Raw genomic sequence first — 57,671 nt, forward strand, 5'->3', positions numbered from 1 at the left:
TTCTCGCCTTTGTGCCTCGCTATAGAGTTGTGTATTTATCAGAATTGTACCTGGGGAGCTTGTTCCGCTCCTTCTGCCGCTTCGAAATAAGCTCGTTTCTCAAAACCGAAGAGACCGGCAAGGATATTCTTGGGGAAACGGCGAATGGCTGTATTGAAGTTCTTGGCTGCATTGTTGAAGTTGGTACGTGCTACGTTGATACGGTTTTCCGTACCTTCCAGCTGTGCCTGCAGTTCCAGGAAATTCTGATTTGCTTTCAAGTCCGGATAGTTTTCTGTGATGGCAAGCAATTTACCGAGGGCGGAAGTCACCGCACCTTGTGCTTTCTGATATTCAGCCAGCTTTTCCGGAGTAAGGTCTGCCGCATCCACTTTGATTTGAGTGGCTTTGCTGCGGGCTTCTACTACACCTTCCAGTGTTTCCTTCTCGTGCGTGGCATATCCTTTCACGGTATTCACCAAGTTCGGAATCAGGTCGGCACGGCGTTGGTATTGGGTTTCTACGTTCGACCATTGTCCGCTGACATTTTCGTCCATGGTTACGAGTCCGTTATAGCCGGTTACACCCCAAATGGCGAGAAGAGCTATAACAACGATAATGATAATGGTTGATTTCTTCATACTTTTCATTTTTAGGCCTCACCTCCGATTCCTCTCCGATAGAGAGAGGGGAGGAGGGGAAGGCAGTTATTAATCATTTAATTATATTCTATGTAAACGTTTTATTTTCTTCCAGTATCCTCGAAGGTGTGTCAAAACGGTTGATGGCACACAGATGACACATCCTCGGCGTTAGAACCGGGAACCGGCTCCACCGCCACCTCCCATACCGCCTCCGAAGCTACCACCGCTGAAGCCTCCTCCGCCACTTCCGCCGAAGAGACCTCCACCACCGAAGATGACCGGACCACCTCCGCCTCCTCCCCGGTAATTTTCATCGTATGACTGCTGGCGGCGCACTACTTTATGTCCGCAATTGCGGCAGGTGTAGGTCACATCTTCCGTTTTCACTCCATTGCGGCGTGAGATGAGTATGCTGCTGCTACGTTGCAATTTATGTTGTCCGCAGTTGGGGCATTTGTTGGCAGCGCGTTGGGCAAGGATGCCTATAATAGATGCCACTGCGAGGAAACCGATAAGCCCCAGTAGGATACCTCCTACGGAGAGGTCATCCTCCTCTTCCGTGTCATTCACCATAGTGCCGTCAAGACGTGAACAGACTGCCTTTACACCCGCTACCATTCCAGCATCCCAATTACCGTCTTTCAGATAGGGAATCATGTATTTGGTCTGTATACGTTTGCAGATGGCATCAGGAAGGTCCCCTTCTAAACCGTATCCCGTATAAAACTGGATGCAGCGTTGGTCGGTTACCAGCAGAATGACCAAACCGTTGTTTTTTTCTTTTTTCCCTACTCCCCATTCATTGAGCAGCTGGTGTGAGAAATCAAAACAGTCTTCTTGTCCGATGGACGGGACAACGGCAACTACCGTTTCAATGCCAGTTTGCTGCTCCAATGCATAGAGCATACGGTCTATATTGTCACATGCCTCCGTGGATAGGATTCCGGCTGGGTTGCACACATAGCGTGTCTTGTCCTGAAGGTGTACTTTAGGAATATTCTTAGTGGTGTAGACTTCTTGTGCCTGCAAGGATAAGAGCAGGCATAAGAAGAATGTTATGGAAATAAATCGTCTCATACTACCAATATTTGTTGCGGCGAAGATAGGTAAAATCACATCAATGTATGTATTTTCCTACGAATTTCTTTACATGTTCGGTGTATTCCTGCGGATAATCCTTGTAAGACATAGCATGCGTGGCACCGGGCACAATCCATAATTCTTTGGGTTCGGGCTTGGCTTCGTAGAGGGGATAGACCATCCACGTCGGCACAAAGGTGTCGGCATCGCCGTGGATGAAGAGCATCGGCAAAGTACATTTCTTTACTTGCTCCAAAGCAGAGGCTTCCAGGAAGTCCCATCCGTACTCTTGCCGGCAGAGCCAGTTTGCTGTATGCAGAAGAGGGAAGGCGGGCAGGTTGAACTGTGCTTTCAGTTCTCCGCGAAACTCGTCCCATACGCTTGTGTAGCCGCAGTCTTCTACGAAACACTTGATGAAAGGCTGTTGGTATTGACCATGCTCCACTTCGCCGGATACCATCATGGTGGTGGCGGCTCCCATGGAGATACCGTGCACTACCATCTCTGTGCTGCGGGATGCTACGCTGTCTGTATGGCGGCGCCCGAAGAGTTCGTCGGCGGTTTCGGTCCATTGCAGTACGTCAAGCCGGTCTTTCCAGCCCATCTGTGCATGGTTTCCCTCGCTCATCCCGTGCCCGTAGAGGTCGGGCAGCAAGATGTTGAAGTCCATCTCCTTGTTGTACAGATAGCCTATCATCAGCATGCGCACGGCATTATCTGTATATCCGTGTACGATGACTGCTGTTTTTGGGGTGGGGTGGGTGGCGGCAACGTAGAGTGCGTGTAGCGTCTCTCCATGGTCGTTCTCAATGTAGAAGTCCTTCAATGCTCCTACGGTCACCAAACTGTCTACCCACGGTTGCAGTTCGGGATATTGCTCGAACATGAAGTTGTAGGATTCGGCAATGTTGCGACTGCGTGTGATAAGGCCTTCGGGTTTCAGAGCATGCCCCAGCATATAGTACCCTCCGCACAGTACTACGGTGCAGAGGGCAGCCAGACCGAGAATCGAATATTTTATGGTTTTCTTCATTATTTATTCCAAATTTCCCATGCAGCAAAGGCTTGCAGCAGTAACATTTCCAGACCGTTCTTAGTGACGGCTCCTTGTGCCTGGCCTTTCTTCATGAAAAGGGTTTCGTTTGGATTATATAACAAATCATAGAGCAAATGGTTGGGAGTCAGTAGTTCGTAAGGAATATTGGGACAGAAATCCACTTTGGGATACATGCCTACTGGGGTACAGTTGACAATCACTGTGTACTCTTGCATGATTTCCGGTGTCAGTTCTTCGTATGTGAGGTATTTATCCTCTTTCTTGGCGCGTGATACGAAGGAACTTTTTATACCCAGGTTCTCCAGCCCGCGATATACGGCTTTCGATGCACCGCCGGTACCCAAAATCAGGGCTTTCTTGTGTTGTGGTTGCAAAAGTGGTTCTATGGATTGTGTAAATCCTATGATGTCGGAGTTGTAGCCAACCAGTTTCACTTTGCCTTTGGAAAGGCGGATAATCTTAATGACATTGACGGCGCCTATCTTGGCTGTGTCTTTGTCCAGTTCGTCCAGGTAGGGGATGACTTGCTCCTTGTAAGGGATAGTCACATTCAGTCCACAGAGGTTGGGATTTTCCTCGATAACTTCCATGAAATCCTCGATACGTGGAATTTCGAAATTTACATATTCTGCATCAATATTTTCTGCCTTGAATTTCTCATTGAAATATCCGATAGAAAAGGAATGTTTCAACGGGTAACCTATTAAACCGTATTTCTGCATAATATTTTAGTTATTGATTGAACTATATTCGTTTGTTTATGGAGTACATTATTGGTCGGAAGTAGTTGAGGAGGTGATTACCGGTTCTTTGATGATAACAAAACCTCCGAATTGCAATCCGTTGTCTTTTCCGTTCAAACAGAACTTTCTGTCGAATACGGGTTTATTTTTTGATTTCCAGATCAGTTTGCTAGAGAAGGTGATGACGTCTTGAGTACCATCGTTCCAGTCTATTATCACTTTTTCGTTATCGAATGTATCGTCGCCATTGAATTCTCCAAAAGTGAGAAAGTATTTGCCAGTTTCAAATTTCATTGTTTGCAGACCGTTGAAGTGTGCAAGGTAAGCTTTGGTTTGGCTTATTGGAACGTCCTTTTCATATATTTTTCCATTATAGATTGCCTTGATTCCTTGCTTGGCAATGTTGCCGGGAGTTTCAGGATTCAACAAATCATTACCTTGAGCATCTTGTACTGCGATATGCAGTTCGATAGGAGCAAAATCCCATATCATATCATCACTTCCCGAATCATCGCAAGCTGTGAAACCGGCAACGCAAAGGAGGGTAATAAATAATAAATAGAGGGTGTGTGTAGCTTTCATAAGGTCTCTTTTTTATATAAGTTTCTTCTTTTTATTTAGTTGCCACATAAAGTGTACATATCCCGAAAGTCAGCCGCTTGAAGTGCACTTCGCTGAAGCCTGCCTTGCGGATTACCTCCTGCATCACTTCTCCCTGCGGGAAGGCGCGAATACTTTCCGGTAGATAGGTGTAGGCGCTGTTGTCTTTCGAAATACATTTACCGAGCAGGGGGATGACAACTTTGGAGTAGATGGTGAACAACTGTTTCATCGGGAAGCGGTCTGGTGTGGAGAGCTCCAGTATGACGAGATGTCCGCCGGTCTTTAGTACGCGGCACATCTCGGACAGTCCCTTGTCCAGCCCTTCGAAGTTGCGGATGCCGAACGCTACGGTCACGGCGTCGAAGCTTTCGTCGGCAAACGAGAGGGAGGTGCAGTCCTCCCGGACAAATGAAATCTTGTTCGAGAGGTGCGCCTGCTTTACTTTTTCACGTCCCACGTTCATCATGCCTTCCGAGATGTCGGTGCCAATCAGGCTATCGGGTTGCAGTTCGCGGCATGCAAGGATGGCGAAATCGCCGGTGCCGGTAGCTACGTCCATAATACGCCGGGGGCGGAAAGGACGTAGGTACTTGATTGCTTTCCTACGCCAGCTGCGGTCGATGCCCATGGATAGGGTGTGATTCAGCTTGTCGTAGGCAGGAGCGATGTTGTCGAACATTTCTTCCACTTGTTCGCTCTTCTTGCCGTCATTACCGTAGGGCTTGATGTGTTCTTGGGGATAGTCCATTTACTTTAAATATTCGGTTACATTCTTTTCAATGCGTTCGGCGATGTTGCCGGTATCTTCTTTTACGAACTTCTCGCCGGTGATGTGTTCGTACAGTTCGATGTAACGTTCGCTGATTGAAGTAACGATTTCGTCGGTCATTTCCGGTACCTGCTGTCCTTCCTTGCCTTGGAAACCGTTGTCCATCAGCCATTCGCGTACAAACTCCTTGGAGAGTTGCTTTTGCGGTTCGCCGTTGGCAAAACGTTCTTCGTAGCCTTCGGAGTAGAAGTAGCGGCTGGAGTCGGGCGTATGGATTTCGTCCATCAGGTAAATCTTGCCGTCGTGCTTGCCGAATTCGTATTTGGTGTCTACCAGAATCAATCCGCGTTCCGCTGCAATCTCGGTACCGCGTTTGAAGAGGGCCATGGTGTATTGCTCCAATACGGCATATTCTTCGGGTGTGGCAAGACCTTGTGCCAGGATTTCTTCTTTGGAGATGTCGGCATCGTGTTCGCCAATCTCGGCTTTAGTGGTCGGGGTGATGATGGGTTCAGGGAATTTCTGGTTTTCCTTCATCCCTTCGGGCAACTTCACGCCGCAGATTTCACGTACACCGCTCTTGTAGGCACGCCATGCGCTGCCACAGAGGTAACCGCGTACAATCATTTCTACGGGGAATCCTTCACACATCACACCTACCGTCACCATCGGATCGGGTGTAGCCATTTTCCAGTTGGGGCAGATGTCGGTTGTGGCATCCAGGAATTTTGCTGCAATCTGGTTCAACATTTGTCCTTTGAAGGGAATACCTTTCGGCAATACTACGTCAAAGGCTGAGATGCGGTCGGTAGCTACCATGACCAACTTTTCACCATTGATGTTGTACACATCACGAACTTTTCCGTGGTACACGCTTTTCTGTCCGGGAAAGTTAAATTCAGTTGCTGTTAATGCTTTCATCTTTGTAATATTTACGATTTTGAGAATTTACTGTTTCTGTTCAATCTTACTATCGGCTTGTTCGGCTTTGCGTCGTTCACGCTCCGCTTTCGCTTCCTTGTCGAACTTCTCGTAGGCCTCCACAATCTGAGTTACCAACTTATGGCGTACGATGTCTTTCTTGTTCAGCTCCACGAAACTGATGCCTTTTACGCCTTTCAGAATCTTCAGTGCCTGCACCAGACCGGAAGTCTGGGAAGAAGGCAAGTCAATCTGCGTCATGTCTCCCGTGACAATCATCTTGGTGTTCATGCCCATGCGGGTGAGGAACATCTTGATTTGCTGGGTGGTCGTGTTCTGCGCTTCATCCAGAATGACGACGGCATCGTTCAGTGTGCGTCCGCGCATAAAGGCGAGGGGGGCAATCTGGATGATGTTCAGCTCCATATACTCTTTCAGCTTGGCGGCAGGTATCATGTCCTGCAGGGCGTCATAGAGTGGTTGCAGATACGGGTCTATCTTGTCCTTCATGTCGCCGGGCAGGAAACCGAGCTTTTCTCCGGCTTCTACGGCAGGGCGGCTGAGGATGATTTTCTTTATCTCCTTATTCTTTAGTGCCCGCACGGCAAGCGCGATGGCTGTATAGGTCTTTCCTGAACCGGCGGGACCGATGGCAAACAGCATGTCATTCTTGGCAAATGCCTCTACCAGCTTCAGCTGGTTCTCGCTGCGCGGGATAATCGGCTTTCCGGTTACGCTGAATACAATGACATTGCCCGATTTTTCCGCTTGCGGGGCATTGCCTTTGATGATGTCTATAATGACCTCTTCTTTCAAAGAGTTGTATTCGGCACAGTATTTCTCCAGCTTGGTGATGTTCTCCTCGAATGCACACATTTCCTCCTCATCACCCAATACTTTGATGACATTACCGCGGGCAACGATGCGAAGCTTGGGATACAAGGCCTTTATCAGCTGCATGTTGGCGTTGTTTACGCCATAAAATATTACCGGGTCAATATCTTCAAGAACAATCAGTTTTTCTATCATTGATATGTTTTAAAGTTCAATTCGTTCTTTTAGTGAAACGTTCTGCAAATGTAGTGAAACGTTTGGATACTTAAACAGTTCCATTGGGTATTTTTTTTGCAGTGGCTTCGGGTAGATTGTCGGTAATTGTTGCACGACGATGCCGTTTCCTTTTTTTGAGCATCCGATACGTTGTCGGTTCAGCGTCTGTTCCTTCATGTTGAAGATAATATTGGGGTCGAAGTGCTGCCCGTTGACGCGTGTCTCGAAGTGCAGATGCTCAGTAGAGGCGCGTCCGGTGCGTCCGGTCAGTGCGATGGGCTGTCCGGCTTTGACTGTGTCGCCACAATGTACAAGGTTTTTGAAGTTGTGGCTGTATATCGTTTCCAGTCCGAAGTCATGGCGTACGACGACGACATTGCCGTAGGCGCTATAAGGCTTGGACATCCGTACTACGCCGTTGAAGGCACTCCGTATGGTGTCTTTGGCGTAGGTCTTGATGTCTATGCCACTGTGGCGTCCCCGCCCCCGTCCGTAAGGGGAGATGACTTTTCCTCCAGGCAGGGGAAAGGAGTATTCCGTGTCCGGAATGTCCTCCAAAGGTAGCTCTATCAGTTCTCTTTGCGAAAACAGTCCCGGAGTGGCAACGCGGATATGGTTGGTTTCCATGGTGGAAAAGACCGTTTTCTTCCCTTGTGCCGTGGCACCAAGGGCTATGAGCAGGAGAGGGACAAGAATACGGATTCTCATTTATTCAAAATATTGTATAGTCCCACTGGTAGAGGAAGTATATTTCTCCAACAGTTCCAATATCATTTCGGCTGCTTCTTTCAGACCTTCCTGCCCGTTGTAGCCGTTGACAATGGCAAGGATATGGCGGGTTTCAAGTTTCATCTTGGTGCGTTCGTGGTCGCTGGTCGGGGTACCGATACCGCCTATACGGTCGCGGTAGACGGGCAGCCCTTCTATGTTCAGCATGCCGCGGCCTATACCCTCGAACAATTCCTCGGCACGTCCTATGCCCAGCTCAAGGTCGGTCCCTTGTATCTCGTCGGCATCAAATCCGCCGATAGAGTGGCCCGTACGTAGGGAGACAAGGTTGATAAGGTCTACCAACGTATCTATCTGATAGAGTTCCAATCCGCGCAGCAGTCGCCGTCTCAGTGCTTCGGCCGAGGGACGGTAGCGGCTGGGGTCCTTGCCGCAACGTTTATAGGCTTCGCGGGTGGCGGCAATGACGGGTTGGTACTTGATGCTGTCCGTGGTTTCACGGGCTCTTAGCTCTTGGGTGAAAGTTGCGATTTCCTGCCACAACCCTTCGCAATATGGGGTATTTGTCACTTCGGCAAATACGGCTGCACCGCGGAATTCGGGGCAATTCTGCTTGATTTCTTTAGAAAGTGTGATATGATACATTAATGCAATCCGTTTGAATGGGTTAACATGATTCCCGACAATATCCTTCCGGATTTGATACCCATCCGGCGTGCCGAGAAAAACTCTTCATATTGGGTAAAAGTACATATATTGGCTGTCTCCACTTGTGCGGAAGGTACTCCGAAGTCCAGTAGTTGCAGTCGGTTGGCAGCCCATAGGTCGATATGGTATTTGTGGGTGGCGGGTTTCCATTCGGAGATGTAATCCATCTGGAAACCGTTCTTGCGGAATGCTTCATAGACTTCGTCGCCTACCTCGAAGGCGGAAAGGGAGATGCCGGGGCCGATGCAGGCTATCACTTCTTTGCCCTCTGTGCCATAGCGGGCACGCATCTTGTCGAGTGTGTGGCCGAGGATGTAATTCACAGTGCCGCGCCATCCGGCATGAACAGCGGCTATCACGGCATTCTTCCGGTCGTAGAGCAGGATGGGAATGCAGTCTGCCGTAGAGATGCAGATGCAGCAGCCCGGTTCACGGGTTATCAGTGCATCAATGCCCTGCAACATGGAGTGGCGTTCTTCTGCTGTTGCATGCAGATAAGTTCCGTCAATGACAAGTGCCTTTGTCCCGTGGGTCTGAAACGGGATGACCAGTTCTTGGGGGCGTTGGGGCAGGGAAGAACATACTATTTCCTGGTTGCGGCGTACAGCTTCGGCTTCGTCTCCCGTGTAAGGTGTACAGTTGAGGGAGGCATAGTTACCTTGGCTGCATCCACCGTGGCGGGTGGTTACAAAACAAGAAATGCCGGGATATGAGGCAAGCAGCTCATATCCCAACATTTTCCTATCTTCTGTAAGAGGAATCATTTTTTATCTTCCTCCCAATCTTCTTCGTATTCAAAGTCCTCGAGGTCCTCTATGTCCTCGTCGTCGTTGACGTATTCATAGCTGAGGTCCTCGTCCTCACCCTCTTCTTTCAATTCTTCCTGCAGGTGGCTGAGGTCTTTGGCGCGATGGGCAATGCTGTCCACTTTGCCTTCTATCTTATTACTTTCCTTGTTCAGCTCTTCCCAAAGGATGTCTTTCAGCGTAGAGATGCCCATGCCGGAGACAGCAGAGATGAATATATGCGGAATCCCTTCGGGCAGTGTCGGCTCTATCTCGTCCATCAGTTCCTGGTCGAGCATGTCGCATTTGGTGACGGCAAGCACTCTCTGTTTGTCCAGCATTTCGGGGTTGAAAGTGCGAAGCTCGTTCAACAGGATTTCGTATTCCTTACGGATGTCGTCACTGTCGGCAGGCACCATGAACAGCAACAATGAGTTGCGCTCGATGTGGCGCAGGAAACGCAATCCTAAGCCTTTGCCGGCACTGGCTCCTTCGATGATGCCGGGAATGTCCGCCATCACAAACGATTTGCTGTCGCGATAGGACACGATGCCCAGATTGGGTTCCAGCGTTGTAAACGGATAATTGGCGATTTTGGGCTTCGCCGCAGAAACGGATGCCAGTAAAGTGGATTTTCCTGCATTGGGGAAACCTACCAGACCGACGTCTGCCAGCAGCTTCAGTTCCATGATTACCGTCAACTCCTGCATCGGTTCGCCCGGTTGTGCAAAGCGGGGAGCCTGGCGTGTGGCGGTTTTGAAGTGCCAGTTACCCAGACCTCCGCGTCCGCCTTTCAGCAAGATGACTTCTTGTTCGTGCTCGGTGACGTCGCAGATATATTCACCCGTTTCGGCGTTGTACACCACCGTGCCGCAGGGCACTTCAATCACCTTGTCCGCTCCGTCTTTTCCGAAACTGCGGTTTTTGGAACCGGATTCTCCGTGACCTGCCAGGATGTGGCGATCGTACTTCAGATGGAGTAGCGTCCAGTAGTTGCGGTTACCCCGCAGGATGACATGGCCTCCTCGTCCTCCGTCACCTCCGTCGGGGCCTCCGTTGGGTATGTATTTCTCACGCCGCATATGCGTAGAACCTCGTCCGCCCTTTCCGGAGCGGCAATATATTTTTACGTAGTCAACAAAATTCGATTCAGCCATATTCTGTTTTATTGTTATTTCACTGCGTCAATAGCCTTGCAAACATCGGCAAAGATTTCTTCCAATACGCCGAAGCCCTGGATGTGTTGGTATTTGCCGTCCTGTTTGTACCAGTCAATCAGCGGAGCTGTCTGTGAGTGGTAAACCACAAGGCGTTTCTTGATGGTCTCTTCGTTGTCGTCTGCACGTCCTGATTCTTGTCCGCGCTTGATAAGGCGTTTCATCAGTTCTTCTTCGGGCACGTCGAGGTCGAGCATTACGCTGACTTCCTGTCCGCGTTCGGCGAGCATCTTCTTTAATGCTTCAGCCTGGGCGATTGTTCTGGGGAAGCCGTCGAAAATCACGCCTTTGCTATCCTTGAAGCTGTCGAATACGCTTGCCAGAATATCAATCATCAGCTCATCGGGAATCAACTGGCCCTGGTCGATGTAGCCTTTGGCCGTCTTGCCCAGTTCTGTACCGTTCTTCATTTCAGCACGGAGCACGTCTCCGGTAGAGATGTGGTTGATGCCATACTTTTCTACAATCTTTTCACTTTGTGTTCCCTTACCTGAACCGGGAGCACCAAAAATTACAATGTTCAACATTTGCTTAGTTATTATTGAATGATTTACTATATTATGCCTGTATCAGTCTACTACAGTATAAATGTCGGGATAGTTGCGCCCGAAGCCGTCATAATCCAACCCGTAGCCCACGATGAAGTCGTTCGGAATATTCATGGCCACATATTCTATGTTCAAATCAACTTTCAGCTTATCAGGTTTCACCAGTAGGGAGGCAATATGAATCTCCCTGGGACCGCGAGTGCCGAGGGTGTCCAGTAAGCGTTGCATGGTGAGTCCCGTATCTACGATGTCTTCTACAATGACCACTGTACGGTCTGTGAGGTCTTCATTGATGCCTATTACTTCCTTGATTACCCCGGTAGAGGATACTCCTTGATAGGATGCCAATTTGACAAACGAAATTTCGCAGGGAATCGTGATTCGTTTCAGCAAATCGGCGGTAAACATGAACGAACCGTTCAGTACACTGAGGAATAGAGGATTCTTTCCTGCCAGGTCGCGGTTGATTTCGTTCGCTACACGGGTTACTTCTTTCAGTATGTCCTGCTCCTTGATGGAGACTGTGAACATCTTGTCTTTTATTTGTATGGTATCCATAGATGGGATGTTTTTAGAAAGTTGGGGCAAAAATACGATATTTGTTTGAAAGTGAAAAGTTTTGTTCTAGTATATTCTCAAAGGGCTATGAATTAGTTGGATCCGTTACTAAAAACCAGTTTATGAATGCATGGTTTTCATCAACGGAATCGGATGCAATTTCAACCTTGGAAAATTCAAATCCGAGAAACTGACAGAACTTTTTTGTAGTACGCGTCAGGAATAGACAGATAAAACTTTCCACTGGAGTAGAGAACAGTCTAGAATAGTGAAATGTAAAAAATAAGTGGTGTGTGTCGGTTGTCGGCTGACAGAACCAGACAGCTATGTCAATAACTTTAGGAAACTCTTATTTCTCAGTTTCTGGAGATATTGTAACTCCGGAGTAAGACGATATTCAGCTCGAATATTTGTAATGCCATAGTTCCCGACGCTGGACTTTCTTGTAATTTTATTAAGCCAAGACGGTGCTCCCACCGATTATGGTTATAGAATTTCGATTTCTTCAGCTTCTTATGATTTTTCTTCCGGTACAAGCTCCCATTGCATGTAAACTTGTCTATAGGTCTTCTGTAGATGTCGGATCCGAAAATTATGTATCTGCAATATCCTTCGAAGGAACAGTGTTTATGGTGAAAATATTACTGATTTTCATTGATTGATAAGATGCTATGCCAGATAATGGTAGCGGAAGACCTCTTGAAGATAGCATCTGTCGTTACTTCTTTCTTGACTAGGTTTTGTCAGAATCTTGTGTCGATACTGCTATTTCTGATTGGTTATGTATGGTTGATGCACTAATGACAGAAAAAAACAATGCTTAGGAGTAAGAAAACAAAGAGAAATATGTTGAAAAATGTACTCCAAAAGTTTTTTATCTAACCTTTGGAGTACATTTTATTTGAGACAGCTTTCTTTCGACTTTTTATTTTTTATGTTGGAGAATTCGGGATTAGCCGATTCTTCTTTCTGCTTTTCTGTTCCTACTCTAGAAGTGTAACTTTCCTAATCTTCGTTATGCTCGTAATATCTCCGAGTATACCCTATAGATTCCATCTTCTCTTTAATTGATAGTTTAATTATTTGCATTCTTGAATTCAATGTAGGGCAATACTGGAAATCGGTTATCATGATACTAATTTATTCTGTCTTTTTATCAGTAACCAATTACAGATTCGCTTTTTTATATATAATAATTGTGTTTTTGGTGTAAGTCTTGTCATTTCCATTATGATGGCAACGGTCGTCTTAAATTTCGAACATTCTGCTCCGTGCCAGCATGCAGGCTCCAACTACACCAGCCTTGTCTTTTAACTTGGAAACAGTCACCGTGGCGTCTTTGTTGACCAGATTCAATGAGTATTTCCTTATTGCCGTTTTGATTGGCTGTACTATATAGTCTCCCGTCGATGATAATGTGCCTCCGATTATTACCAGTTCCGGATTGAATATGCTGATCAGTCCTGCTATTTGCCTTCCCAACTTTTGGCCTATTTCTTCCACTATCTCAATACATAGCAAATCCTCTTTATTGACTGCAGTGATGATTTCGTCCAATGTGGGTGGATTTTCTATAGTTCGTTTTGACAGTATGGAACTTTCTCCTTTACCGATTCTTTCCAATAGGATGCGGTGCAGTGCCGAACCTGAGGCTTCCGTTTCCAGGCATCCTTTTTTGCCGCAATGGCACAGTATTTCATTGTCGAATACATTGACGTGCCCGAATTCTCCGGAAAATCCGGATTTTCCCGTGTATACCTTCCCGTCTATGATGATGCCAATTCCAAGTCCCCAGCTTATATTGACAAAGATGATGTCTTTTTCCCCTTTGACGCATCCTTGCATATGTTCTCCATAGGTCATGGCCCTTGTGTCGTTGTCTATACAGACTGGGTACCCTATTTTTTCATTCAGCACATCTGCCAAAGGACGCTCTGAAAAGTTGAACATACTGAAACTGTATCCTGATTCCGGATTTACTCTTCCAGAGATGTTGATGCAGATGTTCATTATCTTCTTGTCATTGATTTCTGTTTCCTTTATGAAGCCTCGAATGAGTGCACATAGTTCTTCCAAAGCCTCTTGTGTATTTTCGAACTTGTACGGTATGTTCATCCTGATTTCCACCATATCTCCCTTGAAATTGATTAGTCCTATGTTTATGGCAAATTTTTTAATGTCCACCCCAATGAAGTATCCTGATTCTGGGTTGAGCCCGTATAGGCTTGGGTGACGGCCGCTACTAGTCTCCAGTTTTCCATAGTCATTTATATAGTTGTCCTCACACATTTCATTGATAAATTTGGTAATTGTGGGCACACTTAGGTCAAGTTCCTTGGCCAAATCAGTAATAGTGGAGCTTCCATTATATATATAATGTGTGATGATCCTTTTTTTTAAGAGTGCATTCTTGCTCCCGGTTTCCATTTCTTTTAATAAATCCTGCTTCATTAGTGTATATTTTTAAATTATTCGCCTTATTTTTATTTATATATTGGTATACTAAAGTATATGGGCTAATATTATTGTATTCTGTCTATTGTTTTGCAATTTATTTAGTAATAACCGGTTAATATATATTAAATATATGGTATATATTAATTAAATACTTTATTAAGTATTGCAAAGATAATAAATATATCTATATTTGTGACGTGATAATTGAATAATAATGGTTAATGTCCATAACGATGAAAAACATAATTGGATTTTTTTTCTAAAATATGCATTCAATAGGGCTTTTAATATATAATGGTTGATCTTAATTTTATTAATGATGAAAACACGCAGGGATTTTTTAAAAAAGACCGCTTTGTTTGGTGCATCTGCATTCATGCCCCCTTCATTGTTGGGGCAAGAGAGTGATGGGAATTGTTCTTTTTCTCGGGAGACTACCTCTTCCATGCTGGTTCCCATGGGTGATGCACTTAAAATTACCGGTACATTTTTAGATGAGATATCTCATGATATTCCCCATCAGAATTGGGGAGAAATAGAATGGGATCGGGATTTCCGGTATATGCGGGATGTTGGGATTGATACGGTTATTATGATTCGTTCCGGTTATCGTAAATTCATTACTTACCCTTCGAAGCACTTGTTAAGCAAGGGTTGTTATATGCCTTCTGTTGATTTGTTGGATATGTTTCTTCGACTGGCAGAAAAATATCACATGAAGTTTTATTTTGGTTTATATGACTCTGGTAAGTATTGGGATACCGGTGATTTGTCGTGGGAGATTGAGGATAATAAGTATGTGATTGATGAAGTGTGGGATAAATACGGTGAAAAATATAAGAGTTTTGGTGGCTGGTATATTAGTGGTGAAATAAGCCGTAAGACGAAAGGCGCTATTGATGCCTTTCGTACAATGGGTAAACAATGCAAAGATGTATCCGGAGGTTTACCGACTTTTATTTCTCCATGGATTGATGGGAAAAAGGCTGTTATGGGAACAGGCAAGCTAACAAAAGAAGATGCTGTCTCTGTTCAGGAACATGAAAGGGAATGGAATGAAATTTTCGATGGCGTTCATGATGTGGTTGACGCTTGTGCCTTCCAAGATGGACATATTGATTATGATGAACTGGATGCTTTTTTTGCTGTAAATAAGAAATTGGCTGATAAATATGGTATGCAGTGCTGGACAAATGCCGAAACTTTTGACCGTGATATGCCCATTGATTTCTTGCCTATTAAGTTTGATAAGTTGCGTATGAAATTGGAAGCTGCCAAACGGGCAGGTTATGACAAAGCTATCACTTTTGAATTTTCTCATTTTATGAGTCCGCAATCGGCGTATTTGCAGGCAGGGCATTTATATAATAGGTATAAAGAATATTTTAATATAAGATGACATGAAAAACATAATAAGACAGTTATTGGTATTTTTTGTTTTTGTCGTCAGCTTAAATTTGGCGGCACAAACTCTACCTGTTATAACGGGACAGGTTAAATGTCAGGGACGTGGAGTTGCGAATGTAGTGGTTACAAATGGTTTCGATTGTGTTTCGACCGATGTTGCCGGCAAATATACTATTCCTTATCATCGTGATGCCCGTTTTGTATATGTTACTACTCCAGCAGGTTATTTGCCCCAACGGGATGGTAGCCTCCCTTTGTTTTATCAACGCATTACTAAAGGGACTTCTGTATATGATTTTTCTTTAGTCAAAAATTCTAAGAATGATGACAAGCATCTTTTCTTGGTTCAGGCCGATGTTCAGCTTGGAAAAGACGAAGATGTTACTGCTTATTCAGAATATCTGAGGGATGTGAAGGAATTTGTCGACAAATGTTCGAAATATGATTTATTTATGCTGGATTGTGGTGATATTGTAGGTAATGCCTTGTCGCTTTTTTCCTCATATAAAAAAGCATCGGACGTGTTGGATGTCCCTATGTATCGAGTGATTGGAAATCATGATATGGAATATGGAGTACGTTCTTACGAGCATTCGTATAAATCCTATGAAGAGAATTTCGGCCCTATTTATTATTCCTTTAACCGTGGAAAGGCTCATTATATCGTGCTTGATAACTGTTACTATATCAATAGGCATTACCGCTACATCGGTTATATTGATGAGCGTACTTTGCAATGGATTGAGAAGGATTTGGCCTTTGTGCCGAAGGACCATTTGGTGTTTGTTTCCATGCATATCCCTTCCAGTTCTACTAAGGAGCTGGAATTTAATGCGCTACTTCCTGATGAGACCAGTAATGCTTCAAGCTTGTATGACCTCTTGAAAGGGTACGAGGCACATTTGCTGACTGGTCATACCCATAACAACGGTAATGTTGTATTCAATGATAGCTTGATGGAACATAACACAGCAGCTGTATGCGGTACTTTTTGGAAGGCTGATATTTGCACCGATGGCACTCCCGCTGGTTATGGTGTATATGAAGTTGATGGAAACAAGCTGACTTGGCGTTATAAGAGTGCGGGGTATCCCATTGAACATCAATTCAGGGCTTATCCGGTAGGAGTTTCAGAGGATTACCCTGAGTATATTCTTGCGAATGTATGGAATTGGGATGAAAACTGGAAGGTAGAGTGGTATGAGAATGGGAAATGTATGGGTGAAATGGAGCATTTCACGGGCTTTGATCCGGAAGCAAAAGCCATTTGCTCGGATAAAAAGCGCGTAGAGTATGATTGGATTTCTCCGATAAAAACAGAACACATGTTTCGTGCTTTACCTAAAAATGGTAGTGCTTCAGTGGAGGTGTGTGTGACAGACCGTTTTGGTAATGTATATAAAGTTAAACTATAAACAATGATGAAGAAAAATGTAAATATCGGATATTTAGTATTTCTGTCCTTTGTTGCAGCCTTAGGAGGTTTTCTCTTTGGCTATGATACTGCTGTGATTTCTGGTACCATTGCCCAAGTGACTGTACTTTTTCATTTGGATACCTTGCAGCAGGGATGGTATGTGGGTTGTGCGCTGATAGGCTCTATTGTGGGTGTACTTTTTGCTGGCGTGTTGAGCGATAAGTTCGGTCGTAAACTGACGATGGTTCTTTCTGCTGTGTTGTTTTCCACTTCGGCCATAGGCTGTGCCATTTGTGCTAATTTCGATGAGTTGGTTGTATATCGTATTATTGGTGGTGTGGGTATTGGTGTTGTTTCTATTATATCTCCTTTGTATATCTCAGAAGTTTCTGTGGCCCAATACAGAGGACGTTTAGTCTCTTTGTACCAATTGGCCGTTACAGTAGGATTTTTGGGCGCTTATTTGGTAAATTTCCAGTTGCTTGGATATTCAGAAAGTCATGTCGTTTCTGGTATAGGTTTATTTGAAAAAATCTTTGTAGCTGAAGTATGGCGTGGCATGTTGGGGATGGAAACACTACCAGCTCTTTTGTTTTTTACCATTATCTTTTTTATTCCCGAAAGCCCTCGTTGGTTGATTTTGAAAGGTAGAGAAGAACGTGGTCTTAATGTTTTGCAACGAATTTACAACTCGGCTGAGGAGGCTATGAACCAGATGAACGAAACCAAATCTGTTGTATCAGAAACTAAATCCGAGTGGGCATTATTGTTGCAGCCTGGCATTCTGAAAGCTGTGATAATCGGTGTTGCCATTGCCATATTGGGACAGTTCATGGGTGTGAATGCCGTATTGTATTATGGTCCTTCTATTTTTGAAAAAGCTGGGCTTTCCGGTGGTGATTCTTTGTTTTATCAAGTGTTGGTTGGCTTGGTTAATACGTTGACTACTGTCTTGGCACTTGCTATTATTGATAGAGTGGGACGTAAGAAGTTGGTATATTATGGCGTTTCAGGGATGGTTCTTTCTTTGTTGCTTATCGGTATTTACTTTTTGTGGGAAGAGAGTTTGGAGTTGTCAAGTCTTTTCTTGTTGGTTTGCTTCTTGTCTTATGTGTTTTGTTGTGCTGTATCTATTTGTGCAGTGGTATTTGTGCTTCTTTCAGAAATGTATCCTACCAAAGTACGTGGTTTGGCTATGTCTATAGCAGGATTTTCTCTTTGGATTGGAACATATTTAATTGGGCAGTTGACTCCTTGGATGCTCCAGAATCTTACCCCCGCCGGAACATTCTTCTTGTTTGCTGCAATGTGTGTGCCTTATATGCTCATTGTATGGAAACTTGTACCGGAAACGACTGGCAAATCTTTGGAAGAGATAGAACGGTATTGGACACGTATGAAATAAATTGACCTTATGAACTAAAATATAAAAAAAATATGGACTTTAAAAAATTAGCAACACAGTATAAGGATGAACTGATGAATCATATTCTTCCTTTTTGGCTTGAATGTTCTCAAGATCATGAATATGGTGGATATTTTACATGCTTGGATCGTCAAGGCAATGTATTTGATACGGATAAATTTATTTGGTTGCAGGGACGTGAGGTATGGATGTTTTCGATGCTTTATAATAAGGTAGAGAAGCGTCAAGAGTGGTTAGATTGTGCCATTCAAGGAGGAGAATTCTTGAAAAAGTATGGTCACGATGGTAACTATAACTGGTATTTCTCATTGGACAGACAAGGAAATCCATTAGTTGAGCCTTATAATATTTTTTCATATACGTTTGCTACGATGGCATTTGGGCAGTTAAGCTTAGCCACAGGGAATGAAGAGTATGCAGAAATTGCCAAGAAAACGTTTGATATAATCTTGTCGAAGGTTGATAATCCCAAAGGGCATTGGAATAAGTTGCATGCAGGTACACGTGATTTGAAGAACTTTGCATTGCCAATGATTTTATGCAATTTGGCTTTGGAGATAGAACATTTGCTGGATGAGGATTATCTGGAAAAGACCATGGAAGTCTGTATCCATGAGGTTATGGAAGAATTTTATCGTCCGGAATTAGGAGGTATTATTGTTGAAAACATACAAATGGACGGACAGCTTTCCGATTCGTTCGAGGGAAGACAAATTACTCCCGGACATGCAATTGAAGCCATGTGGTTTATCATGGATTTAGGGAAACGTTTGGGGCGTTTGGACTTGATAGAAAAGGCGAAAAATACCACTTTGACTATGCTCGATTACGGCTGGGATAAAGAGTTCGGAGGTATTTATTATTTTATGGATCGTAAAGGTTGTCCTCCTCAACAATTGGAGTGGGATCAGAAGCTTTGGTGGGTACATATCGAGACTCTGATTTCTCTATTGAAAGGGTATCATTTGACTGGCGACCAGCAATGTTTGGAGTGGTTTAATAAAGTGCATGATTATACATGGACTCATTTTAAAGATACAGAACATCCTGAATGGTTTGGATACCTGAATAGAAGAGGTGAAGTTTTGCTTCCGCTGAAAGGTGGAAAATGGAAAGGATGTTTCCATGTTCCCAGAGGATTGTATCAGTGTTGGACTGTTTTGGAGGAAATAGCAAATTCATAAATAGAATCTGTATGAGCAAAATCATAGTAGTAGGCAGTTCAAATACGGATATGGTAGTGCATACCTCCCATTTACCAGCACCGGGAGAGACAATCCTTGGTGGTAAGTTTCTTATGAATCAGGGTGGTAAAGGAGCAAATCAGGCAGTTGCAGTGAAGCGATTGGGGGGTGACTTGTTATTTGTGGCGAGAGTGGGCAATGATGTTTTGGGACAGCAGACCTTGCGTGTTTTTCAAAATGAAGGCATAGAAACAAGCTATATTGCTTTAGATAATGAAACTCCATCCGGAGTTGCGTTGATAAGCGTGGACCAATATGCTGAAAATTGTATTGTTGTGGCTTCGGGGGCTAATATGTTACTTGGACAAGAGGATATTGACAGTATGGAAAAAGAGATGTTGGTTGGAGATATATTATTGATGCAACTGGAAATTCCTCTTTCAACTGTAGAATATGCTGCACGGAAGGCTTATGAAAAGGGAGTGAAAGTTGTATTGAATCCTGCTCCTGCCTGTTCTTTGCCGGAATCTTTGTTCCAATATTTATATATGATAACTCCCAATCGGATAGAGGCTGAAATGCTGACCGGAGTTAAGATAAACAGCAAAGAAGACGTGGCTATGGCGGCTGGTGTCTTGTATCGGAAAGGTGTGAAAAATATAATAATAACTTTGGGTAGCGAAGGAAGCTTTGTAAGAGAAGGAGAAAAAACTTATTATGTAGATGCCTACAAAGTGGTTCCGGTTGATACTACGGCCGCAGGAGATACTTTCAATGGAGCTGTTTGCGTGGGTGTTTCCGAAGGGATGAGCTTGGAACAAGCAGTATTGTTTGCATCTAAAGCTTCTTCTATTTCTGTTACAAGAATGGGGGCTCAATCATCTATTCCTTATCGGAAAGAGTTGGATATGAATAATTTAGTTTAATCTGTTAAAAGAAGAATATTGTGGATAGACGTCATTTTTTATCAATGTTAGGTCTGGGAGCAGTTGGTTTGACTCTGCCGGGAGTAGCTCAAGCAGATATTTTAAAGCAAGCAGCTGCCAATCCGAATATAAAACCTATTTCCGGTTCTTGGTTTGAATTTCAGCATCCGGGAGGTAAAGAAGGAGTATATTGGGACAAAGACTTAAGACAGTTTACTGCTGCCCAGTGGAGAGAAAAAATTCGTGAAATCAGTGAGACCGGTATGGAATATTTGGTGATGATGAATGTGGCTGCTCACGGCAAAGCTTTTTTTGATACGAAATTGGCTCCTAAATTTGAAATGGGTTGTGAAGATCCTATTGAAACAGTCCTTTCTGCGGCAGATGAGTTTGGTGTGAAGTTCTTTGTGAGCAATGATTATTGGGGACCGGATCTTGATGCTCATCGGATGATGACAGATAGGGAACTGGGTAAGAAAAGGAATCAATCAATGGAAGAAATCTATAAGAAATATGGGCATCACAAGAGCTTTTATGGGTGGTATTTCCCTAATGAATCGTGGTTAGATCCTTATTTTTGTGATTTTGTGATACCTTATGTCAATGAGTGTGCGCAAGTGGCTAAGTCGTTGAATGCTAACTGTGTGAATATAATAGCTCCATACAATATAAAGAAAGAAAAATGTGATGATTATTTTGTGAGACAGCTTGAACAACTCAATGTGGAAATCGTGGCCTATCAGGATGGAGTGGGAGTAGGTGCAACCAGATTGGAAGATTCTGCCCGTTATTATGAGAATTTGTCAAAAGCGCATCAAAAGGCAGGGCGTTCCAGAATATGGGCTGATATGGAGTTGTTTTACTTTGAACAGACCACTCATGGCAGTTTACTTCCAGCGGACTTTAACAATAGAATAATTCATCAAATGGAAGCTATTTCACCTTTCGTGGACAAAATTTTGGTTTACCAATATCTTGGAATCATGAACAAACCCCAATCTAAGGCTCATGCCGGATTAAGAGGAGAGACGGTAAGGTTATATAATCAATATATGGATTGGTATAACAAACAAAATTTTAAATGAATAGGAATGATATGAAAAGAATTGTATACTTTTTAGTTTCTCTGTTGGGATTTACCAAACTGGCAGCACAAGATCCTGCTGATTTTGTTCTTCCATCTATTATAAGTGATCATGCAGTGATGCAACGTGATGCCGAAGTAAAGCTTTGGGGATGGTGTCCCAGTGTTTGGGATTTGAAGATTGTATGTAGTTGGGCTCCCAATGATACGGTTCATGTATCTTCTGATAAATATAAGTATTGGGAAACTTATATAAACACTCCCAAGGCCGAAGGACCGCACGCCATTCGGTTTTATGGTTGGGAAGGTAAACTTTGCGCAGAAGTGAAAGACATTCTGATGGGAGAAACTTGGCTTTGTTCCGGTCAGTCAAATATGGAGTATTGCTTTAAGTGGCGTGTAGATGACATCACCGATAGAAGTACACTGTTTGACAATAAAAAGATTCGTTTTTTCAAGGTGGCTAAGTCATCCTCCGCGTATCCGGTTGAAAGAATTCAGGGAAAGTGGGAAATTTGTTCTCCCGAAACTGCAGAAGATTTTAGCGTAGTGGCTTTTTGCTTTGGAAAAAGGCTGAATGAAGAATTGGGTAATCTTCCTATCGGGTTGATAGGCTCTTATTGGGGAGGTACAGCCATTGAGCCTTGGATGGACGAATTTACATTGCGTCATGAGAAATTGGAAGAAAAGACTAAAGCATTGACTGCCGGATGGGCACCGACTGCAAATTCTTCTCTTTACAATGCAATGATTCATCCCATTATAAACTACACTATTGCCGGGGTTGTCTGGTATCAAGGAGAAGCCAATAATGAAAGGCATCAGGATTATGGAGTTATGTTTGATGCTATGATTAGAGGTTGGCGTAATGCTTTTCATCATTATTTGCCTTTCTATTTTGTCCAGATAACTCCTTGGAGTGGTTATGCGGATAAAAATGCTGCATATTTGCGTGAACAACAAGCCGATGTGGCTGCTACATTGAGAAATACTGGTATGGTTGTGGCGGGAGACTTAGTAAACGACCTAACAGATATTCATCCGAGTCTGAAGAGACAAGTAGGAGAACGATTAGCTAATATGGCTTTGAAAAATAGTTATCATAAAGAGGATATACAACCGTATTCGCCTATGCTAAAATCCTTTAGAGTAGATGGTCGTAAAGTAATAGTAACAACTACCGCTATTGGCAAACTTGCTTGCAAGGATAAGGTCATTCGTCACTTTGAGGTCCTGGATAAAGAGGGTAATTTGCATCCGGCTAAGGCTTCTATATTAAAGAATGGAGATATCAGTGTCATTGCCGATAAGGTGAAGGAACCGGTAGGAGTACGTTATTGTTTTTCCAATGATGCTATGCCTAATTTATTTGATAGTAACGGATTACCTTTGGCTCCATTTAGAACAGATCGTAAAAAATGAAAAAGTCTTTATTATATTTAATTTGTTGTTTTATTTGCTTCTCTGCTTTTTCTCAAGCTTCTGATTTGAAGTTTCGTGACGGGAAGTTCAAGATTGTTCAGTTGACAGACCTGCATTGGGTAGAGAGTGATTCTTATAAATTGAAGAATGACAGCACTTGTCATTTGATTCGTGAAGTTATTCGTATAGAAGATCCCGATTTGGTTGTTCTTACAGGTGATGTAGTAGTTTCCTGGAATGCTAAGAAAGGATGGGAGAAATTGACCAAAATATTTGGGGAAACCAAAACTCCTTTTGTTGTGACCTTTGGTAATCATGATGAAGAAACGGATATGAACAATGCTCAGATATTGGACTATCTGTGTACACGACCTTATAACCTGACTTATGATGCTGAAAAAGGACTTTCGGGCTCGGGCAATTGCATGTTGACCGTCCGTTCTTCTGATGCTACATCTGAAAAATGGGTACTCTATTTCTTCGATTCTCACAATAATACCAAAGACCGTTCTTTTGGTTATTATGATTGGATTAAGCATAATCAGATAGAGTGGTATAGGAAAAGTAGCAGTCGGGTTACCGCTCGCAACAAGCGCATATTGCCTTCCTTGGCTTTCTTCCATATTCCTCTGCCAGAGCATGAAACGGCAAGGTGGACATGCCGGGAGTTTGGCGAGAAGCAGGAGGGTGTTTGTGCTCCAAGTGTAAATACCGGATTGTACTCCTCGTTTATAGAAAAGAGGGATGTTATTGGGGTGTTTGTAGGTCATGACCATAATAATGACTATATGGTTGATTTAGACGGTAACATAACTTTGGCCTATGGTCGGAAGACGGGTTATCCTTCTGCCTATAATGAAACGCTTAGCCGAGGGGTACGTGTCATTAATCTGCATGAAGACGAATCGGTTTTTGATACTTATATAAGAGATTTGAAAGGAACTTATTTTCATTATCAATTTGAGCAGAAAAATAAGGGCAGTAATATTCCTCGTTTCAGTGGTTCCTTTGTGCAAGAGTTTTTGGTAGCAAATTGGGACAACGAACGTTGGAATCAGGAAATGGATATGCTGAAAGAAGCTGGCATGAAGTACTTGATCTATGCACCTGCATTGCTGGTAGATGAAAAGGGGAAAACAACTACAAATTATCCGTCTGCTCTGACGAAGAAGAAGCAAGGCAATAGAACGCTTGAAAAGTGTTTGCAAAGTGCGCAAAAAAATGGCATTAAAGTATTTGTAGGATTAAACTTTAATGAACGTTGGTGGAAAGTGGATTATGATGCTCGCTGGTTACTGGAGCAAATGGAAATGGGTAATAAGGTGGCAGATGAGCTTGTTGTTTTGTATAAAGAAAAGTATCCGGATGCCATGTATGGTTGGTATTGGGTTTGGGAGGTAGACAACTTGAACTGTATGACTTCTGAGCGTCAATCAATTTTGGCAGAGGCATTGAATACGAATTTGAATCATCTTTCTGAGATTGCTCCGGAAATGCCCCTTATGTTGTCTCCGTTTATGAATTACAAGGTAGGTGGAAATGCTGAAGAATGTGGCAAGATGTGGACGAACGTCTTTGCGCAAACCGACTTCCGTCCGGGAGATATATTCGCTCCTCAGGATTGTGTCGGTGCAGGTGGACTGAATTTGGATAATTTGTGGGAATGGTTTTCTAATTTGAAGAAGGCTGTCAATACTAAACCTGGGCTGAAGTTTTGGGGAAATGTAGAGACATTCGATCAGCGCTTTTGGACTAGCGCTCCTTTAGAAAGGGTTCAAAAACAGTTAGAGATTGTAAATGGCTATGTTGGCAATTTGATTTGTTTTGCATACAATCATTACAATAGCCCGTTTGTAGTTAATCCGGCGTATCATCAGGCATATCTTCAATATTGCCGGACGGGATGTTTGCCTATAATGGATATTCCTGAAAAAGTGAAGAATGCTGCTGTACGAAAGGTGGCTAAGGGAATTGAAGTTTCTTGGATACCGAATGAAATGAAAGCAGTTGACGGATATAGTATCTATCGTGATGGGCAGTTGATTATGAAATTACAAATACGTGACGGACAACTTCCGAGAACTTTTGTTGATGCAGAAGGTACAGTAGATAATGTTTATGAAGTAGCTGTTTATAATGTGATTGGTAAAGAATCTGCTAAAGTAAAAGCTGAATAACAATTGTAAAATTGATAAATATGAAGAATGTAACTTTTATTATTTGGGCTTTTGTTGTACTGTGTGCAGGATGCAGTTCTTCCACTTCAGTTGTGCAAGATGAAGTCTCTATGACTAAAAAACAATTGGCTGATAAAGTGAAAGGTGGTTGGGCAGCGAAAACCATTGGTTGTACCTATGGAGGACCGGTTGAATTTCTGCATAATGGTACTATGATTCAAGACTATACTCCCATAAAATGGTCCAAAGATAGAGTGAAATATTATTATGATACATTTCCCGGATTGTATGATGATATATATGTGGATATTGTATTTGTGAATGTGTTCGACCGTTTGGGTTTAGAGGCACCGGCCGATTCTTTTGCTGTTTCGTTTGCTGATGCCGGATTTCCTTTGTGGCATGCCAACCAAGTTGCAAAATATAATATTAAGCAAGGCATTATGCCCCCCATGTCCGGACATTGGTTGAATAATCCTCATGCAGATGATATTGACTATCAGATAGAAGCAGATTTTGCAGGTCTAATGTCACCGGGCATGCCTAATACTGCTTCTGAAATTTCAGATAAAATCGGTCACATCTTTACGTATGGCGACGGCTGGTATGGTGGTGTGTATGTGGGCGCTCTATATTCCATGGCTTTTGTTTCAGATGATATGGAGTATGTGGTAGAAGAGGCATTGAATACAATTCCCGAGCAAAGTGATTTTTATGCTTGCATAAAAGATGTGATTGGTTGGTATCGGCAATATCCAGATGACTGGAAACAGACTTGGTTTGAATGCCAGAAGAAGTGGACTTCGGAAGTGGGGTGTCCCGATGGCGTTTTTGTTCCGTTTAATATTGATGCCAAGATAAATAGTGCCTATGTGGCTATAGGTCTGTTATATGGCAAGAAAGATTTTTATCAGACTATTGATATTTCGGCACGTTGTGGGCAAGATTCTGATTGTAATGCGGCTACTGCTGCCGGTATATTGGGTACAATGCTTGGATATAGTAATATTCCGGAATTATGGAAAGAAAGTCTTTACGAAGTAGAGGACATCCCATTTGCCTATACGGAAGTTTCGCTGAATAAGCTTTATGAGTTAAGTCTGAAACAAGCTTTGCAGGTGATAGAGCAAGAAGGAGGTTCTGTTCAGGGAGAGCAGGTTGTTATTAAAACGCAACAGCCGGTTGCTGTAAAGTATGAGAAAGCTTTTGAAGGTCATTATCCGGCAGAGAAGAAAGCTGTTAACCTTTTGTTACAGGATGCTACAGAGTTTATGTTTGATGGTAACGGATTTGTTTTGAAAGGATATGTGAAGTGTGCTGATGAATCGTATGTTGCGAGTGTTGCGATGTATATAGATGGCGCTTTAGCAGAAACTGCCAATCTTCCCGTTGCTAAATCTACTTCTATAGATGACAGAAGGGTTGATTCGTTTCATAAATACCAGTTGCCTGATGCAGCGCACACGGTTGTTTTGAAATGGTTGAATCCTCGTACGGATGCACAAGTTTATTTAGGTGAGGCGGTTATTTATTCCAGCCAGCCCAATCAATTAACCTATAAATAATTAATTGTAATGTATATAGTTGAAAATTATGGATTGGCAGTAGCTCTTTGTTGGGTTACCATGCTTTGCTGGGGCTCTTGGGGGAATACTCAAAAGCTGGCAGCGAAAACTTGGCGATATGAACTTTTTTATTGGGATTATGTCGTTGGAATTCTTCTCTTCTCTTTGATATGGGGATTTACTTTAGGAAGTACGGGCGAAGCAGGTAGAGGCTTTGTCGATGATTTGCTTCAGGTTGATATCTCTAATTTGGTGAGTGCGTTTTTGGGAGGTGTCATTTTTAATGCATCCAACATTTTGTTATCTTCTTCCATGTCATTGGCTGGTATGTCTGTCGCTTTCCCCGTAGGCGTTGGGTTAGCTCTGGTATTGGGTGTATTTATAAATTACTTTAGTGCTCCTCAAGGTGATGCAACTGTTTTGTTTTCTGGAGTATTTCTGATTGTACTTGCTATTATTTTTAATGGTATAGCTTCTGGGAAAGTTGCTAAAGGAGGAACATACCAGGCAATGAGGAAAAAAGGGATTATTATAGCTGTGTGTGCAGGTATATTGATGGCATTTTTCTATCGTTTTGTAGCGGCTGCTATGGATTTAGAGAATCTGGAAACGCCGACTGCGGGTATGATGACTCCTTATTCAGCATTGTTTGTGTTTGCAGTGGGTATTTTTGTCAGCAACTTTTTCTTCAATACATTGGTCATGAAGAAACCCTTTGTCGGCAAGCCGATAGCGTATAGTGACTATTTCAGTGGAAATATGAAGACACATCTTGTTGGAATTCTGGGAGGAACCATCTGGGCATTGGGGACTGCTTGTAGTTATATTGCTGCAGGGAAAGCTGGTGCAGCTATCTCCTATGCTTTGGGACAAGGTGCCACTATGGTTGCTGCCTTATGGGGAATATTTATCTGGAAAGAATTCAAGGGCGCATCTAAGTCAATAAATATGCTGCTTGTATTTATGCTGATACTTTTCCTTTCAGGCTTGGGGTTGATAATTATATCTGGTGGTAATTAAATTCTTTATTTTAAATAATATACTATGAGACAAAAAAAACAAATGAAAATGTTGGGACTATTGGGATTGTTGGCTGCATTACCGATAATTTCTGCATGTGCGGGAAATAAGGGTTCTGACGAATCTCGAAAAGAAAAAATGGTCCAATCGGTTTCTGTGGTACAGCCTATTACGGGTACATGGATTAATTTAGCCTACAAGGATGTGCGGAATAAGTATACTAATCCACAACATTTTGATAATATGGATCCTAAATTATGGACTGCTAAAGTGCGTGAATTGGCTAACATGGGGATTGAATATTTGGTGTTCATGGAGGTTGCTAATGAAGGGAAAGCATATTATCCGTCAAAGTTGATGCCGTGGTTATATAATGATAAATTGCAAAGCCCCGTTGATGCGATTCTTGACGAAGCTGCCAAACATGGCATGAAGGTTTTTATGAGTACCGGTTGGGCAAAAGATCAGGATGATAATCTGCTTGATCCAGTGATTAAGGAGCGTCAGCTTCAGATTATGGAGGAATTGGCATCTCTCTATAAAAATCATAAAGCTTTCTATGGCTGGTATCTTCCGGTTGAAGATTGTCTTTGCCCTATCTTTGCCGAGCATGCTGTTCAGTCAGTAAATGCATTGACAGAGAAGGCTCATTCTTTGACTCCCGGAAAGAAGACCTTGATTTCTCCGTATGGTATTGGTCTGTCCGAATTTGATCATCCTGATTTTGAGAAGCAGATGGCAAAATTGAAAGTCGATATTATTGCTTATCAAGATGAGGTGGGATGTGTACGTGACAAATTTACTCTTCCTCGCTTGAAAAAGAATTGGCAAAGGATGCGCGATATTCACAATCGCCTGAATATTGAGATGTGGGCGAACTGCGAAACCTTTACTTGGGAAGAGGGAACCAATGACCGCCAATCTGCTTTGATTCCGGCTGCTTATTCCCGTTTGCTGTCACAGCAGGTAGCGGCTTCGGTTGCTGGTGTCGACAAAATAATTTCGTTTATGTTCGGTGGAATTATCGAAGACCCAAAGTCTGCTTATCAATTGGGACAACCTGTGTGGTCTAATAATTTATACAACAATTATATGGCTTGGAAAGAAGGTGACAGTTTTTGGAAATTATTTGAAGCTGCTTTGCTTGACAAGTTGGTCAATTCAGCCAAATCGGAAATGATTGGTAAAGTTGATATGAAGGCACTGGCAGATGGTCGGGTAGCCGAAGAGGATAGTGGAGACAGCCGTTGGGTAAGGTTTGAAAAAGGTCATCATGAGGTAGTGATTGATTTGCAAAAGAATACTTCGCTTCAAAAGGTGCTGGTACGTACTTTGAACTATAATCAGGAAAAGATAGGTGCTCCTTTGAAGGTTTATGTTTACACTTCTCAAGATGGCCAGACTTATAATCTGGCTTCAATAAAGGATACTCCGTATTTTCCTAACAACAAGCATGATGCTTGGATTGACGCAGTCTTGATTGATAATTTAAAAGAAAAGACACGTTATGTGAAAGTTGCTTTTGACGCTTTGGAAAATGTGTATATGGATGAGATTTTTGTAAATCCAAGTATTCGTTAACCGGGTAATATAATGAAGGAATAATAGGGTCATCCGGAAAATATGAAATATAGTTTGAGATGAATTGATATTATATGGGAATGAAGCCGCCCGGATATGGAAGATGCAGCCATCTTAAACAGATATGTCTAAGTAGAAAAAGTATGATTTCAGGCTAATAGAAACGTCAATTATCGCATTTCATTAATATAATAAAGTGCGATATAAAAAACAATACAATGAAAAAAATCTTAATTTATTAATCCAAAAATGAATCTATGAAAAGATTACACAAAACTATGAATCGAATTGTCGGAGTGCTTTTAATGGCACTTATGATGGTTCCAAGTGGTTTGAAAGCTGAGACGGCAGAAATGCTTCAAACTTCTAAAATTACGGGTGTAGTAATTGACGATTTCGGCGAGCCGATAATCGGTGCTACTGTTCGTGTGAAGAATGCACAGAATGGCGCTGTAACAGATGTTAATGGACGTTACTCTGTAAATGCTACTAAAAATGCGACATTGGTTTTTTCTTTTATTGGCTATAGAACACAAGAGGTAGCTGTTAAGGGTAGGACTACTGTTAATGTAACTTTGAAAGAGGACAGCCAAATGTTGGAAGAAACAGTTGTTATTGGTTATGGTGCTGTTCCTAAAAGAGATTTAACGGGATCTGTATCTTCTTTAAAGAGCGAAGATTTGCTGAAAACAAACCCTGTGAGTGTGAATCAAGGTTTGCAAGGCAAAATGGCAGGTGTAAATGTGTCCCAGTCTGACGGAGCCCCGGGTGCCGGTATAAATATCCAAATTCGTGGTGCCAATTCGTTTACTACCAGTACAGAGCCTTTGTATGTAGTCGACGGTATGCCGTATTCTATGGGTGAAGGACGTACAACGGATTATGGTATGAAACAGAGTAATAATCCATTGAGTACCATTAGTCCACAAGATATATTATCTATTGAAGTTTTAAAAGATGCATCTGCTACCGCTATTTATGGTTCTCGTGCTGCCAATGGTGTTGTGCTTATTACTACTAAATCCGGTGCTGAGGGAAAGGCAAAAGTTCAGCTTTCTGCTAACCTTAGCATCTCTAATCCGGTAAAACGTATTGATGTGCTCGATGCTTGTGATTACGCTTTGTACCGTAATGAACGTATCACGAATGGTCTCTTGTATGACGGTTACTCTGAGGCAGACAGCCAATTGGAATATCCTTTGGTGGGATATTGGGCTCCGGTGAAAGCTCCGGATCCTATTACAGGAGAAATGGTTGTAGTAGGTCAGGAGTATAAGCCAAGTCCATGGGATTACCGGAAGGGTTTTGTCGAAAAAGAAGGAGGACCGGTACGTTATGGAACAAATTGGCAGGATGAAATTTTTCAGACAGCAATAAGCCAAGATTATAATGTTACAGTATCGGGTGGTGATAAGAAAGGTAACTATATGTATTCCGGTGGTTATACTGACCAGCAGGGTGTGATTGTTAATTCTTATTATAGACGTTATACAGCGAGAGCTAACAACAGCCGTAAAATCAATGATTTTTTAGAGTTAGGTACTAACATCAGTTTTGCAACTTCCGATAATCGTTTGGCACGTACCAATAGTGAAACGTATGGTGTAATTCCTGCAGCTATTTCGTTTAATCCTACTCGTCCGGTATTCGATCCCAATAAAGACTCTGGCTTTTCGGAAGATTTCTCTACCGGTTTGGCTAATCCTTATTTGACTGTACATACGGAGAAGAATATCCAAGAGACGTTGAATGTATTTATCTCAAGCTTTGGTGAATTGAAGTTTACCGACTGGTTGAAATTCCGTCAGAATTTTGGTTACGGTTATAGCTATTATGAACGTAATACCTATAATAACCGTTGGACCGGTGCGGGTATAGCTCCTACAAATGGTTATGCAACGAAGTCAGATGATGCTTATGAAAGCATTTCGACAGAGTCTTTGTTGACTTTCAACAAGAAGTTTGGAGTTCATGGCATTAATGCTGTGCTTGGTATGACTTATGAAAACAGCATGTGGCATAGTAAGTGGATGGCTGCATCTAATTTCCCGAACGATATGACTGAAGACAACGTCATTGAAGCAGGAACTAAGGACCGTCGTATGGAAAGTAGTCGTGGAAAGTCTCAGCTGATGTCCTATCTGTTCAGAGCCAATTATAATTTGCTGGACCGTTATTTATTCACTTTTTCTATGCGTCGTGACGGTTCCAGTAAATTGTCAGAGTTAAATCGTTGGAATAACTTCTATTCGGGAGCCGTTGCTTGGCGTTTGTCTGATGAGTCTTTTGTAAAGCAGCTGAATTTCTTCGATGACTTGAAATTGCGTGTCAGTGCCGGACAGACCGGAGGTCAGGGGGTCAGTGCCTATGCTACCCGTTCCCGTTTTGTTGTTTCTAACTACGGTATGGGTGGTTCATTGCAGAGTGGTATGGCAGAATCCCGCTGGGGAGGACCTGCAGCAGCTCTTCTGAAATGGGAGACAACCAATCAGTTTGACATAGGTTTGGACATTGCTTTCTTGAATAACCGTGTTAATTTGACAGTAGATGCCTATTATAAGAAGACAAAAGACCTATTGTTGGATAAGCTTATTCCTATGAGTTCCGGTTTTAGCCGTATTCAGGCAAACTATGGTAATGTAACAAATAAAGGGTTGGAAATTTCCGGTCATTTCATTCCTGTAAAGGCACGTAATTTCTTGTGGTCTATAGATGCCAATATTTCATTCAACCGTAATAAGGTGGGTGGTTTGGATGCCGACCAATATTCTGATGTGGCTTGGGGTATTGAGAACATGTTCTTGGTACGTAATGGTGAGCCTATCGGTACTCTATATGGGTATGTGGAAGATGGCTTTTATGACAATGAGGCCGAAGTCCGTGCAGATCCGTTGTATAGAAATGAGACGGACTCTAAGGTTAAAAGCATGGTAGGTGAAGTGAAATACAAGAATCTTGATGACGATCCTGTAATTGATAATCGAGACCGTCAGATTATAGGTAATACCAACCCGGATTACCAATATGGTATAACCAATACATTGGAATGGAAGAACTGGACATTCAGTTTCTTCTTGCAGGGTACACAAGGTAATGACGTGTTGAATGTCAATCTTAAGAAATTTGATATGGCCAGCGTGGATAATATGCCTTATTTTATTTATAACAATCGTTGGACTGCCGAAAATAGGGCAAATGCCAAATGGCCGCGTGCCAATAGAACCAGTACACGTTCTATGAGGGCATCTGACCGTTACATTGAGGATGGATCTTACTTGCGTTGCAAGAATGTCAGCTTGAGCTACCGTTTCCGCCATCCGATGAAGTTTGTGGAGAGTATTAATTTGGTTGCCAGCGTTTCCAATCTATTTACAATTTCCGGTTATAGTTGGATGGACCCTGATGTGAATTCATTTGGTAGTGACCCTAAACGCAGAGGTGTGGATATGGCTTCTTATCCAAGTGCCCGTACATTTAATTTTGGTGTTCAAATTGGATTTTAAATAATGATGACTATGAAATTTAAGAATATATTAATGGCATTGGGCTTAGGCTCCATGTTGATGACTTCTTGTACGTTGGATGAAGAAGTATATACATTTATTTCAGGTGAAGACTTGTCTGCTGATGGTGAGTATGAACTGTTGGTAAATGGCGCTTACCAACCGTTGGCCTGGATGTTTGAATGGGGTAGTTATGATTCTGCTACTAATTATGATAATGACTATCAGACAGGGCCGGGTTGGGCTTTTAAAGAAACCGGTACCGGTAACTTTTATAACAATGGTAGTATAAATAATGTGTTTGCATATTATTCAACCGCCATTCATCGTGCCAATTACCACTATTATCTGATTGACAAGATGACCAATGTACCTGAGAAAGCCAAGAATAATGCGTTGGGTGAACTTCGTTTTCTCAAGGCATGGTCGGAGTTTGAATTAGTACGTCGTTTTGGTGGTATTCCTTTGTTTAAAACTTCTATTGGTGAAGGTAACAGCAGTTACCAGCCCAGAGCTTCCGTCAAGGAAGTGTATGAGGACATTATAGCCAATTTAAAGGAGGCTGAAACGTTGCTGATGCCTCGTACAGACTCGGATTATAAGAAAGGGCATGTATTTCGTGCGTCAGCCAAGTCGCTGTTGGCTTTAGTCTATGCTACGATTGGTTCTGCTTCGATGGAGAGTGGCAAAGTCATGGTAAAGGGTGGTCCCGGCAAGGTTACGAATCCGGATGGAACAGAATCGGCATTGATGCCTCAGGAAATCTGGCATAACAAGATTCGTCTTCCGGGATATGAAGAGTTCAATTCTCAGGAGTATTACAAACTGGCCAAAGAGAAAGCAGCCGAAGTGATTGCAGAAGGAGAGTGTGTGTTGGCTTCTAGTCAGAAAGAATTATGGAAAATCGACAATAAGAACGGGCCGGAATTCCTGTTTACATTACAGACTTATCCCGAAGGGGATAATCTTGCCGGAAACTATATCAGCGAATCGTATTACGGCTATTGGAAAGAGGATAGAACTCTGGGTTCTGGTTATTATACTTATCGCGATCACTGGCTACAGATGTTCGATGATTGGAAAGATGAACGTATTACATGGGGCATTCTGCACCGTTACCCCGATTCTTATAACGAAGAACTGGGCATTTATACCTGGCGTTACTACCCGTTGCGTGACAGTGTATACGTGAACCGTGAAGAGGCTCCGTATGCCGACCAGGGTATTGGAGCTTATCAGAAGACCGACCAGCCTACGTATGGTGCTTATTACGGTTCTCGTTTTACTAAGTTTACGGCAGTGACGGGTGAAATTGACGGTAATCGTAAAGACTTTAACTGGCCTTTTATGCGTTACGCAGAAGTGCTGTTACTGTATGCGGAAGCTGATAATGAATTGAATGGACCTACCCAAGATGCATTCTCTAAGATTGAATTGTTGAATAAGCGTAACAATAGTACGCTGGTAAGCAAGCGTCATGAGAAGATTCCGTTTACGAAAGAAACTTTCCGTTCGTTTATCTTGGAAGAGCGTGCTAAAGAGTTTGCAGTTGAGGGGAATCGTCGTACCGATTTGATTCGTTGGGGTATTTATTTATCGGTAATGAATGCTATCGGTATGGATGAAAACGGTAATTTGAAGAGACGTGAGGAGAAGCATTGGCTGATGCCCCTTCCGCCCGATGAAATTAACGGTAACCCTTATATTGAGAAAAATAATCCCGGATGGTAATCCTATTTATTAACTATATGATGAAAAATACAATGAAAAAGATATTGAGTTTTAGGAAGATGTATCTCGTCGGTGCTCTTCTTATGGGAATTTCTTGGACATCTTGCTCTGACGATAACGGAGTTGCACTTCCTATTGAACTGACCAATGTGACCACCATTGCTGATATGAATACCACCATTGAGGAAGCTGCTTTGGGGGATTTTATAGCTGTTCATGGAACCGGTTTGGATGTTCATAATATCGATTCTATTTTGATTGATGACATTAAGCTGGATATGCAAGAGGTATATACAGAAGATGATATTCTGTTTATAAAGATACCGGTAAAGCTGGCAACCAAGAAAACCGATAAAATAAGTATTTATAATACGGCCGGTTGTTTTGAAATTCCTTTTAAAACGGTAGCGCCCAATTTAAAGCTTTCCCGCATGTTCAATGAATATACGGCACCGGGTGATACGATTATGATTTATGGAGATTTCTTCAACCTCTATGAAATAGATTCGCTCAATGCTGTTGTCGATTTCAATGGAAAGGTATCTCCGGTCATTAAATCGGCTAATAATTATCTGACTGCTAAAGTACCGGTTGATGTAGATAAGAACATAAAAATTAAAGTGAAAGGGGTGAAGTATAATGTTGAGGCGGTATGCCCCGGACGTTACTACGATTGTGATTTTATGATTATGGACTTTGACGAATATTTGCCCAGTTCTATGACAAATGTGGTGACTGATGAGAAAGATCCACAACGGTTGAGCGGTAACTTCTTGAGAATAGATGATAAATCTGAATATAGCTCTTGGTGGTATATTGCAGAAAGAGGCGATATACCTTATACTGATGATATGTTAGGACTTGAATCATGTAAGAATTATGTGGTGAAATGTGAATTCCGCACATCCAATCAATTCATCAAGGACAGAATAAGGTTCTGTAATTATCTTTATTGGGCTGCTCCCACATGCGATTGGGTTGCTACAGACTTTAATATACAGAACTTCAACCGTTGGGAGACAATTACGTTGCCGTTTAATGTATATTTGTCAGAGGATTATCCGGACTACCATCCAGGTTCGTACACAAGCTTCAATATGCGTTTGGAGATAGATCCTGAGATAGCCCGTAATTTTGCATTCGATAATATTCGTATTTGTAGAAAAGGCGATTGATTGATGTGGTAATTGATCATTACGGATAATGGCCGCTTTTGGGGATTCGCGAATTGTGTTCCGAAGTGAACCCTATTCAGTCGTATACTGATTATAGCCCCTCTCAGAGTGTGCCCTAGAGGGGCTTTTTAAAAATATCGTATGTTGGTAGGGATTATTTACAATAAATTGGATTTTGCAGGTGAGTATAATCTCACTTGATTTTACAAAAAACACAAAGAAATGAAAATTAAAAAATGTGCAGCACTTATGGCTGCAATGTTGATGGGGGCTTGGAGCTTGCAGTCTTGCGACAACGAGCCTACTAAAGAAGTGTGGCTGGATGAATTCGGTCAAGATTCCTGTTATGTTCAGGACTGGGGAATGCTTGAAGTCAACCGTTCCGTAGTACATACCCCGCTTACAGTGAATGGAGTTGTTTATGAACGTGGACTTGGTGCCCATTCCATCAGCCGCCTGCTGTACGATTTGGATGGAAAGGCCGTTTCTATCTCCGGTTTGGCAGGAGCTGATGACAAGAACTTGTTTGCAGGCAAACTTCAGTTCAAGATTCTCGGTGACAAGAAGGAACTCTGGAAGAGTGGAGTGATGCAGAAAGGAGACCCTGTAAAAGAGTTTAATGTAAACCTGAAAGGGGTGGACAAAGTGCTGCTATTGGTAGAAGAATGTGGTGACGGCATTATGTACGACCATGCCGACTGGCTCAATGTGAAGATAACGACTCGTGGCGATGTGAAACCTGTTCCTGCGTGGGCAAAACCGGTGGCAAAGGAGAAGTATATCCTTACGCCTCCTGCTCCCGAAAGTCCGGTCATCAACAATCCGCTGGTCTATGGCGCACGTCCGGGTAATCCGTTCCTATGGTCCGTGATGGCTACCGGCAACCGCCCCATGAAGTTTGAGGCCGAAGGGCTTCCGGCTGGTGTGAAATTGGATGCTGTTACCGGTCGCATTACGGGTAAAGCCACAGTAGAGGGAGAGTATAAGGTAACGCTCAAAGCCACCAATGACAAAGGTACGGCCCAGAAAGAGGTAACTATTAAAATAGGGGATGCCATAGCCTTGACTCCTTCTATGGGATGGAACAGTTGGAACTGTTGGGGGCTTTCTGTGAACGACGAGAAAGTGCGTGACGCAGCCCGCATGATGAACGAAAAACTGCATGCCTACGGATGGGAATACGTGAATATAGATGATGGTTGGGAAGCTGCGGCGCGTACCAAGCAGGGCGAGATACTTTCAAACGATAAATTCCCCGATTTCAAGGCATTGACAGACTATATTCATGGATTGGGCTTGAAGTTCGGTATTTATTCCTCACCGGGACATATCACTTGTGGCGGACATGTGGGCAGCTACCAGCACGAAGAAATTGATGCCAAGACATGGGAACGCTGGGGAGTGGATTATTTGAAATATGATTATTGCGGATATTTGGAGATAGAAAAAGATTCGGAGGAGAAGACTATTCAGGAACCCTATATCGTGATGCGCAAGGCATTGGATAAGGTGAACCGTGACATTGTTTACTGTGTGGGTTATGGCGCTCCCAATGTGTGGAACTGGGCACCGGAAGCAGGAGGAAACCAATGGCGCACTACTCGCGACATCACGGACGAATGGAATGTTGTGACAGCTATAGGTACTTTCCAGGATGTTTGTGCGGATGCTACGGCTCCGGGCAGAAACAATGACCCCGACATGCTGGTTGTTGGCAAGCTTGGTCAAGGCTGGGGAAGCAAAGTGCACGATTCATATCTTACGGCAGACGAACAGTACTCTCATATTTCTTTGTGGTGCCTTCTTTCTTCTCCTTTACTCATAGGTTGCGACATGGCAAATATGGACGATTTTACGCTGAATCTGCTGACCAACAACGAAGTGATAGCAGTCAGCCAAGACCCCATGGTGGCTCCCGCCAAGAAGATGATGGTAGAGAACGGCCAAGTATGGAGTAAAAAACTGTACGACGGTTCTTATGCGGTGGGCTTCTTCCATGTAGACCCTTATTTCATTCTTTGGGATCAGGAGGATGCTGAAGCTATGCAGATGAGAGAGTATGCTTTTGATTTTGATTTGAAACAGCTTGGCATTGAAGGAAAAGCAATGGTTCGTGACTTGTGGCGACAGAAAGACTTGGGAGAGGTGAACGGCATCTTCCGGACGGAAGTTCCCTATCACGGTGTCACCTTCGTGAAGATTACTCCTGCAAAATAGCAAACTATAAAATAGAGAGACGAATGAAAAAGTTAATTTTATCTTTGGTTTTTTTATCGGCTTTCACACTTCGGGGCTCTGCACAGTTGCAGGGCCTGGAAGTAGTGAAGGTACCGGAAGCACAGCAGCCTTATTCGGGCGAATATATTTATATCCCCGATGTGGAAGGATATAAAACTCTGAAGTGTGATTTTCATACCCACACCATCTTCTCCGATGGAGATATAAAACCTGAAAATCGGGTGTGGGAAGCTGCTATTCGCGGGCTGGATGTGATAGCCATTACCGACCATATAGAATATCGCCCCAATAAAGACTATATCAAGGCCGACCATAACGAATCTTACAAAAGGGCAAAGACTGTAGAGAAAGCTTCCAATCTGATAGTAATTCAGGGAGCCGAGATAACCCGTTCCAAGCCGATAGGGCACATCAATGCTCTCTTCTTGACGGATGCCAATGCGCTGGACGTGGAAGATCCTCTGAGAGCTGTTGACAACGCTTTGGAGCAAGGGGCCTTCATTATGTGGAATCATCCGGGGTGGCCTAACGACACAAGCACTTTATATAATGTCCATAAAGATTTGATTAAGCAAAAAAAGATACATGGAATAGAGGTGGTGAACGGCTTTGAGTACTATCCGAAAGCTTTTAATTACTGTAAGGAATACGGCCTGACATATATGGGAAATACCGATATACATGGCGTTTATAAGCAAACGTATCGTACGGACAAACAAAGTGGACCGATGACGATTGTATTTGCCAAAGAACGTTCTCAGGAAGGAGTGAAAGAAGCTCTCCTTGCCGGGCGTTCGGTAGTGAAGTTCGGGGATATACTGATAGGCTCTGAGAAGAACCTGCTATCTCTGGTCAAGGCGTGCCTCTCTTATGAAGTGAAGGAGGTGAAAGGCAATCAGGCTCTGGTGAAAGTGACGAACAAGTCGACATTGAACTTTGAAATTCTACTGGACAACAAGGCTGGTACTATCCTTGGCAATGCTACAGTAGAGATTAAGGTAAGGCTGGATGATAAAGTAAAGTTTACTACTACACACATCACGGATGATAGCCGGTTGGTGATTGATATAGCATCATTGCGATAGTGGTTTTATAAGACCGATAATCTGATATTTAAGGAACCATTGATTTTGTGTTTTATAATAACTGAAGTTTCTCAAATTTTTCAGATTGTTGATGAACTGTTGTATCTTAATGCTCTCTCTCGGAGGAAGAGCGTTGAGATTGTTTTGAAAGCGCAAAGGTAACTTGCGAAACTTGAAATATTTAATTATTCCTTGAAAAACAATTGTATTATGAAAAACAGATTTTTATGTTTATTATTTGTAGTTTGCACTGTCATTTCTGCCCGTGCAAACAGTACCGATTCTTTGGCTTTGACTCCTCCTATGGGGTGGAATAGTTGGAATTGCTTCAGTTGTAACATTAATGAAAAACAGATTCGTGAGATTGCAGACTTGATGGTGTCTACCGGCATGAAGGATGCAGGATATGAGTATCTCAATATAGATGATTGTTGGCAGGTAGGCCGGGATAATGAAGGAAACATTCTGGTTGATGAAAAGAATTTTCCTTCCGGCATCAAGGCTTTGGCAGATTACATACACTCCAAAGGACTTAAATTCGGTATTTATTCATGTGCGGGAACGCTGACTTGTGCCGGACGACCGGGAAGCCGTGGCTATCAGTTTCAGGATGCACGCACTTATGCGGAATGGGGAGTGGATTATTTGAAGTATGACTGGTGTTTTGATGAAGGCCAGAATCCTCAAGCTGCCTACAAAACAATGAGTGATGCCCTGAAGGCTTCCGGGCGTCCTATCGTATTCTCTATTTGCGAGTGGGGAAACAGCCAGCCTTGGACATGGGCAAAAGGCATCGGACATCTTTGGAGGACTACCGGTGACATTATCAATGCTTTTAAAGGTATTAATTATTGGGGAGGATGCGGTGTCGTAGAAATCATTGACAAGAATGCCGACTTGCACAAATACGCCGGACCGGGACATTGGAACGACCCGGACATGCTTCAGGTGGGTAATGGTGTGCTGACGATGGAAGAGAATCGCTCTCATTTCACGATGTGGTGTATGCTTGCTGCCCCTTTGCTCGCGGGTAATGATATTCGTAAAATGGACAAGGAGACACTTGGAATTTTGACAAATAAAGAAGTGATTGCAGTAAATCAGGACAAGCTTGGCAAACAAGGTGGACGATACATGAAAGTGGGTGAGCATGAAATTTGGGTGAAGCAGTTGTCCAATGGTGAAGCCGCAGTATGTTTCTTTAACCGCGATGAACAACCCTGGAATGTGGAAACCGTTTTGCAGAAAGAAAACCTCTCTTTTGCAGATGTCCGCTTCTGGGAGAAAGAATACAAAGTACGCGACTTATGGAAACATAAGGACATCGGAAGTACCAAGGATAAGATGCAGTTTGATATTCCTGCACACGGTGTCGTGTTGCTGAAGTTGACTCCTAAACAGTAATGATAGATTTAGAAACCATTAATAAAAAAATATGAAGAACATGCATTATGCATCTGTGAAGTGGATTTGCTTTCTGCTTTTCGTGGTAGTAGGAAAGGTGGCGATGGCCGAAGGTATCACTTCGCCTGATGGAAATCTCCGTCTTGAGTTTACCGTAAATGCTTTGGGAGAGCCGGTCTATCAGTTGTTTTACAAAGAGAAAGCCGTGGTTAATCCATCGAAACTGGGCTTGGAATTGGTGGGTGACCCGGGCTTGATGAATGGTTTTACACTTGTGGAAGCCGGGGCTTCAACTTTCGATGAAACATGGAAACCTGTGTGGGGAGAAGTGTCGCAGATACGGAATCATTACAATGAGCTGGCTGTGACGTTGGACCAGAAGGAGCAGAACCGCCATATCGTTATCCGTTTCCGTCTTTACGATGACGGTTTGGGATTCCGTTATGAGTTTCCTTTACAAAGAACTCTGCACTATTTTACGGTAAAAGAGGAGTATACCCAGTTTGCCATGACCGGAGACCATACCGCTTTCTGGATTCCCGGTGACTATGACACGCAGGAGTATGACTATACAGAGTCCCGTTTGTCCGAAATTCGCGGTTTAATGGATAAGGCGGTGACGGTGAATGCTTCCCAGTTCGTTTTCTCGCCCACGGGTGTGCAAACCTCCTTGCAGATGAGGACGGACGATGGTCTATACATCAACTTGCATGAAGCGGCTTTGGTGGACTATTCTTGTATGCATCTCAATCTGGATGAAAAGAACTTGGTTTTTGAATCGTGGTTGACCCCGGATGTTTTGGGAAACAAGGCATATATGCAAGCTCCCGGGAAGACTCCGTGGCGTACCATCATGGTGAGCGATGACGCCCGTGATATGCTTGCCTCCAAACTTACCTTGAACCTGAACGAACCTTGTGCCTATGAAGATGTTTCGTGGATTAAACCGGTGAAGTATGTAGGCGTATGGTGGGAGATGATTACCGGTCAGAAGTCGTGGAGTTATACAGATGAACTGATTGCCATGCGTTTTGGAGAAAACGACTATACGAAAATCAAGCCGAACGGTCGGCATGGAGCCACTAATGAAAGAGTGAAACGCTATATAGATTTTGCCGCCGAACATGGTTTCGACCAAGTATTGGTAGAAGGCTGGAATGAAGGATGGGAAAGCTGGGGTGGAAGTTCGCGCGATTTTGTGTTCGACTTTGTGACTGCCTATCCCGACTTTGACGTAAAGATGCTGAATGCCTATGCACACAGTAAAGGGGTCAGGCTGATGATGCATCATGAGTCTTCTGCTTCGGTACGCAATTATGAACGTCATCTGGACAAAGCCTATCAGTTTATGGCGGATAATGGCTATAACTCTGTAAAGAGTGGTTATGTGGGCGATATAATTCCTCGCGGAGAACATCACTATGGACAATGGATGAACAATCATTACCTCTATGCCATACAAAAAGCTGCCGAATATAAGATTTGTGTGAATGCGCACGAGGCAGTACGTCCTACAGGTTTGTGCCGCACCTATCCCAACTTGATTGGCAATGAATCAGCCCGTGGCACGGAATTCGAGCCTTATGACGGCAACAAGCCTTCCCACACTACTGTGCTCCCCTTCACTCGCTTGATAGGTGGTCCGATGGATTATACCCCGGGCATCTTTGACATTTATCTGAATTTTATGAATCATGACAATCACGGGCAGATTCATTCCACGCTGGCAAAGCAACTGGCATTATACGTCACCCTCTACAGCCCACTGCAGATGGCTGCCGATTTGCCGGAGAATTATGAACCCCATTTGGATGCTTTCCAGTTCATCAAGGACGTAGCAGTAGACTGGGACGACAGTAAGTACCTTGAAGCGGAGCCGGGAGACTATATTACCGTGGCCCGTAAAGCCAAGGGTACGGAGAATTGGTTTGTGGGAGGCATCACCGATGAGCATGCACGCACTTCAGCTTTTGTTCTCGACTTCCTGGAGCCGGGCAAGCAGTACATAGCCACGCTTTATGCCGATGCCAAAGATGCTGATTTTGAAAAAAATGCTACCGCTTATCAGATTAAGAAGGGCATCGTGACGAGCAAGAACAAGATGAATGTGAAGCTGGCACGTAGCGGTGGATTTGCCTTGAGCCTGATAGAAGCTACACCGGAAAATATGGAAGGAGTGAAGAAATGGAAATAAGTTGATTGTTAGATACCATTTTTTATCATTGCTAAAACAAGAATGCCTCTGAAAACACTGAAACAGAAGATACTGTTAGTCCTCTTGCTATTTTGGCGCGAAAGGTGAATCATAAAGGAACGCTTTTTGTCGAGTTGCCATCCTCTGTTTGATGTGACGGGCACTTTCAATAATCCGGGACCGCTGGGCGGGTATCTTGTTGTGGGACTGGTTGTTGCTGTTTTATTGTATGCTTTCTCTTTTGAAAAGGAATACATGTTCTATCAGGCGGATTATTTCAGAAATCATCCTCAATTCGCTTTTCTGGATGTAGCTGACAACGTGACTTATCCCTATAATGAACTGTTGCATATTGCAGTGGAAACCGGAATGTGCGGGCTTGTATTGTTCCTGCTGGTGGTGTCACCGTTTGTCTTTTCTGATGAAAGGACATTGAAAGCCGCATTGGCTGCTTGGCTGATATTCGCCATGTTTTCATATCCGGTCAATGTGGTACCACTTATGATGGACTTTGCATTGTTCATAGAATTGCGTCGTGGCAAAACAGTGTCTGTTCTGGATATAAACAGAATTTTTTGTGGAATTGCTGTTGTTCCTCTTATGGGGTTATTGGCGGTGTGTGGCCATGTAATGTTGTTTTTAATGTGAAAAAAGAGTTGTACTTCGTTGGGTTCTACTTTAAACATGCGATTTTTATTCCACTCCATGCATCATCTTCTGTAATTTCTTTGAAAGCAGGAAGAGGATAAGCGATGCCGTGGCAGACATGACGACGAACACCATGAAGAAATCGTACATTGTCTCGATGCGATAACCCAGCAGCGTCTTTACCTTTCCGGCTTCGGGGTAGAGCCCGCTCAGCGTGCCTGCAAACTTATTGGCAGTGGCGGTGGAGAGGTACCATATCCCCATCATCAGCGAGGCGAAGCGGATGGGCGTGAGCTTGTTCACCATGGAGAGTCCGATGGGCGAGAGGCAGATTTCGCCCATGGTATGGATGAAGTAGAGCCCCGTCAGCCAAATGAGACTCACCTTGATGCCCGGCTGAACATCTTTCACCCCAAAGCAGATGACGAGATAGCCCAGTGAAAGCAGTAGCAGGCCGATGGCTTGCTTGGTGGGCGAGGCGGGCTCCATGCCCCGTTTGCCCAGGGCGCCCCATACGCCCGGCATGATGGCGGCAAGTATCACCACAAAGAAGGGGTTGAAGGACTGAATCCAGGAGGCGGGCATTTCCCACCCCAGGATGACGCGGTCGGTCTGCTCGGAGGCGAAAAGCGTGAGCGAGGCGCCTGCCTGCTCGTAGGCCGCCCAGAAGAAAATGACGAAGAAGGCGATGATGTAGATGACGAAGATGCGGTCGCGCTCCGTCTTGGTGAGTGAGCCTTCCAGCAGGATGCTGACGGGAAACACGATGCAGGCGGTGAAGATGCCGATGCTTATCCAATCGCTCCCGAAACACCAGTAGAAGAAACCGGCAAGCGCGATGGCAAGCAGGGCGAGCAGCAGGTAGTTGCGCATGGGCCGTCCGTTGGCGTGGGCACTCTTCCGGGCGGTGTTGTCTGCCTGGGGCCGCTCCTTGCGGGCGTCGGGGATAATGCCGAGGGGCTTGCCATCGGGGCCGATGAGGTACTTGTTTTTCTGGGTTTCGAAGAGGACGACCGTCAGCACGGTGACGATGGCGGCAATGAGGAAGCCCCATCGGAAGTCGTGAGGGTTGCCCGTCTCGCCAAAATAGCCGCAGACCAGCGGGGCGAGGAAGGAACCCACGTTGACACCCATATAGAAGATGGTGTAGGCGGAATCCAGCCGTTTGTCGCCCGGCTCGTAGAGCTGCCCCACCAGGGAGGAGACGGTGGGCTTGAAGCAGCCGTTGCCCAATATAAGGAAAGTCAGTCCGCCGTACATCAGCCAATGCGAAAGCTCACGCGCCTCCAGCATCGAGGCGCTGGCAAACATCAGGAACTGGCCGACTGCCATCATCATGGCCCCCCAGAAGACGGAACGGCGGATGCCCCAGTATTTGTCGGCGATGTAGCCGCCGATTAAGGGTGTCAGGTACACCAGTCCGGTGTAGCTGCCGTAGATGGAGGCGGCGTGCTCCTTGTCGAAAAGGAGTGCCTGGGTGAGGAACAGAATGAAGATGGCACGCATGCCGTAGTAGCTGAAACGCTCTGCCGTGCTGGTGGCGAAGATAAGGTAAAGACCTTTCGGGTGTCGGGATGTACTCATTGAATATGCTTTTATTGTTTTGGCTTTTATTAGATGTCGAGGGTACAAAATTAGTCATTATTTTGCGTAAGTTAATGGGTATAATTAGAAACTTGCCGACAAGCCTGCGGGAACTTGCCGACAAGCTTGTGCAAACTTATCCGTAAGCCTACGCAAACTTAAAACAGAATTTCTGTTTCTGTAAATAAAGCTTTTGTTTATAGAAATAGAGCTTTTGTTTCTAAGAATAAAGGCTTTGTTCTAAGAATCCTTTGCATTGAAGACAACTTTTCCTTACGGAGCAGATATTTTTTCCCGGGGGGCAAAGCAACTTGATAAAAAACGTCTTCTCTTTGTACAGTTGAAATCAAAGCCCTATCTTTGCTCTACGATTTTAAGATAATCCTATTATGAAGATATTTCCTACTACAAGCATCAAGCAACTGGATGCAGATACCATAGAGAATGAACCGATTGCCTCCATCGACTTGATGGAACGTGCCTCACGCGCATTGGCCCGTGCCATTGCCGAGCGTTGGGAGCCGGACACGCCGCTCACCGTTTTTGCCGGACCGGGGAACAACGGTGGCGATGCGCTTGCCCTGGCGCGACTGCTGGCCGGGAAGGGCTACCGGCTCGAGGTGTATCTCTTCAATACGAAAGGGACGCTTTCGCCGGACTGCGAGACGAACAAGGAGCGGCTGGCCGACGTGCCGGGTGTGGACTTCCACGAAGTGACCACCCAGTTTGTACCTCCCGTGCTGACGGCAGACCATGTGGTGATAGACGGTCTCTTCGGCAGCGGTTTGAACAAGGCTCTGAGCGGCGGTTTTGCAGCCGTAGTGAAGTACATCAACGCTTCGCCCGCCACGGTGGTGTCCATCGATATCCCATCGGGACTGATGGGTGAGGACAATACCTACAACGTACATACGAATATCGTCCGTGCCCATCTGACGCTGAGCCTGCAATTGCCGAAACTGGCATTTCTCTTTGCCGAGAACGAGCCGTATGTGGGCGAATGGCAGTTACTGGACATCGGACTCAGCGAGGATGTCATCCATGACATGGAAACGGACTTCTGCCTGCTGGAGCATGAAGATGTGTCTGCCCTGCTGAAGCCGCGCAGCCGGTTTGCCCATAAGGGGAACTTCGGCCGTGCACTGCTGATAGCCGGTTCGCAGGGAATGGCGGGAGCTTCGGTGCTGGCTGCGCGTGCTTGTCTGCGTTCGGGGGTGGGGCTGCTGACGGTGCATGTGCCGTTCTGCAACAACTTCATTGTGCAGACTTCCGTGCCCGAAGCCATGACGGAGCTGGACATCAGCGACACCTGCTTTGCCGCCGCTACTGATACGGACGATTACCAGGCCGTGGCGATAGGTCCGGGACTGGGAAAGGCGGCAGAGACCGAGGCGGCTCTGCTGGAGCAGATAGAGATATGCCAGACTCCGATGGTGGTGGATGCTGATGCCCTGAACTTGCTGGGCGAGAAGCGTAACTATATAGGGCGTCTGCCCAAAGGGAGTATTCTGACTCCGCACCCCAAGGAACTGGAGCGTCTTGTAGGCAAATGCCAGAATTCGTACGAACGCCTGATGAAGGCTCGCGAGCTGGCGAAGAGCGCCGGAGTGCATATCATCTTGAAAGGCGCTTATTCTGCCATTGTCACTCCTGCCGGGAAATGTTTTTTCAACCCTACCGGCAATCCGGGTATGGCAACGGGAGGCAGCGGTGATGTGCTGACGGGAGTGGTGCTTGCCTTGCTTGCCCAAGGCTATGAGCCGGAGAAGGCTGCCTGCCTGGCCACGTATGTGCACGGACTGGCGGGAGATGTTGCCTGCAAGAAGCAGGGGGCAGTGGGGATGACGGTGGGGGATATAGTTGCCTGCCTGCCGCTAGCGTGGAAGATGCTGGAAGAATAAGGAGAGAAGTGTAATTTGGATGGCTTGTCATGTCAACAGAAATAAGATATTTTGAAAACAGAAAAGATTGGCGGAAGTGGCTGGCTGACAATTTTGATACTGCCGATGGAGTCTGGTTTGTGTTTCCTACTAAATCTTCAAGCGAGAAAAGTATTGTATATAATGACGCTGTTGAAGAGGCCCTTTGTTTCGGGTGGATTGACAGCACGATAAAGTCACTTGACAAAGAACATAAAATTCAGCGTTTCACGCCCAGGAATCCTAAAAGTACCTATTCGCAAGCCAACAAAGAAAGGTTGAAATGGTTGCTGGAGCATAAAATGATACATCTTGAATTTGAGGATAAAATACGAACTGTCTTGTCGGTTCCTTTTGTTTTTCCAAATGATATAATCGACAGATTGAAAGAGGATGAAAGAATATGGAAGAATTATCAGAGTTTCTCTGACCCCTATAAACGTATCCGAATCGCATACATTGAAGCGGCGAGGAAACGACCGGAAGAATTTGAAAGGCGATTAAATAACTTTATCTGTAAAACGAAAGAGAACAAAATAATAATAGGGTTTGGCGGGATTGAAAAATACTATTAACGCTAATTCTTTTCCGCTTATTTCTCTCTTGTCGTAATGTGGAAGCATCCTTGCTTCAACTCGTACTTGATGTAGCATTTATCGGCTTTCCGCAGGTCACGGAGCACTTCCGAAAGAACCAGTTTTAAGGTATCTGCGCTGACATCCTGCAAAGGACGTCCATCCTCGTCTTCTATTTTCTGAAAGCGCTTCCAACTGACATCGAATGTCGTTCCGTAAAAATGTGCCGAGTTTGGAGAAGCATTGCCGTTACGGCGGCGCAGGCGTTTTACGTCGTCTTGGGTGCGGAGTACGGAAGTCACAATTATCTTGTTTGGATTCAGCCCCTTGGCGGTCAGTGAATCAAGGAAGTTGTGTCCGATGGTGTCCAGCAGGCTGGCGGCGCCCGGAATGAGATAAGGGATGGAATGCGTCAGTGAATCCACGGCATAGAGCTCGTTTGTCGTGATAGGTTGCAGTTGCTCTCTCATCTTTTCTGCTTCCTCGCGGGATGAAAGTACACGTATGCCGATGGCTTGGGCTACATTGAGATGTTTCTCATTCAAGTCTCCGAACGAGCGCTTGTAGCTGACAACACCCCGAATGTTGCGCGGTTCGTTCAACTTGAGCGACATGTCCTTCTTCTTACAGCCGGCAAAGGTGAATGTTGCGGCAGCTGCGACAATTATCAGTATAGGTAGGATTCTGGAAGAATATCTCATCTTATAAATGTACTATGTCTGTGAAAAATCTGCGTTAATCTGTGTAATCTGTGGTGAAAACCTTGCAAAGATAATTCAAACCTTCTTAAGTTTGCACTATCTTTGCACACAAAAAAGACCGTGCAACGATATTTTATATACCTGGCTTATGATGGCACCGCTTATCACGGCTGGCAAATCCAGCCGAATGGAGCGAGTGTGCAGGAGTGTTTGATGAAGGCGCTGAGTACCTTGCTGCGTCGCGAGGTGGAAGTCGTGGGAGCGGGGCGTACCGATGCCGGGGTGCATGCCTCACTGATGGTAGCTCACTTTGACAGTGATTCTCCTCTGGACACTGTTTTTATGACGGATAAGCTGAATCGTCTGCTTCCTCCCGATATTTCCGTATACCGCTTGCGGGCCGTGAAGCCCGATGCACATGCCCGCTTTGATGCTACGGCGCGGATGTATAAGTATTACGTCACTACTGCCAAGATGCCTTTCAATCGTCAATACCGTTGCCGTCTGTTCCAAACACCGGACTTTGAACGGATGAATGAGGCTGCCCAAACCTTGTTTGACTATACGGACTTTACCAGCTTCAGCAAACTTCATACGGATGTCAAAACCAATAATTGCAAGATTATGCATGCCGCCTGGACCCGGGTAGACGATGTGACCTGGGTGTTCACCATCCAGGCCGACCGGTTCCTGCGGAACATGGTACGCGCCATTGTCGGTACTTTGCTCGAAGTGGGTCGCGGAAAACTTTCTGTTGAGGGTTTCCGACGCGTCATCGAACAGAAGGACCGTTGTCAGGCAGGAACCTCCGTTCCCGGAAATGCATTGTTTCTAGTGGATGTAGCCTATCCGGAAACTACTTTTTTAGAATAAAAGAGGGATGCACTACAAAAACGTACCCCCCTCCTTTTAATTTTTAATTCTTAATTTTTAATTAACTCTATGTGGTTATTGCTTGCTTTCCTCTCTGCTGCCTTATTGGGATTTTACGATGTCTTCAAGAAGAAGTCGCTTCGTGACAATGCCGTACTGCCGGTACTTTTCCTGAACACGCTGTTCTCGAGCCTGATATTTCTTCCTTTCATTCTGGTATCTGCCTTTGCGCCGTCGGTGTTGGGAGGTACGATGTTTGATGTTCCCGTGGTGGGGTGGGAGGTGCATAAGTTTATTGTTGTCAAGTCGTTTATCGTGCTCTCTTCCTGGATATTCGGTTATTTCGGGATGAAGCATCTGCCGCTGACCATCGTGGGACCGATTAATGCGACGCGCCCCGTGATGGTGCTTGTAGGTGCCATGCTTGTGTTTGGCGAACGCTTGAACCTTTATCAATGGATTGGCGTGATGCTTGCCATAGTATCCTTTTTCATGCTGAGCCGTTCGGGCAAGAAGGAGGGAATCGACTTCAAGCATAACAAATGGATTCTTTTCATCGTGCTGGCTGCCGTTGCTGGAGCTGTCAGTGGGCTGTATGACAAATATCTGATGAAGCAGCTCAATCCGATGCTGGTGCAGTCGTGGTATAATGTCTACCAAGTCTTTATCATGTGCCCCATTATCTTGCTGTTGTGGTACCCCAAGCGAAAAGAAAGTACCCCGTTTCGTTGGGACTGGACCATTATCTGTATCTCCATTTTCCTTTGTGCGGCAGACTTTGTCTATTTTTATGCCCTGAGCTATGAGGACTCCATGATTTCCATCGTTTCGATGGTGCGTCGTGGAAGCGTTGTTGTTTCCTTCCTTTTCGGTGCGCTTTTCTTCCGTGAAAAGAATTTAAAAAGCAAGGCTGTCGACCTCATTTTGGTGTTGATTGGAATGTTCTTCCTATATTTGGGGAGTAAATAGACAAGAGATATATGGCAGAAGACCTATATATAAATGCTGGTAGCAAGACAGAGAAATATCGCGCTTTGCTTCCTCAACTGAAAAATCTGCTGGCAGGTGAAGATGACTTGATAGCCAATCTGGCGAATGTTTCGGCGGCGCTGAAAGAGACTTTCCATTTCTTTTGGGTAGGCTTCTATTTGGTGAAGGGTGAAGAATTGGTGTTAGGACCTTTCCAGGGACCGATAGCTTGTACGCGCATCAGGAAAGGCCGTGGTGTTTGCGGCACGGCATGGGATAAAGACGAGACGTTGGTTGTGCCCGATGTGGATGCATTTCCCGGACATATAGCCTGCAGCTCGCTGTCGCGTTCGGAGATCGTGGTTCCGCTGAAGCGTGAGGACGGTGAAGTGTGGGGAGTATTGGATATTGACAGTGACGATTTGGGCGGTTTTGATGAAACAGATGCCCGTTTCCTTGAAGAAATGATTAAAATGTTATGATAAGAAAACTGAGTGCTTTTTTGATTTTGGCTTTCATCGGATGGGGGTATTTGCAGGCCCAGGAAGCCAAGACGTGTTTTAAGAATATGCCGGATTCTATATGTCCGTTGCTTAGCGCCGTGAACCGTGCGGATTTTATAGACTTTCTGGAAAGTAAGATGAAAGCTGAGGTGACCAACAGCTTTGGTGGTAAATCGGAAATGACGGAGCTTTCTCCAGACTATATACATGTGAAGATGACGCCCCAGAGTTCATGGCAGATGAAGCTCTTGCCTATTAACGACAGTACGAAGGTGATTTGTGTGGTTGCTACGGTTTGTGCTCCGGCTTGCGACAGCCATGTCAAGTTCTATACGACAGACTGGAAGGAGCTGGTTGCTTCGTCCTACCTGCCGGCATTGCCCGTTCTGGATGATTTTATCGCTGAGGCCTCGGATACAGTGGATGTCTATGAGTATCAGGATGCCCGTCGCCAGGCCGACATGCTGCTGATGAAAGCGGACCTTTCTGCGAAGGACGCCACGTTGGCATTCACTTTTACCACGACCGATTACATGGGTAAAGAAGCGGCGGAGAAACTGAAACCGTTTGTCCGCCGTCCTATTGTTTATACTTGGAATCAAGGGAAGTTCGAGAAATCCTCTACTTCACTTTGATTCTGTCGAATCCCTCTCCATAGACTCCGATGACTGCACTTTGTGATACAAAGGCATTGGGGTCTATGTCTTTTATGAGCCGGAAAATGATGGTGGACTCCCGCTTCTTGGCCAGCACGAACAGCATTTTTATCTCTTTTCCCGTATAGAAGCCCGAGGCGTTGATGACTGTTGCACCTCTGTGGGGATATACCTGGATGTGCTTGGCTATCTCCTCATATTTATCGCTGATAATAAAGAATTGTACGGACTGGCGGGCACTGTTCACCACTTGGTCGAGCACGAAGCTGCATATGTATAGAGTAACGTAGCCATACACCACCTTTTCCCAATCTTTTAGAACAAAGTAACTGGACGAGATGATGATAAGGTCACATATCAACATGACTCTGCCCAGCGTGATGTCACGGTATTTGTTGATTACGGCGGCAATGATGTCCGTGCCGCCAGTACTGCCGTTGTTGGAAAAGGCGATGCCGATGCCGCTACCGCAGAAGGAGGCACCGATGACACAAGCCATGAAAGGCTGGTCGTGCAGGAGGATAACACCCTCGGTCAGTTTCTGGATAATGGAAAGGAAAAAGGTCAGGGTGAATACGGCAAAGATTGTCTTTACGCTGAACTTCCATCCCAACACACGTAGGGCAAGCAATAGAAGCAGAAAATTGATGGCGAAGTACGTATATTGGACGGGAAATCCAGTGGCAAAATATACGATGGATGCAATGCCCGGTACGCCACCGGTAGTAATATCGTTGGGAAGCAGGAAGACTGTCCAGCCGATACCATATAAGACCATACCCAGGGCAATCATCAGATAATCCCGCAGTTCGCGCATGGTGTTCTGTCGGGAGGGAACATTTACTATTGTTTTCATTATAATTTTATGTGGTTGTGAAAATGCGGGGACAAAGATACAAAAGATATCATTTGTTTGTTTGAGTATAAGATTGATATTTATATTTTGATGTTACTATGAGTTTTAACATACAATAGCTTGCTTTGATAAAATAATTATCTATATTCGCTTTTATAATTAACGGTGATTATTGACTTAGATGACTATGAAACCACTTTACCAAGATCTGCCATTCCCAATAGACAGTCATATACATTATTATATAGAAGACTTGCCGCACTTCATTGTACCTTGGCATTATCATCCGGCCATAGAGATAATGTATATAACTAGAGGTATAGGAACCCGTTTTGTTGGGGATTGCATAGAACAGTATGAGGAGGGGGATGTATGTATGATTGGCCCTAATCTCCCTCATGAATGGCGTAATGATGATGCTTATTTTGATAAGGAGTCTGGTTTGCGTGCTACGTGTATCTGTCTGTTCTTTAAACGTGAGATATTTGATCCGAATTTTATCAGATTACCAGAAATGAATAATATTCGTGATTTGATAGAGAGATCACGGCGTGGACTGAAGTTTACCGGAAAATCGAAATTAGAGATAACCCGGTTTATAAGGAGTTCGGTGAATGATGTAGGGGTTCGGAAGGTAACGAATCTTTTAACACTTCTTGAGCTGATGGCCACATCGACTGAGTATGAGTTACTGGCCTCAGTGGGATTTACGAATTCTGTAAATTCAGAAGATTTTGAGAGATTTAATAAGGTATACAAGTTTCTCGTCAAGAACTTTGCGACTTCCATTAGGTTGGAAGAAGTTTCGACTTTGGTTGGATTGACCCCGACAGCTTTTTGCCGTTATTTCAAGGAGAGGACCAAGAAAACCTTTGTAGAATATCTGAACGAAATGCGTATCGGTTATTCGAAAAAACTATTACTGGAAAACAAAATGAAGATTTCTACTATCAGTGGGGAAGTCGGATTCCCTAACTTATCTAATTTTATATCCCAATTTAAAAAAGTGACAGGAATGTCCCCGTCGCAGTTCCAAAAGCAGTTTGGAGTAAAGGCTAAACAAGCCATTTGATTCTACTATTTTATCATTGAATATTTGGTGGTTAGAGCCTTGGTTTTCTACTTTTTTTGCAAGGTTTTATCCATTTGCTGCGAATAATGGTAAAATACCATAATTATCGGAAAATATAGAGGAAAGAGCGAGTTCCATATCAGCGTACTTTTGCAATATAAGATTTTAAAAGTATGATGCTGATGAATGATAAGAGAACAAATGAGTCGCCTTTGCTCTTTATAAAGGATTCTTTGATCGGTGAAAATGTGAAGAGGAGTTTGAAGACTTTGGCTGATTTACGAGGTGTTTTTCATAATTGTGAGGCTTATGAACAGATGTCTCCTGATACTTTATTGTATGAGGTGACTTGTCATCTGCCGGTTGAAGAAGGAACGCCAGGGGGACTCTATTTCGGAATCACGAGAATTTATCCAGGTAAGGTTGGTGATGAGTATTTCATGACCAAAGGACATTTTCATGCCAATATGAATCGTGGGGAGTACTATTGGGGAGTGGAAGGTGAAGGCAGATTGATTATGATGGATCAGAACCGAAGGGTTTGGAGTGAGCGGATGTTTCCGGGTAGTCTTCATTATATACCTGGAGGGGTGGCCCATCGTGTGGCAAATATAGGATATTCTGTTCTGTCATTCGCTGCTTGTTGGCCTTCGGACGCAGGACATGATTATCAAGTGATTTTGGAGAACGGGTTTTCTGCATCTTTACAGTGTGTGAATGGCAATCCCCAATTGATAGAAATATGAATATGAAGTATATCATAGCTGTAGATTTGGGAGGAACCATTACAAAAGTCGGTCTCTTACGCAATGGAGAACTGGTAGACTATGTAAAAATGCCTTCTCGTCAAGATTTGGATATGACAGCAAGTTTGCCGGAGATTGAAAATGCAATTGATTTCCTGCTAAATTCAAATGGTGTGAAGCGCCTCTTTGGAGTGGGTATAGCTTTTCCAGGGCTAGTAAATAATAAAAAAAGCATTATTATATCTACGAATGAAAAATATGATGATGGAGTGGAGCTTGATTTGGATAGATGGGCGGATGAACATTGGGGAGCCCCCTTTTACATTGATAATGACGCACGGCTTGCAGCAATTGGAGAATGGCAATATGGGAGCGGCAGAGGATATGATAGCGTTGTTATGATGACTATTGGTACGGGCATAGGATCGGGAGTCATTATGAATGGTGAGGTAATGTATGGAAAGCACTTTCAAGCAGGTTCGTTGGGTGGCCATTTTGTAGTAGATTACAAAGGAAGGTTATGCTCTTGTGGAAACAAGGGGTGTGTGGAGGCTTTGTCCTCTTCATTCTTCCTTCATAAAATTATAAAGGATCATGCTTGCCTGTCTCCTTCGTTTAAAATGTCATCTCAGAATTATGATTTTAAAGAAATCTTCCAATTGGCGGAACAAGGAAATAGAGACGCGTTATTGGTACGAAATGAATGCATTGAAATATGGGGAGCTGCTGTTATAAATTTTATTCATGCTTATGATCCTGAAGTGGTGATACTTGGAGGGGGAATCATGAATAGCCATAAAGTGATAGTGCCTTATATCGAGGAACGGGTGTCAAAGTTTGCCTGGACTCCGAGTGCAAAAGTATCTGTGGTAGTTTCTAGCTTGGGAGATTATGCAGCTTTGTATGGTTTGGAATATTGTTTAAGAAAAAAGATAAAAGATGAAGTATTCTGCTAATTACGATAAATATCCTTTTGTGCAGGTGTCCTATAATTCGGATGACTGTATTTCCGGTTGGTTTGCCATTACCGATAGTATCAGTGAACGTTTGAAGGTACTGGAGAAGCCGTTGAAAGTGGTTGCGATTGAGTGCTATCAAGGAGTGTTTGAGAATGATATACGTAATGCTTTTGCCGGTAGGTTCAATAATGCTTTATTTGTTCATACGGATAGTGCGATGTTGCCGGAAGAGAAAATCAATGATTTTTTCTATCCTGATATTACCGATGATGAATTATTCGGCTATCTGACCCGGTATACAATGGAATGTTTTTTTGATTTCGATAAAGTTACTGGTATCCGGCAACAGATAGAAGATTTGCAGTCTGGTATTGTAATAGTCTATGGGGTTGGTGCGGCCTATCTTTGTGAACATCCTGATTTGTTGATTTATGCCGATATGGCAAGATGGGAGATACAGTCCAGATTCCGTAAAAATGAAATATCAAATATAGGTGTCAACAATAAAGAAGAACGAACCTCCTTGCAGTATAAAAGAGCTTTTTTCGTAGATTGGAGAATATGCGATAGGCACAAAAAGATGCTGATGGCAAAGGTGGATTATGTTTTGGATACGAACCGGCGCAATCATCCTAAGATGATTACAGGCAAAGCGATGTTTGAGGGATTGGAGAAAGCGGTAAATGGTCCGTTTCGTGTAGTTCCCTTTTTTGATCCGGGGCCTTGGGGAGGACAGTGGATGAAAGATGTTTGCGATTTAGAACGGACGATGCCTAATTATGCTTGGTGTTTTGACTGTGTACCTGAAGAAAACAGTCTGTTGTTGGCCTTTGGGGATGAGAAAGTGGAAATACCGTCAATTGATTTGATTTTTGCTTATCCCCGACAGTTATTGGGTGATGCTGTGTATGGCAGGTTTGGTGATGAGTTTCCAATACGGTTTGACTTTCTTGATACGATAGAAGGCGGCAATCTAAGCTTACAAGTTCATCCTTTGACTGAATATATACAACAGAAATTTGGGATGCATTATACGCAGGATGAGAGCTACTATATTTTGGATGCTAAGGAGGGGGCAACTGTATATTTGGGTTTGAAGGATAATATTAAACCGGAGGAGATGCTTGATGAATTGGAAAAATCGCAAAGGACTGGTGAATTTGAAGTGGAGAAGTATGTAGGTATTTATCCGGCAAAGAAGCATGATCATTTTTTAATTCCGGCTGGTACGGTACATTGTTCGGGAAGGAATAGCATGGTACTTGAGATTAGTGCAACCCCATACATCTTTACATTTAAGTTGTGGGATTGGGGACGGATGGGACTGGATGGCAGACCGCGTCCGATTAATATAGCTCATGGGGCTAATGTGATACAATGGAATAGAACGGAGTCTTGGGTGAAAGAAGAACTGATAAACAAGGTCTCTGTTATTGGTGAAGGAGATTCTTGGCGTGAAGAAAAGACGGGACTTCATGAATGGGAATTTATAGAAACAAGAAGACATTGGTTCACGGACAAAGTTTTGCATAAGAATGAGTCGGGTGTTAATGTTCTGAATCTGATTGAGGGACGTTCGGTGATAGTGGAAAGTCCTATAGGACAATTTTCTCCGTTTGTTGTCCATTATGCGGAAACTTTTATTATTCCTGCTGCCATAAAGGAATATACAATAAAACCTTATGGGGAGTCTGAAGGAATGGAATGTGGAACAATTAAAGCTTTTGTAAGACATCATGCATAAAGATAATTTTGATAAGGGGATTGATATAGGGATAACAGAAAATCCGTTAGGTTTTATTTATGGTAAGGACGTTTTTGGCCCGACAGTAGAAAACCGGTGGTTGGATGATATCCGGTCTAGTTTGTTGGATCCGAAATGTGAAGGACCGGATATTGTCTATTCTATAGCTATGGATGTGGGTAAGACTGTTCATAAAGCGCTTTTGCAAAAACAGCATTTGCTTTTTGGAGTAGTGGCTTATGCCAAAGGAAGTTTGGGAATGGAACCCATTCGCAGTCAGGGACATATTCATAAGGTCTCACCTTTTAGTCAATGGTCCACTCCAGAGGTTTATGAGATATGGAATGGAGAGGCGGTCATTTACATGCAAGAGTCGGCTACAGATGAACCGGGGAGGTGTTATGCTGTTTATGCACAGCCTGGCGATGTGGTGGTGGTCCCTCCATATTGGGTACATGCTACCATTAGTACGAATGCAGATGAATCTCTTGTGTTTGGTGCATGGTGTGACCGTGAATATGGTTTTGAATATGCTGAGATTCGTCGTCATAAAGGTATTGCATGGTATCCTGTTTTTGAGGGTGATGGATTGAAGTGGATCAGAAATACAAACTATCATTTTTCGGAACTGGTAAGAAAGGCTCCAAGAGAGTATCATGATTTAGGTATTGGGAAAGGTAAATCCATTTATAAAATTTTTGAAGATGCTCCGGATACTTTCTTATATGTTCCGAATCCGTCAGTGAAAAAGGAAGTTTGGATAAGTTTTGAACCCTAAAATATAAGTTTAATATGAAAAACAGACATATAATATTTTTAATAGCTACAGTTGTAGCAACAGGAGGATTGCTTTTCGGCTTTGATACTGGGGTAATTTCAGGAGCGATTCCATTTCTTCAGTCAGATTGGGGAATAGATAATAATGATGTTGAATGGATTACGGCAGCTGGTTTGTTGGGAGCTATGTTGGGGGCTGTATGTTGTGGGCGTTTATCTGATATATTTGGAAGAAGAAAAATCATATTGGTTTCTGCTGTGATATTTGCAGTGGGAGCGTTATGGTCAGGACTGGCAACGGATTTGAAGAGCTTGGTTTTTTCTCGTCTGTTTCTTGGTATAGCTATAGGTGTGGCATCATTTACTGTTCCATTGTATATAGCAGAAATTGCTCCAGCTAAATCCAGGGGACGTCTGGTTTCAATGTTTCAGTTAATGGTTACAATAGGTATTTTACTTTCATACATGTCAGATACCTTTTGGGCTGATGAAAACAAGTTGGATTGTTGGAGATGGATGTTTTGGGCAGGTGTCGTACCGGCTTTGGTATTACTGGTAGGTATGTGTTTTGTGCCTGAAACACCTCGGTGGCTGTTGAGTAAAGGACGGTTGAAAGAATGTAGGAAAGTGTTGCAGAAAATAGAACCGGAAAATACAGTAAATGATTTAATTGGACAAATGGAGGTGGAAATAGAGAAAGAT

General features: G+C 43.8%; 49 protein-coding genes (1 of these 49 only partly in view). 31 read left to right on the forward strand and 18 right to left on the reverse strand.

Features of this window, described 5'->3' with window-relative positions:
* Positions 1-38: 38 nt before the first annotated feature.
* The 15 genes from DW896_RS13105 to DW896_RS13175 all read right to left on the reverse strand — a co-directional run bounded on the left by DW896_RS13105 (position 39) and on the right by DW896_RS13175 (position 13,842).
* Positions 39-620 (reverse strand): LemA family protein, encoded by a 582-nt coding sequence (locus tag DW896_RS13105; RefSeq protein WP_005835359.1) that lies wholly within the window; start codon positions 618-620, stop codon positions 39-41.
* Positions 621-791: 171 nt separating this feature from the next.
* Positions 792-1,700 carry a YgcG family protein gene (locus DW896_RS13110; protein WP_005823693.1) on the reverse strand — a complete coding sequence of 303 codons (909 nt, stop codon included), beginning with the start codon at positions 1,698-1,700 and terminating at the stop codon, positions 792-794.
* Positions 1,701-1,740: 40 nt separating this feature from the next.
* Positions 1,741-2,736: an alpha/beta hydrolase gene (locus tag DW896_RS13115; RefSeq protein WP_005823691.1), complete on the reverse strand. Its 996-nt coding sequence runs from the start codon at positions 2,734-2,736 to the stop codon at positions 1,741-1,743.
* Positions 2,736-3,482: a shikimate dehydrogenase gene (locus tag DW896_RS13120; protein ID WP_005823689.1), complete on the reverse strand. Its 747-nt coding sequence runs from the start codon at positions 3,480-3,482 to the stop codon at positions 2,736-2,738. Before DW896_RS13120 ends, DW896_RS13115 begins: the two co-directional genes overlap by 1 nt.
* A gap of 48 nt (positions 3,483-3,530) precedes the next feature.
* Entirely contained in the window at positions 3,531-4,085 is a 555-nt protein-coding gene (locus tag DW896_RS13125; protein ID WP_005823687.1) for a hypothetical protein, read from the reverse strand.
* A 31-nt stretch (positions 4,086-4,116) separates the two neighbouring features.
* Complete coding sequence (ubiE, locus tag DW896_RS13130; protein ID WP_005823685.1) at positions 4,117-4,854, reverse strand: bifunctional demethylmenaquinone methyltransferase/2-methoxy-6-polyprenyl-1,4-benzoquinol methylase UbiE; 738 nt, start codon at positions 4,852-4,854, stop codon at positions 4,117-4,119.
* Positions 4,855-5,796 (reverse strand): phosphoribosylaminoimidazolesuccinocarboxamide synthase, encoded by a 942-nt coding sequence (locus tag DW896_RS13135; RefSeq protein ID WP_009037102.1) that lies wholly within the window; start codon positions 5,794-5,796, stop codon positions 4,855-4,857.
* Positions 5,797-5,823: 27 nt separating this feature from the next.
* Complete coding sequence (locus DW896_RS13140; RefSeq protein WP_005823681.1) at positions 5,824-6,825, reverse strand: PhoH family protein; 1,002 nt, start codon at positions 6,823-6,825, stop codon at positions 5,824-5,826.
* A 9-nt stretch (positions 6,826-6,834) separates the two neighbouring features.
* Positions 6,835-7,554 (reverse strand): M23 family metallopeptidase, encoded by a 720-nt coding sequence (locus tag DW896_RS13145; RefSeq protein ID WP_005823679.1) that lies wholly within the window; start codon positions 7,552-7,554, stop codon positions 6,835-6,837.
* Positions 7,555-8,220, reverse strand: coding sequence for a B3/4 domain-containing protein (locus DW896_RS13150; protein WP_009037101.1), 666 nt, complete (start codon positions 8,218-8,220; stop codon positions 7,555-7,557).
* Positions 8,220-9,047 (reverse strand): peptidoglycan editing factor PgeF, encoded by an 828-nt coding sequence (pgeF, locus tag DW896_RS13155; protein ID WP_009037100.1) that lies wholly within the window; start codon positions 9,045-9,047, stop codon positions 8,220-8,222. Before pgeF ends, DW896_RS13150 begins: the two co-directional genes overlap by 1 nt.
* Positions 9,044-10,225: a GTPase ObgE gene (gene obgE / locus DW896_RS13160; RefSeq protein WP_005823673.1), complete on the reverse strand. Its 1,182-nt coding sequence runs from the start codon at positions 10,223-10,225 to the stop codon at positions 9,044-9,046. The genes pgeF and obgE overlap by 4 nt, the downstream gene beginning before the upstream one ends.
* A 14-nt stretch (positions 10,226-10,239) precedes the next feature.
* Entirely contained in the window at positions 10,240-10,812 is a 573-nt protein-coding gene (locus DW896_RS13165; protein WP_005823672.1) for an adenylate kinase, read from the reverse strand.
* Positions 10,813-10,854: 42 nt separating this feature from the next.
* Entirely contained in the window at positions 10,855-11,391 is a 537-nt protein-coding gene (gene hpt / locus DW896_RS13170) for a hypoxanthine phosphoribosyltransferase (RefSeq protein ID WP_005823670.1), read from the reverse strand.
* 1,248 nt (positions 11,392-12,639) lie between these two features.
* Positions 12,640-13,842 (reverse strand): ROK family transcriptional regulator, encoded by a 1,203-nt coding sequence (locus DW896_RS13175; RefSeq protein WP_005835379.1) that lies wholly within the window; start codon positions 13,840-13,842, stop codon positions 12,640-12,642.
* A 325-nt stretch (positions 13,843-14,167) separates the two neighbouring features.
* Between DW896_RS13175 and DW896_RS13180 the strand changes: the two genes are divergently transcribed.
* The 19 genes from DW896_RS13180 (at position 14,168) to DW896_RS13270 (ending at position 43,035) form a co-directional block, all read left to right on the forward strand.
* Entirely contained in the window at positions 14,168-15,247 is a 1,080-nt protein-coding gene (locus DW896_RS13180; protein WP_005835383.1) for a DUF4434 domain-containing protein, read from the forward strand.
* Position 15,248: 1 nt separating this feature from the next.
* Positions 15,249-16,670 (forward strand): calcineurin-like phosphoesterase family protein, encoded by a 1,422-nt coding sequence (locus DW896_RS13185; protein ID WP_009037098.1) that lies wholly within the window; start codon positions 15,249-15,251, stop codon positions 16,668-16,670.
* 6 nt (positions 16,671-16,676) lie between these two features.
* Positions 16,677-18,077, forward strand: a complete 1,401-nt coding sequence (locus DW896_RS13190) for a sugar porter family MFS transporter (protein ID WP_034528996.1) — start codon at positions 16,677-16,679, stop codon at positions 18,075-18,077.
* A 32-nt stretch (positions 18,078-18,109) separates the two neighbouring features.
* On the forward strand, positions 18,110-19,282 hold the full coding sequence (locus tag DW896_RS13195; RefSeq protein WP_005835389.1) for an AGE family epimerase/isomerase: 1,173 nt from the start codon (positions 18,110-18,112) through the stop codon (positions 19,280-19,282).
* Positions 19,283-19,293: 11 nt separating this feature from the next.
* Positions 19,294-20,208 (forward strand): ribokinase, encoded by a 915-nt coding sequence (rbsK, locus tag DW896_RS13200; RefSeq protein ID WP_005835391.1) that lies wholly within the window; start codon positions 19,294-19,296, stop codon positions 20,206-20,208.
* A gap of 20 nt (positions 20,209-20,228) precedes the next feature.
* Entirely contained in the window at positions 20,229-21,293 is a 1,065-nt protein-coding gene (locus tag DW896_RS13205) for a DUF4434 domain-containing protein (protein ID WP_009037096.1), read from the forward strand.
* Positions 21,290-22,714 carry a sialate O-acetylesterase gene (locus tag DW896_RS13210; protein ID WP_009037095.1) on the forward strand — a complete coding sequence of 475 codons (1,425 nt, stop codon included), beginning with the start codon at positions 21,290-21,292 and terminating at the stop codon, positions 22,712-22,714. Before DW896_RS13205 ends, DW896_RS13210 begins: the two co-directional genes overlap by 4 nt.
* Positions 22,711-24,891, forward strand: a complete 2,181-nt coding sequence (locus DW896_RS13215) for a DUF4434 domain-containing protein (RefSeq protein WP_016272598.1) — start codon at positions 22,711-22,713, stop codon at positions 24,889-24,891. The genes DW896_RS13210 and DW896_RS13215 overlap by 4 nt, the downstream gene beginning before the upstream one ends.
* 20 nt (positions 24,892-24,911) lie before the next feature.
* A complete protein-coding gene (locus tag DW896_RS13220; RefSeq protein ID WP_005835404.1) occupies positions 24,912-26,456 on the forward strand; it encodes an ADP-ribosylglycohydrolase family protein in 1,545 nt (514 codons plus the stop codon).
* Positions 26,457-26,465: 9 nt separating this feature from the next.
* Complete coding sequence (locus tag DW896_RS13225) at positions 26,466-27,476, forward strand: GRP family sugar transporter (RefSeq protein WP_005835407.1); 1,011 nt, start codon at positions 26,466-26,468, stop codon at positions 27,474-27,476.
* 24 nt (positions 27,477-27,500) lie between these two features.
* Positions 27,501-29,057: a DUF4434 domain-containing protein gene (locus tag DW896_RS13230; RefSeq protein ID WP_009037093.1), complete on the forward strand. Its 1,557-nt coding sequence runs from the start codon at positions 27,501-27,503 to the stop codon at positions 29,055-29,057.
* A gap of 257 nt (positions 29,058-29,314) precedes the next feature.
* The gene (locus tag DW896_RS13235; RefSeq protein ID WP_034528820.1) at positions 29,315-32,560 is read left to right on the forward strand and encodes a TonB-dependent receptor; all 3,246 of its coding nucleotides are present in this window, start codon (positions 29,315-29,317) and stop codon (positions 32,558-32,560) included.
* 12 nt (positions 32,561-32,572) lie between these two features.
* Positions 32,573-34,291: a RagB/SusD family nutrient uptake outer membrane protein gene (locus DW896_RS13240; RefSeq protein ID WP_009037091.1), complete on the forward strand. Its 1,719-nt coding sequence runs from the start codon at positions 32,573-32,575 to the stop codon at positions 34,289-34,291.
* A 32-nt stretch (positions 34,292-34,323) separates the two neighbouring features.
* Positions 34,324-35,466, forward strand: a complete 1,143-nt coding sequence (locus DW896_RS13245; RefSeq protein WP_034523353.1) for a glycan-binding surface protein — start codon at positions 34,324-34,326, stop codon at positions 35,464-35,466.
* A gap of 249 nt (positions 35,467-35,715) precedes the next feature.
* Positions 35,716-37,683, forward strand: coding sequence for an NPCBM/NEW2 domain-containing protein (locus DW896_RS13250; protein WP_178678530.1), 1,968 nt, complete (start codon positions 35,716-35,718; stop codon positions 37,681-37,683).
* A 23-nt stretch (positions 37,684-37,706) separates the two neighbouring features.
* On the forward strand, positions 37,707-38,789 hold the full coding sequence (locus DW896_RS13255) for a CehA/McbA family metallohydrolase (protein ID WP_009037089.1): 1,083 nt from the start codon (positions 37,707-37,709) through the stop codon (positions 38,787-38,789).
* A 210-nt stretch (positions 38,790-38,999) separates the two neighbouring features.
* On the forward strand, positions 39,000-40,193 hold the full coding sequence (locus DW896_RS13260; protein WP_005835417.1) for a glycoside hydrolase family 27 protein: 1,194 nt from the start codon (positions 39,000-39,002) through the stop codon (positions 40,191-40,193).
* Between the two features lie 31 nt (positions 40,194-40,224).
* The gene (locus tag DW896_RS13265) at positions 40,225-42,387 is read left to right on the forward strand and encodes a glycoside hydrolase family 97 protein (RefSeq protein ID WP_009037087.1); all 2,163 of its coding nucleotides are present in this window, start codon (positions 40,225-40,227) and stop codon (positions 42,385-42,387) included.
* Positions 42,388-42,513: 126 nt separating this feature from the next.
* Positions 42,514-43,035: a hypothetical protein gene (locus DW896_RS13270; RefSeq protein WP_009037086.1), complete on the forward strand. Its 522-nt coding sequence runs from the start codon at positions 42,514-42,516 to the stop codon at positions 43,033-43,035.
* 45 nt (positions 43,036-43,080) lie between these two features.
* Here DW896_RS13270 and DW896_RS13275 read toward each other — a convergent pair whose 3' ends face one another.
* Positions 43,081-44,619 carry a peptide MFS transporter gene (locus DW896_RS13275; RefSeq protein WP_005835421.1) on the reverse strand — a complete coding sequence of 513 codons (1,539 nt, stop codon included), beginning with the start codon at positions 44,617-44,619 and terminating at the stop codon, positions 43,081-43,083.
* Between the two features lie 389 nt (positions 44,620-45,008).
* Here DW896_RS13275 and DW896_RS13280 point away from each other — a divergent pair, with 389 nt between their 5' ends.
* Positions 45,009-46,520, forward strand: coding sequence for an NAD(P)H-hydrate dehydratase (locus DW896_RS13280; protein ID WP_005823666.1), 1,512 nt, complete (start codon positions 45,009-45,011; stop codon positions 46,518-46,520).
* A 29-nt stretch (positions 46,521-46,549) separates the two neighbouring features.
* Positions 46,550-47,113 (forward strand): YdeI family protein, encoded by a 564-nt coding sequence (locus DW896_RS13285; protein WP_005823665.1) that lies wholly within the window; start codon positions 46,550-46,552, stop codon positions 47,111-47,113.
* A gap of 17 nt (positions 47,114-47,130) precedes the next feature.
* Here the strand turns inward: DW896_RS13285 and DW896_RS13290 are convergent, their stop codons facing one another.
* Positions 47,131-47,814 carry a DUF5715 family protein gene (locus DW896_RS13290; RefSeq protein ID WP_005823664.1) on the reverse strand — a complete coding sequence of 228 codons (684 nt, stop codon included), beginning with the start codon at positions 47,812-47,814 and terminating at the stop codon, positions 47,131-47,133.
* Positions 47,815-47,934: 120 nt separating this feature from the next.
* Here DW896_RS13290 and truA point away from each other — a divergent pair, with 120 nt between their 5' ends.
* The 4 genes from truA to DW896_RS13310 all read left to right on the forward strand — a co-directional run bounded on the left by truA (position 47,935) and on the right by DW896_RS13310 (position 50,794).
* Positions 47,935-48,687, forward strand: a complete 753-nt coding sequence (truA, locus tag DW896_RS13295; RefSeq protein WP_034523355.1) for a tRNA pseudouridine(38-40) synthase TruA — start codon at positions 47,935-47,937, stop codon at positions 48,685-48,687.
* 69 nt (positions 48,688-48,756) lie between these two features.
* Positions 48,757-49,656, forward strand: coding sequence for a DMT family transporter (locus DW896_RS13300; protein ID WP_005823661.1), 900 nt, complete (start codon positions 48,757-48,759; stop codon positions 49,654-49,656).
* An 11-nt stretch (positions 49,657-49,667) separates the two neighbouring features.
* A complete protein-coding gene (locus DW896_RS13305) occupies positions 49,668-50,138 on the forward strand; it encodes a GAF domain-containing protein (RefSeq protein ID WP_005835425.1) in 471 nt (156 codons plus the stop codon).
* Complete coding sequence (locus tag DW896_RS13310) at positions 50,135-50,794, forward strand: DUF3256 family protein (RefSeq protein ID WP_005835426.1); 660 nt, start codon at positions 50,135-50,137, stop codon at positions 50,792-50,794. The genes DW896_RS13305 and DW896_RS13310 overlap by 4 nt, the downstream gene beginning before the upstream one ends.
* Here the strand turns inward: DW896_RS13310 and DW896_RS13315 are convergent.
* The gene (locus DW896_RS13315) at positions 50,781-51,671 is read right to left on the reverse strand and encodes a YitT family protein (protein WP_119993344.1); all 891 of its coding nucleotides are present in this window, start codon (positions 51,669-51,671) and stop codon (positions 50,781-50,783) included. The genes DW896_RS13310 and DW896_RS13315 overlap by 14 nt on opposite strands.
* Positions 51,672-51,858: 187 nt before the next feature.
* On the opposite strand from DW896_RS13315, the gene DW896_RS13320 reads away from it, so the two are divergent.
* The 6 genes from DW896_RS13320 to DW896_RS13345 form a co-directional block, all read left to right on the forward strand.
* Complete coding sequence (locus DW896_RS13320; RefSeq protein ID WP_009037084.1) at positions 51,859-52,743, forward strand: AraC family transcriptional regulator; 885 nt, start codon at positions 51,859-51,861, stop codon at positions 52,741-52,743.
* Between the two features lie 182 nt (positions 52,744-52,925).
* Complete coding sequence (locus tag DW896_RS13325) at positions 52,926-53,489, forward strand: glucose-6-phosphate isomerase family protein (RefSeq protein ID WP_009037083.1); 564 nt, start codon at positions 52,926-52,928, stop codon at positions 53,487-53,489.
* Positions 53,486-54,445 (forward strand): ROK family protein, encoded by a 960-nt coding sequence (locus tag DW896_RS13330; protein WP_005823650.1) that lies wholly within the window; start codon positions 53,486-53,488, stop codon positions 54,443-54,445. Before DW896_RS13325 ends, DW896_RS13330 begins: the two co-directional genes overlap by 4 nt.
* Entirely contained in the window at positions 54,429-56,192 is a 1,764-nt protein-coding gene (locus tag DW896_RS13335) for a class I mannose-6-phosphate isomerase (protein ID WP_016272607.1), read from the forward strand. The genes DW896_RS13330 and DW896_RS13335 overlap by 17 nt, the downstream gene beginning before the upstream one ends.
* The gene (locus tag DW896_RS13340; RefSeq protein ID WP_005823648.1) at positions 56,185-56,970 is read left to right on the forward strand and encodes a glucose-6-phosphate isomerase family protein; all 786 of its coding nucleotides are present in this window, start codon (positions 56,185-56,187) and stop codon (positions 56,968-56,970) included. The genes DW896_RS13335 and DW896_RS13340 overlap by 8 nt, the downstream gene beginning before the upstream one ends.
* Positions 56,971-56,984: 14 nt before the next feature.
* Positions 56,985-57,671, forward strand: partial view of a sugar porter family MFS transporter gene (locus DW896_RS13345; protein WP_008665500.1) — the 5' end (the start) only. It continues 723 nt past the right edge of the window; only the first 687 of its 1,410 coding nucleotides appear in the window; its start codon is at positions 56,985-56,987; the stop codon falls past the right edge of the window.

Origin of the sequence: Bacteroides sp. AM41-16 (genome assembly GCF_003603495.1) — a bacterium.
GTDB lineage: Bacteria > Bacteroidota > Bacteroidia > Bacteroidales > Bacteroidaceae > Bacteroides > Bacteroides uniformis.

What these genes read in the sequence shown, in the direction of transcription:
- DW896_RS13105 (WP_005835359.1), bottom strand. Translation starts at nt 620, where the DNA reads ATGAAGAAATCAACCATTATCATTATCGTTGTTATAGCTCTTCTCGCC.
- DW896_RS13110 (WP_005823693.1), bottom strand. Translation starts at nt 1,700, where the DNA reads ATGAGACGATTTATTTCCATAACATTCTTCTTATGCCTGCTCTTATCC.
- DW896_RS13115 (WP_005823691.1), bottom strand. Translation starts at nt 2,736, where the DNA reads ATGAAGAAAACCATAAAATATTCGATTCTCGGTCTGGCTGCCCTCTGC.
- DW896_RS13120 (WP_005823689.1), bottom strand. Translation starts at nt 3,482, where the DNA reads ATGCAGAAATACGGTTTAATAGGTTACCCGTTGAAACATTCCTTTTCT.
- DW896_RS13125 (WP_005823687.1), bottom strand. Translation starts at nt 4,085, where the DNA reads ATGAAAGCTACACACACCCTCTATTTATTATTTATTACCCTCCTTTGC.
- ubiE (WP_005823685.1), bottom strand. Translation starts at nt 4,854, where the DNA reads ATGGACTATCCCCAAGAACACATCAAGCCCTACGGTAATGACGGCAAG.
- DW896_RS13135 (WP_009037102.1), bottom strand. Translation starts at nt 5,796, where the DNA reads ATGAAAGCATTAACAGCAACTGAATTTAACTTTCCCGGACAGAAAAGC.
- DW896_RS13140 (WP_005823681.1), bottom strand. Translation starts at nt 6,825, where the DNA reads ATGATAGAAAAACTGATTGTTCTTGAAGATATTGACCCGGTAATATTT.
- DW896_RS13145 (WP_005823679.1), bottom strand. Translation starts at nt 7,554, where the DNA reads ATGAGAATCCGTATTCTTGTCCCTCTCCTGCTCATAGCCCTTGGTGCC.
- DW896_RS13150 (WP_009037101.1), bottom strand. Translation starts at nt 8,220, where the DNA reads ATGTATCATATCACACTTTCTAAAGAAATCAAGCAGAATTGCCCCGAA.
- pgeF (WP_009037100.1), bottom strand. Translation starts at nt 9,047, where the DNA reads ATGATTCCTCTTACAGAAGATAGGAAAATGTTGGGATATGAGCTGCTT.
- obgE (WP_005823673.1), bottom strand. Translation starts at nt 10,225, where the DNA reads ATGGCTGAATCGAATTTTGTTGACTACGTAAAAATATATTGCCGCTCC.
- DW896_RS13165 (WP_005823672.1), bottom strand. Translation starts at nt 10,812, where the DNA reads ATGTTGAACATTGTAATTTTTGGTGCTCCCGGTTCAGGTAAGGGAACA.
- hpt (WP_005823670.1), bottom strand. Translation starts at nt 11,391, where the DNA reads ATGGATACCATACAAATAAAAGACAAGATGTTCACAGTCTCCATCAAG.
- DW896_RS13175 (WP_005835379.1), bottom strand. Translation starts at nt 13,842, where the DNA reads ATGAAGCAGGATTTATTAAAAGAAATGGAAACCGGGAGCAAGAATGCA.
- DW896_RS13180 (WP_005835383.1), top strand. Translation starts at nt 14,168, where the DNA reads ATGAAAACACGCAGGGATTTTTTAAAAAAGACCGCTTTGTTTGGTGCA.
- DW896_RS13185 (WP_009037098.1), top strand. Translation starts at nt 15,249, where the DNA reads ATGAAAAACATAATAAGACAGTTATTGGTATTTTTTGTTTTTGTCGTC.
- DW896_RS13190 (WP_034528996.1), top strand. Translation starts at nt 16,677, where the DNA reads ATGAAGAAAAATGTAAATATCGGATATTTAGTATTTCTGTCCTTTGTT.
- DW896_RS13195 (WP_005835389.1), top strand. Translation starts at nt 18,110, where the DNA reads ATGGACTTTAAAAAATTAGCAACACAGTATAAGGATGAACTGATGAAT.
- rbsK (WP_005835391.1), top strand. Translation starts at nt 19,294, where the DNA reads ATGAGCAAAATCATAGTAGTAGGCAGTTCAAATACGGATATGGTAGTG.
- DW896_RS13210 (WP_009037095.1), top strand. Translation starts at nt 21,290, where the DNA reads ATGAATAGGAATGATATGAAAAGAATTGTATACTTTTTAGTTTCTCTG.
- DW896_RS13215 (WP_016272598.1), top strand. Translation starts at nt 22,711, where the DNA reads ATGAAAAAGTCTTTATTATATTTAATTTGTTGTTTTATTTGCTTCTCT.
- DW896_RS13220 (WP_005835404.1), top strand. Translation starts at nt 24,912, where the DNA reads ATGAAGAATGTAACTTTTATTATTTGGGCTTTTGTTGTACTGTGTGCA.
- DW896_RS13225 (WP_005835407.1), top strand. Translation starts at nt 26,466, where the DNA reads ATGTATATAGTTGAAAATTATGGATTGGCAGTAGCTCTTTGTTGGGTT.
- DW896_RS13230 (WP_009037093.1), top strand. Translation starts at nt 27,501, where the DNA reads ATGAGACAAAAAAAACAAATGAAAATGTTGGGACTATTGGGATTGTTG.
- DW896_RS13235 (WP_034528820.1), top strand. Translation starts at nt 29,315, where the DNA reads ATGAAAAGATTACACAAAACTATGAATCGAATTGTCGGAGTGCTTTTA.
- DW896_RS13240 (WP_009037091.1), top strand. Translation starts at nt 32,573, where the DNA reads ATGAAATTTAAGAATATATTAATGGCATTGGGCTTAGGCTCCATGTTG.
- DW896_RS13245 (WP_034523353.1), top strand. Translation starts at nt 34,324, where the DNA reads ATGAAAAAGATATTGAGTTTTAGGAAGATGTATCTCGTCGGTGCTCTT.
- DW896_RS13250 (WP_178678530.1), top strand. Translation starts at nt 35,716, where the DNA reads ATGGCTGCAATGTTGATGGGGGCTTGGAGCTTGCAGTCTTGCGACAAC.
- DW896_RS13255 (WP_009037089.1), top strand. Translation starts at nt 37,707, where the DNA reads ATGAAAAAGTTAATTTTATCTTTGGTTTTTTTATCGGCTTTCACACTT.
- DW896_RS13260 (WP_005835417.1), top strand. Translation starts at nt 39,000, where the DNA reads ATGAAAAACAGATTTTTATGTTTATTATTTGTAGTTTGCACTGTCATT.
- DW896_RS13265 (WP_009037087.1), top strand. Translation starts at nt 40,225, where the DNA reads ATGAAGAACATGCATTATGCATCTGTGAAGTGGATTTGCTTTCTGCTT.
- DW896_RS13275 (WP_005835421.1), bottom strand. Translation starts at nt 44,619, where the DNA reads ATGAGTACATCCCGACACCCGAAAGGTCTTTACCTTATCTTCGCCACC.
- DW896_RS13280 (WP_005823666.1), top strand. Translation starts at nt 45,009, where the DNA reads ATGAAGATATTTCCTACTACAAGCATCAAGCAACTGGATGCAGATACC.
- DW896_RS13285 (WP_005823665.1), top strand. Translation starts at nt 46,550, where the DNA reads ATGTCAACAGAAATAAGATATTTTGAAAACAGAAAAGATTGGCGGAAG.
- DW896_RS13290 (WP_005823664.1), bottom strand. Translation starts at nt 47,814, where the DNA reads ATGAGATATTCTTCCAGAATCCTACCTATACTGATAATTGTCGCAGCT.
- DW896_RS13300 (WP_005823661.1), top strand. Translation starts at nt 48,757, where the DNA reads ATGTGGTTATTGCTTGCTTTCCTCTCTGCTGCCTTATTGGGATTTTAC.
- DW896_RS13305 (WP_005835425.1), top strand. Translation starts at nt 49,668, where the DNA reads ATGGCAGAAGACCTATATATAAATGCTGGTAGCAAGACAGAGAAATAT.
- DW896_RS13310 (WP_005835426.1), top strand. Translation starts at nt 50,135, where the DNA reads ATGATAAGAAAACTGAGTGCTTTTTTGATTTTGGCTTTCATCGGATGG.
- DW896_RS13315 (WP_119993344.1), bottom strand. Translation starts at nt 51,671, where the DNA reads ATGAAAACAATAGTAAATGTTCCCTCCCGACAGAACACCATGCGCGAA.
- DW896_RS13320 (WP_009037084.1), top strand. Translation starts at nt 51,859, where the DNA reads ATGAAACCACTTTACCAAGATCTGCCATTCCCAATAGACAGTCATATA.
- DW896_RS13325 (WP_009037083.1), top strand. Translation starts at nt 52,926, where the DNA reads ATGAATGATAAGAGAACAAATGAGTCGCCTTTGCTCTTTATAAAGGAT.
- DW896_RS13330 (WP_005823650.1), top strand. Translation starts at nt 53,486, where the DNA reads ATGAATATGAAGTATATCATAGCTGTAGATTTGGGAGGAACCATTACA.
- DW896_RS13335 (WP_016272607.1), top strand. Translation starts at nt 54,429, where the DNA reads ATGAAGTATTCTGCTAATTACGATAAATATCCTTTTGTGCAGGTGTCC.
- DW896_RS13340 (WP_005823648.1), top strand. Translation starts at nt 56,185, where the DNA reads ATGCATAAAGATAATTTTGATAAGGGGATTGATATAGGGATAACAGAA.